Origin of the sequence: Sporosarcina sp. P18a (assembly GCF_002743135.1) — a bacterium.
Taxonomy (GTDB): Bacteria; Bacillota; Bacilli; order Bacillales_A; family Planococcaceae; genus Sporosarcina.
Genome location: NZ_PDYQ01000001.1, coordinates 1268042 through 1325712 on the forward strand (window position 1 = coordinate 1268042; position 57671 = coordinate 1325712).

The window sequence follows — 57671 nt, forward strand, 5'->3', positions numbered from 1 at the left end:
GCTTGTTTCATTGATTCAGGTAAAGCGGAATTATTACTCATCTGTTGTGTTAGGTGCTGCATATTCACTTTGATTGTTTCTTGGTCAGATACTGGCGATTGGCTTATTTGACTTATGGCCGCTTGGACCGCTTGCACAGTTGCAGGGATAACTGTAGCTTGTCGCGCAATGCTACTTGGTGCTAACGGTGCGGTTGTTGGTGTCGCAGTGGCTTGAGTCAATACTTTAGTGAATTGCTCAACGATAGCAGCTTTAGAACTAGCTGTCAGCGGCTGTTGGTTTAACTGATTAATTACAGTCCGCAACGTGTTTTTCACATGTTCTGGTAGTGCTACGTCGAATAGTTGTTGTGTGATATTTTGCACAAGCGCTTTTATTGTTTGTTGATTTGTAGCAGGCGTTTGACTCAGTTGACTCACTAAAGAATGTATAGCTTTATTAGAATCCCTTTGATTTATCATGTCGTCAGTAGCATAGTCAGTTTGTGTATTCGCTTTTGTGACCAGCTCAGCCATCACTTGTGGCAAATTGGCCAACGATGTTTGAGCAGGCAATATAGCGGCATTTTTCAATAACTGTAGCGCGGTAAATCGATCTGCTTGAGTAGCTTGTGGATTTAGCAGTTGGGCTACACTTTGATTCAGCAGTTCTTTCCCTATCACGGTGCTTAAAGGAGAGGAAAGAGATTGAATGGTCGCCAGAAGTTGCTCACGCATCGCTGAAGGGAGATTAGAGTCGCTTTGTATGCCGGCTAGCAAAGTCGTCAATTGCTGCGCAATCGTGCTTGTCTGAACTTGTAGGAGTGATTGAAATATAGCTGGCGTGAAAGGTAGTTTCGCTTCAGCTATTTTACCGAGCGTCGTTAGTGCCTCCGCTTTCATTCCATCCGGTAACGATTTCAGAAGGCTGACAGCCTCTAGTATATTTTCTTTTGTCATAGGAATTTTTTGCTTGATAATTGTCGCGAGTATATCTTTCATTTCCTGTGTTTTAGGTACATGTAATGACTCCATTAACTGGGTTAGTTGTGATGACTGGCTTTCTCCACGCATCGGACCAGAAATGACCTGTAACTGTAATTCAGGTTCAGTGCCATTGACCTTGAAGTAATAATGATCTCCTGCTTGCATCGGCACTTCCAATTTAGCATATAACTGCTGATTTCCAACTTGCACTTGCGCCATTTGACCAGGAAATAATTGTGTAACCTTTCCGTGTATCATTTGTCCTTCTTTTAGAGATAACGGTTGGGTTTCCGTAATAGCCCTTGCAGATGAAGCAGATAATGAATGTAAATTCATTGTCGATTCCTCCACATCGTTTTAATCGGTTCGAAAGATTTGCGATGATGTTCACAAAGTCCATGCGTTTCAAGTCCTTGTAGATGTTTCGCCGTTCCATATCCGGCATTTTCATTAAATCCATACCAAGGGAACTCCTCGTGTAATTCATTCATTAGAGCGTCACGTGTTGTTTTCGCTAATATAGAAGCTGCTGCGATAGTTAAGCTTTTTTCATCTCCTTTTATGACGGAGTAACACAGACATGCTGTCTGTAGATTCATTGCGTCTGCTATCACTACATGGGGCGCTACCCGAAGTTCACTTATAGCTATCTCCATCGATTCCTTTGTTGCTTGGTATATATTCAATTCATCAATTACTTTAACAGGCTGCACGTGTATAGCGTACGCCACTGCCTGTTCCTTAATCAGGCGGGCGAATTCTTCTCTTTTCTCCTTAGAAACTTTTTTCGAGTCGTCTAATCCAATTAGGGCAGTGCAATCCTCAGGTAGTATAACGGCAGCTGTAACTACCGGCCCCGCTAACGGTCCTCTTCCCGCCTCGTCAATTCCTGCAACCAATACAACGCGTGAAGATCTATATGAATCGTCAAAGGCTATTTTCTTTTGAAATTCTTGAATAATCGCTTGTTTTTTTTCGTATCGAGTGCGCCATTGACTAATTGCTTGCTGGACGCCTTTTCTACTGTCCGCTTCAAGTTCTGTAAGCCAATCATTCGGTTCTTGTAACTCCGCTAATTGATTTTTTATTTGCTGTATCGTTGTCATTTTCTTCACCTGTCCATCTAAAATATGATTGTCTAAGTAGTATATCGGTTTCTACATGATTTTTTCGACAAAAAAGCAACGGTTCGGAAACAGAGTTCCAAGCCGTTGCTTCTAGTCATTCGAATTCTTCAGGGAAATCGAATGTTAATTTACCTACTTGCTGGTCACGGATGTCTTGTACGATCATTTCTGCTACTTTGTCATAGTCAATTTCTCCACCAACCGTATATACTTTTCGACGTTCACCGATTTTATTAAACAATGATTGAATATTATCGCCCACCGTTGTCATTTCATAACGCTGTGCTAGTCTTTCAGGATAATGCGACTCTAAAAATCGAAGTCCATATACTGCAAGCTCTTCCATATTCAATACTGAGTCCTTAATGGCACCTGTTAACGCTAACTTATACCCTACATTCTGGTCTTCAAACTTCGGCCATAGGACTCCCGGTGTATCAAGAAGTTCTAATTCTTTCTCAAATTTAATCCATTGTTGCGCTTTGGTTACACCTGGCTTATTTCCTGTTTTAGCGATATTTTTCTTCGCTAATCGGTTAATCAAAGTAGATTTTCCGACATTGGGAATGCCGACAATCATTGCACGGATGGCTCCAGGACGTATGCCTCGCTGCTTCATGCGGTCATATTTCGGCTGCAGGATTTCTTTAGCGGCTTTGGTGACTGTTTGGAGACCTTTCCCTTCAAATGAATTGATCGCCACTGTGCGTAAGCCTTGATTTTCAAAGTAGGCAATCCAACGTTTAGTTTGAACTTCATCCGCCAAGTCCATTTTATTCAAAATAAGCAATCTTGGTTTTTGCTGGGTTACTTCGTCTATCATAGGATTACGTGAGGAAAGTGGCAATCTAGCATCAATTAATTCAAATACAATATCAACTAACTTAAGTTTTTCTGAGACTTCTCGTCTCGCTTTCGCCATATGGCCCGGAAACCATTGAATAGTCATTCGAATCGTCTCCTTTCATTATTTCACAAGACCAAAATCTTTAATCGGCCAGAATACTACACTGGTACTACCGATGACTTCATCGATTGAGACTGCACCTATATGTCTAGAATCTTTACTTTTCCGACGATTATCACCCATTACAAATATGTGATCTTCAGGCACTGTTTCTGCATCGATTTGCGGTACATCCTGTAGTGTAAAATCTTCCGTCAGCGTACCATCTTGTACTTCCGATTTATATTGATCAAGGTACGGCTCTTCATATGCTTTACCATTTACATAGAGTACATCATCTTTATATTCCACTGTATCGCCTGGCAGTCCAATTACACGTTTAATATAATCTTTCTGCTCGGGTGCATGGAATACTACGATATCAAAACGATGCGGTTCACCAATCGTATAACCGATTTTATTAACGATCATGCGGTCACCATGTTCCAATGTTGGCATCATAGAAATACCGTCAACGACGATTGGTGTGAATAAAAAGATACGAATAATGGCGGCTAATCCAAATGCGATCAATAATGCTTTAATCCATTCCAGTCCTTCACTTCTCGTTTTTTTCTCTTCCATCAATCCAGCCTCCTGCCCTGTCTGTTTTTATTGTACAGCCAATTGTCTTTCTGAGCAAAAAGAAAGGAGGCCAAATGCAAGGCCCCCTTCGTTTCTGTTTATCTTATTAGCGGAGTTCTTTGATACGCGCTGCTTTACCACGTAGTTTACGTAGGTAGTACAACTTCGCACGACGAACTTTACCGCGACGAGTTACTTCAATTTGAGCTAGCTTAGGCGTGTGTAATGGGAATGTACGTTCCACTCCAACACCATTTGAAATTTTACGTACAGTGAAAGTTTCGCTGATTCCGCCACCGCGACGTTTGATAACAATACCTTCGAATAACTGGATACGCTCACGAGTTCCCTCGATGATCTTCACGTGCAAGCGAAGTGTATCGCCAGGACGGAATGAAGGGTGTTCAGTGCGCAACTGCTCTTTTGTAATATCTGCAATTAGTTTTTGCATGTTTTTTCTCTCCTTCTTTTCTGATGCTCTTGCACGTTTTGCTTTGCAGCGGAACAACAGTAAAATAGACGCTCTTAAAAAGCGCTTAATAAATCATAGCACACGCCTGTTAACGAATCAAGCAAATTTAGTCTCTTTTTTGTATCCATTGCTGATAGAGTTTTTTCTGGTAATCCGTTAAGGGTGCTTCTTGCAATAATTCTGGACGACGCTGTGCCGTGCGTAGGAATGCCTGCTCTTCCCTCCACTTATCAATCTCTGCATGATTGCCCGACAACAGCACAGGAGGCACTTCAAAGCCGTTGAATGTAGCGGGTCGAGTGTATTGTGGATGTTCTAGCATACCCGTTGAAAATGAATCGTGGACAGCCGATTGATCGTTTCCTAGAACGTCAGGGAGTAACCTCACTACACTATCAATGATGGCCATAGAAGCTACCTCGCCGCCCGTTAATACAAAATCGCCAAGTGAAATTTCATCCGTAGCCAGATGTTCACGAATTCTTTCATCGTATCCTTCATAGTGACCACAAATGAAAACAAGATGTTGCTCTTTCGCTAGTTCTTCCGCTTTCTTCTGCGTGAACCGTTCGCCTTGCGGACACATTAAGATAACGCGCGGCTTACTATTGCTCGAACTTGTGACAGCATCTACAGCCGCAAAGAGAGGTTCGGGTTTTAGTACCATTCCCGCGCCACCTCCGTACGGATAATCATCCACTTTTCTATGTTTATTTGTTGCATAGTCACGAAAATCCGTAACCTTAAACGATGCGGCCTGTTGTTCTTGCGCTTTTTTCATGATTGAAGAATGAAGGACACCTTCAAACATCTCGGGGAACAATGAAAGCACATCGATTTTCATCATGAAAGCAACCCATCCATCAATTCGATCTGGATAATTCGCTTATCTATATCCACATCTTTAACCACATCTTCGATATACGGGATATAATGCGGCTTGCCTTCAGCAGGCGTTACCTCCCATACATCATTTGCGCCTGTTTCAATAATTTCAGAAACCGTGCCGATCTCATCTCCAGTTTCTGTAATCACGCGGCACCCAATGATTTCATGATGGTAAAATTCATTTTCTCCGAGTTCTGTCAATTCCTTCTCTGAGACCTTGATTACGCCGTCTCGGAACTTCTCTACGTCATTGATATTCGGATAGCCTTCAAACATAAGTAAATCAAAGTTTTTATGCTTCCGATGACTGATCACCTTCACAAACGTAGGTGTTTTGCTTTTCGGCATGAAGATCGCGAGCTCACTTCCCACTTCATATCGCTCATCTGGGAAATCTGTTTTGGACATTACACGAACTTCACCTTTAATACCATGCGTATTCACAATCGTGCCTACATTAAACCATTCCATTATTTCGCCTCCATTATATGAGTAAAAGTATTTATACGTGCAAAAAAGGAAGGAACCGAGGCTCCTTCCTTTTGGATCAATCCAAGATATCCAAATACACTTTTTTGCCGTGGTGGCTGCCTGCTGCTGAGTAAACAATCGTACGGATCGCTTTTGCCACACGACCTTGTTTCCCGATCACTTTACCCATATCCTCCGCATTCACTGATAACTGATAAACGACTCGTTGAGACTGTTCTTCAGATACCACTTTCACGTCGTCCGGGTAATCGACTAACGGTTTTACAACTGTTTCAATCAGCTGCTTCATGTCCACCCCTCCAAATTACTTGCTGTATTTAGCGTTATGGAATTTTTCCATGATACCTTGTTCTGAGAACAAGTTACGAACTGTATCAGATGGTTTAGCTCCATCTTGAAGCCATTTCAAAGCCAATTCTTCGTTGATTTCAACTGTTGCTGGCTTTGTAAGCGGGTTGTATGTACCAACCTGATCGATTTGACGGCCGTCACGTGGTGCACGTGCATCAGCTACTACAATACGATAAAAAGGAGATCTCTTAGCTCCCATACGTTTTAGACGAATTTTAACTGCCATTATTATCTACACCTCCGAATAGTTTCACACAAGATAGTATATTACCAAGTTTTTATTTGTTTGTAAAGGTTTTTTTCTTAACACCCTCTATTTTATTTAAAAAACGCATCAAAACCAGGCATTTTACCTTTTTTCTTACCTTTTTGTTGCATGTTGGTCATTTGCTTAACCATTTTTTTCATTTCTTCAAACTGCTTTAGCAAACGGTTGACTTCCTGGGTAGAAGTTCCAGACCCTGTAGCAATTCGTTTTTTTCGACTCGCATTAATAATTTCCGGGTTTTCCCGTTCTGCAAGCGTCATGGAATAAATGACAGCTTCCACACGACCCATTTGACTCTCATCCACTTTGGCATTGTCGAGTCCTTTGATCTTGTTTGCACCCGGCATCATTTTTAAAATTTCGTCGAGTGGTCCCATTTTTTTCACCTGTTGCATTTGATCAAGAAAATCGTCAAGTGTAAAGCTTTGAGTGCGTAATTTCTGCTCTAACTCTTTCGCTTTATCCTCATCAACATTTTCTTGTGCTTTTTCAATCAAAGACATGACATCGCCCATGCCAAGTATTCGTGACGCCATACGTTCTGGATGGAATGGTTCAAGTGCATCCATCTTCTCACCCATACCGACAAATTTGATAGGCTTTTCAGTAACGGTACGAATTGATAACGCTGCACCACCACGTGTATCCCCATCAAGTTTTGTCAAAATGACGCCAGTGATTCCGATTGTCTCATCGAAACTTTTTGCCACGTTGACAGCGTCTTGACCTGTCATGGCATCCACTACGAGGAATACTTCATCAGGATTCGTTAACTCTCGAATATCTTTCAATTCTTGCATAAGTTCTTCATCTACATGGAGTCTACCTGCAGTATCAATGATTACGACGTCATTATGCTCACGTTCTGCCTCTTCCATTGCTTTGCGAGCAATTTCAACAGGAGACTGATCGGTACCCATAGAAAATACGGGCACAGTGATCTGTTTACCTAAGGTTTCGAGTTGTTGGATCGCTGCTGGGCGATATATATCTGCCGCTACAAGCAAAGGTTTCTTATTATGTTTTTTACGTAAAACTGTAGCCAATTTACCGGTAGTTGTTGTTTTACCTGCACCTTGCAAACCTACCATCATGATGACCGTAGGCGATTTACGCGCGAATTGAATGGGATTTTGTTCTCCACCCATTAGATTCGTTAATTCGTCTTTTACGATTTTTACCACTTGCTGACCAGGTGTCAAACTCTTCATTACATCCTGACCTACTGAGCGCTCGCTGACCGTCTTGACAAATTGTTTAACGACTTTCAAGTTAACGTCTGCTTCAATTAGTGCAAAACGTACTTCACGCATCATTTCTTTTACGTCAGCTTCGTTAATTTTACCTTTGCCCGTAATTTTGTTCATTGTTACTTGCAGGCGTTCGGCTAGACCTTCAAATGCCATAGACAATCCCCCCTATTCAAAGTCTTTTAAGGTATGTAGCAATTTCATGAAGCGATTTGAATTATCGGTAGGCACCATTTCTTCTAGCAACTCTACAATTTCAAGTCGACCTTCATGCTTTTCGAACAGATTGAGTTTCTTCTCGTAATCTTCGAGCATTGCCTCAGTCCGTTTCACATTGTCATACACAGCCTGTCTCGATACACCATATTGTTCAGCGATTTCACCGAGAGAAAGATCATCTAAATAATATAATTGCATATATAAACGTTGTTTGTCAGTTAATAATGATTGATAAAAATCAAAGAGGAAGTTCACTCTTGTCGTTTTTTCAAGCAAGATCACGACCCCCTTCAGTCACTATTATATAGTATCGCGCATGTGTATTGCCGTCAAGTACTTTTACTTGTCTTCTTCGATTTCAGCTTCATGATCATCTGTTTCTTCCATTTCTAATCCGTTCGCAAATAATCCATAGACATATTTCTCCGGGTCGAAAGGTTGTAAATCATCGATGCCTTCACCAAGGCCAACAAACTTCACCGGAATATCGAGCTTATTGCGAATCGCGAGCACGATACCACCTTTCGCTGTACCGTCTAGTTTCGTCAATACAATACCCGTAACATTCGTTACTTCGTTAAATGTCTGCGCTTGAATTAATGCGTTCTGTCCAGTCGTCGCATCCAATGCCAACAATACTTCATGAGGGGCCCCCTCAATTTCGCGGCCAATAACGCGATGTACTTTTTCCAGCTCATTCATCAAGTTCACTTTATTTTGTAAGCGACCTGCTGTATCACAGATTAAAACATCCACGTTACGCTTCTTAGCTGCTTTCACCGCATCAAAAATAACGGCAGCTGGATCCGAACCTTCCGCCTGGCGTACGACTTCTACGCCCGTACGCTCTCCCCACACAACAAGCTGTTCAATGGCACCTGCGCGGAATGTATCTCCAGCAGCTAACATAACGGTTTTTCCTTCTTTTTTAAGGCGGGCAGCCATTTTACCAATCGTTGTCGTTTTACCCACACCATTCACGCCAACCATCAAAATTACGTTTAGTCTACCTTCTTTGATATCCAATTCACTGGTAACTGCTTCACCTGAATTATAAATTTCTACAAGCTTCTCAGAAATCAATGACTGCATACCTGTCGTGTTTTTAATATTCTTACGTTGCACTTCTTCTTTTAGTAAATCAATTAATTCCATTACGGTTTCAAAACCAACATCCGCTTGAAGTAATAATTCTTCCAGTTCTTCGAAGAATTCTTCATCGACGACACGGAATCTAAACACTAAATCGTTTACTTTCGATGTAAATGAATCGCGTGTCTTGGTCAGTCCATCTTTAAACTTCTCAGCTACCGCTTCGTTTGTTCCTGATATTTTATCTTTAATCTTCTTGAAGAAAGACATTCATTTCACTCCTTAGCTACTGATTTCTTCTGCCACTTCAGATAGTTTAACAGAAAGCAATTTTGAAACACCTGATTCTTGCATCGTAATGCCGTATAGGACGTCTGCACCCTCCATCGTGCCTTTTCGATGTGTGATCACGATGAATTGCGTCTGATCCGAAACTTTCTTTAAATAATTACTATATCGTACCACATTCGCTTCATCCAGTGCTGCTTCCACTTCATCTAATATGCAAAAGGGTACAGGCCGAACTTCTAGAATAGAGAACAGCAAGGAAATAACAGTTAACGCACGTTCCCCGCCAGATAATAAACGCAAATTCTGCAACTTCTTTCCTGGAGGTCGTGCCATGATATCAATTCCGGTAGTCAGTAAATTGGTTGGATCCGTTAAAACAAGATCCGCTTCTCCCCCACCGAACATATCCTTAAACACGCGGCGAAAATGGCTGCGGATTGCTTCAAACGTCGTCTCGAAGCGACTCTTCATTTCCTGATCCATTTCCGCCATAGCTTCTTGTAACGTATTTTTAGCTTCGACCAAGTCATTCCGTTGTGATTGTAAAAACTCATGACGCTCAGATACTTCTTCGAATTCCTGAATTGCATTCGGGTTGACAGGTCCTATTATAGCTAGTTGTTGCTTACAATCTTCTACCGTCTTGCGTAGTAGCGGAATATCCAATGATTCAAAATACAATTCATTCGGTCGTAAGCCATACTCTTCATCCAGTCGATCTTTGACCGTTTCAAACTGTGTTTCAAGCCTGGATAACTGAATCCTCAGTGTGTTCAAGCGTTCGGAAATAATACCTGCCTGTTGTCTGATCATTTTTATACGCTCTTCATGATCACGAACACGTGTAGCTTGCTGAACACGCTTAGCTTTTTCTATCTCAATCGTTTGTTTCAAGTGTTTTTTTGTATCATTTGCTTGCTGACTTTGCTTCTCTATTTCTTCAGGTGTTAATTCCTTACCGATCACAAACTCCTGCACATAGTGCTGTTCTTCTTGCAAGCGGCTAATTGTCGACTCCAACTCATCTATTTGAGTGATGGTTTCCAATATACTGCTTGAATGATAGGCGTTCTGCTCTTTTAATACAGCACTTTTTTGCTGTAAGTCATACAATCTCTTCTGCAATGATTGTTGTTCTTCGCGTCTATTCTCTACTAGTCTTTCTAAACCTTCTAGCTTTTCTAACGTCTCTTGAAGTTCACTTTTCAATACTTCATGCCGAGTTTGTAAATTTTGTTTTTTAGTTGATAACTGCTTTTCTGCAGAGACTGTGTCAGTACGTCCGATTTCAATTGTGGATATTTCCATGTCGACAGAACGCAATTCCATTTCGGTTTCTTGTAATGACGCATGAATGATGGACTTTTTCTGTTGGGTTTCCTCTAACTTTACGCGCAATTGATCACGAAGATGTAAACTCGCACCCACTAAATTACGAGTTTCGGACGTTTGTGCAGTAGCTTGTTGAATAGATTCATCCATTTTTTGCAGTTGATTGGTAAGAGTCTCCAGCTCAGCCTTGCGGGAAAATAGCGTGGTCTGCCCTTTCGCACCGCCACCGGTCAATGAACCGCCTGCGTTTATAATATCCCCATCAAGTGTCACTATGCGATAGCGGTGTCCTATCGTTTTAGCTAAACCTGATGCAGCTTCAAGATCATTGGCAATAATCGTCTGACCCAATAAGTTTTTGGCAACCGACTCATATGCCGATGACGTTTGAATGAGTTCAAATGCCGTACCGATGAAGCCCTGCTGTTGAGAGAGTACGTGTCGGCTATTTATAGGAAGCTCACGCGGCTTCAAGATATCCATAGGAAGAAACGTAGCGCGACCGAAGTTTTTCGTTTTTAAATAACCGATGGCTCGTCTTGCATCATGCTCAGTCGTAGTAATGATGTGTTGCATAGCACCGCCAAGGGCTGTTTCAATTGCCTTAGTATAGGCAGGCTCCGTCTTAATGAGTTCCACTACAGCTCCTTCGATCCCTTGAATACGTTGTTGTTTCTTTGCATGGAGTACTTCTTTGACACCAGAATAGAATCCCGAAAAATCCTTTTCAAGACTTTCTAGGGCACGGAGTCTTCCTTGCATTTCGGATTGTTTACGCAATGCTTTCTGCAGAATTTGCTGTTGCGTAGATAGACGTTGCTCTTCTTCTGTTAATTGTTGCTGACAAGCTCTAGCTGACTTCTCTAGCTCATCTAGCTGTTTCTGAACAGTCTTTTTTTGCTCATTTTTTTCTTGCTGTTCTTTAGCTAATTGCTGTTTGCGTTCGGAAAGTAATGTAGTTTGAACGGTAATCTTTTCTGTAGAAGACTTTTCTCCCTGAAGCCGCTCCTCTACATGCCTGATTTCACTGCGCACAGTGGCTTCCTCATTGAGGCGCTCAATATAGACTGATTTCAACTGTTCAATTTGCTGTTCTGTTTCTTTTAATGAACTGTTTAACATGGCCGTGACTTGCTTACTTTCTTTCGTCACTTCTTCAAGTTCATGCTGAGCAGTTTTCTGCTTCATCTGCATAGCACGATGTTTATCTTTTGCCATTCGTTGAGTGTCTTCTGCAGATTGCAGCTCTTGTCTAATACGCTCCACTTGCTGCTTCGTATTGCGTGTCTTTTCAACGGACAGCAATCTTCTACCTTCCCACTTTTCAGCTTCCGCTGTCTGTTTAATCAATTCATTTTGGAATTCATCCAGTTGAAGCTCTACTTTCATAAGAACCTTCTTGTCAATATCCAGATCGTTTTCATATTGTGTAAGAGTATCCGAAATCTTTCGCTGTTCAGCTTCATCATTTTTCACAACCGCCGCTTTTTCAGAAATCTGCTGTTGCAAAGTAGAAGCGTCGTGATGGAGTAAACTAACATCTGCCTCTCGAAGTTCAGAACGCAAATTTGACGCTTTACGAGCCGAACCTGCTTCTTTTTTAAGAGGAACAAGTCGATCATCAATTTCTTTTAATATATCCAGTACACGATCTAAATTATCGGTCGTCTCAAATAATTTATGCTCCGCTTGCTGTTTATGGGTTTTATACTTCAAGACACCTGCCGCTTCGTCAAAGACATTGCGTCTTTCATCAGCACGGCTATTCAAGATCTCATCTACCCGACCTTGCGAAATAATGGAGAATGCTTCTTTACCCAAACCCGAATCCATAAATAGCGTGGTGATGTCTTTTAACCTACAAGTCTGGCCGTTCAAAAGATATGCGCTATCTCCAGATCGAAAAACCCTTCTAGTTACACTGATTTCCGTGTAATCAAGCGGAAATAGATTTTGAGTATTATCCAAAATGAGTGTGACTTCTGCAAAGTTAACTGCTTTCCGTGAGTCACTGCCTGCAAAAATGACGTCTTCCATTTTACTGCCACGCAATGATTTTGCAGATTGTTCACCGAGCACCCAACGAATCGCATCAATAATATTACTCTTTCCACTTCCGTTAGGTCCTACGATGGCCGTTACTCCTGGTACAAAGTCTATATGGATTTTTTCCGCGAAAGATTTAAAGCCTGCGATTTCCAGCCTCTTCAAAAACACGATTAGTTCTCCCCTTCGGTTGTCTGCATCAATAAATGTTCTATCGCACGACGGGCAGCTTCCTGTTCGGCTTCTTTCTTGGACTTGCCAATTCCTTTTCCAAGTGGTTGTTCATTCAGATTAACTACTGTAACAAACTTTTTCGCATGTGCAGGACCTTTTTCTTCAATGACTTCATACTGAAGGGGTCCGTTATTTTTTTGTTGCACCAATTCTTGCAGGCGACTCTTATAATCTGTCACATGCGAAAAAGCTCCGATACTAATTTTCGGAAAAACGATTCGCTTTAGAAACTCTTCAACGACTTCCATGCCTTGATCCAAGTAAAGCGCACCGATATACGCTTCAAATACATCTGCTAATAACGCAGGACGCATTCTCCCACCAGTTAGTTCTTCACCCTTACCAAGAAGAATATAGTCTCCAAAGTTCAATTCATTTGAAAACTTAACAAGTGATGGCTCACACACAATCGCTGCACGAAGTTTCGTCAGTTCCCCTTCGCTTTTTGCCGGTTCTGTACGGAATAAAAATTTAGATACCCCAAGTTCTAATACAGCATCTCCAAGGAATTCCAATCGTTCATTATCGGAAAATTTCTTGCGACGATGTTCATTGACATAGGATGAATGGGTAAATGCATTATACAATAGATTCTCATCCTGAAATTGAACACCTAGTTTCTGCTGGAGTGTACTAAATTTCTCGCGTACAGCTTGTGGCAATGTAGGGTGTGATACGGTTTCTTTCGAAGTTCTTTTATTTTTCATAAACTACTCTGCCTCTCATCTATTAATAGTCTGTACACACTTAGAAAGCGAAAAGAGACGCTTTCTTCTTTTCAGATGAAAGGAAGAAAGTGTCTCACAAAAAAGGTCATTCGCCTACTTTTGCTGTAATGTACGTTACTGCATCTCCGACAGTTGCAATTTTCTCTGCATCATCATCAGAAATTTCCGTTTCAAACTCATCTTCAAATTCCATAACAAGTTCTACTACATCTAGTGAATCAGCTCCAAGATCCTCACGGAAAGAAGCTTCAGGTTTTACTTCGCTTTCATCGACACCTAGACGGTCGACAACTACTTTTGTTACGCGCTCAAGTACTGTTGACAACATAGTCACCTCCTCTCAAGGCCAAAGTCGGCTCATTAGCTACTATTGAATTATAGAGGTTAGTCCCCTCGTTACGCAACCATAAATAGCGCTTTCATAGAAGTAGTTCTTTTACATCACCATGCCGCCATCTACATTGATAGTCTGACCCGTAATATATTTTGCTTCGTCGGATAGTAAGAATGCCACAACGCTCGCTACATCTTCCGCACTTCCAAGCTTACCTAAAGGGATCGTTGACAATAATTGCTCTTTCATATCATCGCCCAACTCATCTGTCATATCCGTTGTGATGAATCCTGGAGCAACAGCATTTACTAAAATATTACGTGCCGCCAATTCTTTTGCAGTTGTTTTCGTCAATCCAATAACTCCTGCTTTTGCTGCCACGTAATTTGCTTGCCCTGCATTTCCTACAACTCCTACAACAGAAGCCAGATTGACGATTCTCCCTGCACGCTGACGCATCATTTGGCGCGTAACAGCCTTAGTGCATAGGAAAACACCCTTTAAATTAATGGACAATACATCATCCCACTCGTCTTCTTTCATGCGCATCAATAAATTATCTCGCGTGATGCCAGCGTTATTGACGAGGAGATCAATGCTACCGAATTGTTTAATCGTCTCATCCATCATAGCTTTCACTTGATCAGCATTGGAGACATTTGCTTGAAATACGAGCGCTTCTCCGCCCGCAGAGCGAATTTCTGCTGCTACAGTCTCTGCTCGATCTTGGCTACCGCTATAGTTGACGACTACTTTAGCACCTTCAGACGCTAAGCGTAAAGCGACAGTGCGCCCAATCCCTCTAGATGCTCCTGTGACTACTGCTGTTTTCCCATCGAATCTTCCCATCATGACCATCCTTTCGCCTCTTCAAGCAACTTTTCAAGCGTTTCTTCATCATATACTGGGTATACTTTTGCTGTACGGTCTATTTTACGGATTAATCCACTCAATACTTTTCCAGGTCCACACTCTATGAAACGAGTAACACCCAGTTCAAGTAATTTTTCAACAGACTCTTCCCAGCGTACCGGTGAGTACAATTGTTCAACCAGTAATTTTTTTATTTCGTCCTGCTTCGTTACTTCATCTGCCGTAACGTTTGCGATGATAGGAATTTCAGCATCCTTCATTTCAATACCCTCAAGCGTCTTTTGTAACTCTCCAGCTGCTGGTTGCATTAGAACTGAGTGGAAAGGTCCGCTTACATTCAATGGCAATGCACGTTTCGCACCCGCTTCTTTCAAGGCTGTACACGCCTTATCCACACCCTCTTTTGCACCGGAAATAACAATTTGGCCGGGGCAGTTTAAGTTGGCTGGTTGTACAGGATGTCCGGACTCTGTGATGTTCGCTGTAATTGACTCCAAAACATCACGATCCATTCCAAGTATGGCCGCCATGGCACCTTTACCTGCAGGTACGGCTTCATTCATATACAGACCTCTTTTATGAACAGCAACTACTGCATCCTCAAATGAAAGAACTTTGGATTCAACAAGGGCCGTATACTCACCCAGACTGTGTCCTGCTGTATAATCCGGCATAATGCCTTCTTCTTCCAAACGCGCAGCGATCATTGCACCTACCGTGAGTAGAGCCGGTTGAGCATTATAAGTCAACGTCAATTCATCTTGAGGGCCTTCTAGCATCAATGCGCTTAGTTCAAATCCAAGAGCTTCGTCAGCCTTTCGCATGAATTCCTTACACGCTTCGTTCTTCTCTGTGAATACTTTCCCCATCCCTACAGCTTGTGAGCCTTGTCCCGGGAAAACAAATGCGAGTTTACTCAAGATTCCTCTTCCTCTCCGATTGTTTTTTTCATTGTTTCGCATACTTGGTATTGTACCATGGTTCTCGCTTGGCGAACTGCATTAAAAAATGCATTGGCATTCGACGAACCATGCGCTTTAATGACAGGATGGTTCAAACCAAATAAACCTGCTCCACCATACTCCGAGTAATCCATCTTATTTTTTAAAACCTTTAGATCATCTTTCACTAATCCAGCCGCAAGCTTAGTTTTTAACGAAGACATGAACACTTCTTTGATCATGGAAAACACATTCATTGCAGTACCTTCAATAGTTTTCAACACCATATTACCCGTAAAGCCATCTGTGACCACAACATCCGCAACGCCATTCAATAAATCACGCGACTCCACATTGCCGATAAAGTTTATGGGTGCAGCTTGTAACTCTTCATAGGCATATTTTGTAAGCTCATTCCCTTTTCCAGCTTCTGTTCCGATATTTAATAATCCTACACGAGGCTTATCAATTCCGCGCACTTTCTCCGCGTAGATACTACCCATGACGGCAAACTGCGCCAACTGCGAAGGTTTACTATCTGAATTCGCTCCAGCATCCAATAACACGAAGCCGCTGCCGTCAATCGTCGGTAAAGTCGGTGCTAGTGCTGGTCTTTGAATCCCTTCCAAGCGACCTACGATAAAGAGTCCCGCCGACATGAGAGCACCTGTATTACCGGCTGACACACATGCCTGCGCTTCTCCATCTTTTACGGCTTGCGCCATACGGACCATGGAAGCATCTTTTTTCTTTCGAATTGCACGCACAGGCTCATCATCAGGTTCAATGACTTCGGAGCAGTGTACTACTTGAAGGCGTGGATGTGTTTCGAGAAATGGTGCCATTTTTTGCTCATCACCAAATATATGTATCCTAATGTCATCAAATGCATGAAGACTCTGTAATACACCCTTAACAATCTCCCCGGGTGCATTGTCTCCACCCATTGCGTCTACTGCAATAATCATATGTAATTACCCGCCTTTTTTTGTTGTACGATACATCTGAAACTCTCCCGAGAAAACAGGCTCACTTTCTACTGTCGACAGGACGTCGACGACCGTACTTTTATTTTTCAAGGTTTCCTTGCGCACAGTAGCACGACACACTACGCGATCACCGGCTCTAACTGGCTTTTGGAAGTGCAGTGAGGAACGAACCGTCAATGCCAAGTCATCATCCAAGACTGCTACAGCTAATGAATTCGCCTGTGCAAATAAATGATGACCTCTGGCAATACCATTTCGTTTAAACACATGCACTTCTTTTACATCAAAAATTGAAATTGCTTTATTATCCAATTCCACATCAATAATTTCTCCAAAAATTTCTTCAGCTTGCATAGACTTCACTGTACCTAACATTTGTTGCGACGCTACGGATTTCAATCGCTCTCGCAATTCCGGAATACGACATTCTAGCCGATCCAGCCGCACGGTTTGGATGCTCACAGAAAAATGCCTGGCAATGTCTTCATCTGTCAGGAATGGATCTTCTTCAAGCAGCGTTACGAGTAATTGTTGCCTCTCCTGTTTAGGAACTCTCAATTACTACACCCCTTTAGATTAGCACTTGGTATTAATACTAAGTATATAAAGAGGTAAATGAGATTGCAAGAGGTTATCGAATATACTACGTTCACATCTATCAGTCTATCCGCTTATCAGTGAGTGCACCCGATTGCTCAAGACGTCCGCGTAACGTTGCGTACTCGTCATTTGTCCAAAACGCATCCGAATTCAACAAGCGTTCCGCATCATCACGCGCTATTGAGAGTGCCTTGAAATCATGGACCAAGTCAGCCATTTTAAACTCTGGCATTCCACTCTGTTTCTTGCCAAAAATATCTCCTGCCCCGCGTAGCTCCAAATCTTTTTCAGCTAAAATAAATCCGTCGTTCGTTTCCGTCATCGATTGCATGCGCATCTTTCCTTCTTCTGTTGACGGATTAGCGAGCAATACACAATACGACTGATCTGATCCTCGCCCTACACGTCCCCTTAATTGGTGTAACTGAGCCAGACCGAATCTTGTTGCATCATAAATCAGCATGAAAGTTGCGTTCGGCACATTGACACCTACCTCTACTACTGTCGTGGAAACAAGGATGTTTAACTGTCCTTCACTGAATTCCCTCATGACCTGATCCTTTTCGGCTGGAGGTAATCGACCGTGCATCAAACCCACATTATAGCGTCCACCAAAATAATTACTCAATTCGGCATGTACTTCGACTGCGTTTTGGACATCCAATTTATCAGATTCCTCGATCAAAGGACAAATGACATACGCCTGCCTTCCTGCACGTAACTCTTTCTCCATTTTCTGTAACACAGGTAGTAAGGAGTCTTCTTTCAACCAATGTGTTTCGATTTCTTTTCGTCCTGCCGGTAGTTCATCTAAGATCGAAACGTCCATTTCACCAAATACCGTAATCGCTAATGTTCTCGGAATAGGAGTTGCTGTCATGAATAGTACATCGGGGTTTAAGCCCTTATCTCGCAAAACACGACGTTGTTGCACTCCGAAACGGTGTTGTTCATCCGTCACAACAAAGCCTAGTTTATGAAACTGCACTTCAGGTTGGATGAGTGCATGCGTTCCGATTAGCAAGTCAATATCCCCGGCTTCCAAGCGTTCCAACAACTCTTTTCTTGCTTTCGCTTTTGTAGATCCAGCAAGAAAAGCAACAGTCACACCGAATGGTTCGAACCAGTTGGCTAATAATTCAGCGTGTTGTTCAGCCAATATTTCCGTCGGTGCCATCAATGCGCCCTGGAATCCTGCAGTAACCGCTGCATATAGCGCTATGGCTGCGACAGCTGTCTTACCTGACCCCACATCCCCTTGCAGTAAACGATTCATGCGGAGTGGTGATTTCAGCTCTGCACATAATTCATTCACCACACGTTTTTGCGCATTTGTTAATTCGAACGGCAATGTACTGATAAATTTCTTCAATAAATTCAAATCATATTGAATGACGAGTCCTTTTTCCTGTTCTTTGCGCAACTTTTTCATTCCTTGAATTTTTAACTGAAACAGCAATAATTCTTCATAAACAAAACGTCTACGGGCATGCTTAACGTCTTCAGCTTTAGTTGGGAAGTGGACCATCTCCAATGCTTCAGCTATAGATGGTAGCTTGTATACATCCAGCATCTCACGCGGTAGTGTCTCTTCTATATCTTTGGCAGTTAAGTCTATGACTGTACGCATATAACGACGAAACGTTTTTTGATGCATAATTCCCTTCAAACTATAAACCGGCTCAAAATCAGTCTGCTCACCGGCATGTAAACGATTCACCGTAATCGTCTGACGACCACGGTCCCATGCACCGGTAACATTTATTTGCATTCCTGTGAGCAGACGATCTTTTAAGTAATGTTGATTGAAAAATACAGCTTTCACCAAATGATGGCCGACCAATAAACGGACTTGCATTCTGGAGCGATTTTTCCCGGAATAAAATACTGTCGGTTCGGACTCTACCCGACCTTCCACTGTGACACGCTCGCCATGCGGTGTTTCAGTCAAATCTGTCATACGAAAATCTTCATGGCGATATGGGAAAGTATATAACAAATCTTCAATCGTCAGAATTCCCAGCTTTCCGAATTGTTCAGTTGTCGTTTTGCCTATTCCTTTTACTGTACCTACACTGTTTTTAAAGATATTCTCCACGTGAAAATTACCTCCTTTCCATACCTTGTTGGAAAACGAATGTTCCTCTTTTTTAGTTTACCATGAAAAGACAGGATAATAAAAACGTTGCCCCCACTTACAGGACAACGTAATGTATTTATTCAACAGAGATAATATATGGATAGAGCGGCTGTTTTCCAGCGTACACTTCTATATCTACATGCTCGAATTGTTCTTCGATATAGCTACTGATCATTTCTGCTTCTTCATGTTTCACATCTTCACCATAAATAATCGTGACAATCTCATCTTCTTCATCGATCATGGAAGAAATGAGATTCTTCGTTACATCCTCTAATGAAGAATTAGAGCTAGTGATTTTCCCTTGTGCGATTCCCATGAAGTCGTCTTTATAAATGGCTACACCATCAATCGATGTGTCACGAACAGCATAAGTGACCTGACCAGTTTTAATAGTAGAAGCCGCTTGTAGCATTGCTTTCGCATTCTTCTCGACTGTCGCTTCGGGGTTGAATGCCAAAATAGCAGCTAAGCCTTCCGGAACGGATTTCGTTGCCACAACTGCCGCTTCAATTTCCAACACTTCAGCCGCTTGCTCAGCCGCCATAATGATGTTTTTATTATTTGGCAAGATCAATACGCGTTCTGCACCGATTTCCTGAATCGCTTTGACGATATCTTCCGTAGATGGATTCATCGTCTGACCGCCCTCAATCACGGCAGATGCTCCAATACTTTTCAGTAGTTCTGCGATACCTTCTCCCATCGAAACCGTTACAATTGCGTATTTATGCTGAACCGGCTTTGCTATGGACGCTTCATCCCGATTCATAATATCACTATGTTGTTCACGCATATTATCGATCTTCATCTTCGTCAATGAACCATATTTCTGTCCATAAGATAAAGCATCTCCAGGTTCTTCAGTGTGAATATGTACTTTTACTACTTCATCATCTGAAATGACGAGCAGTGAGTCACCTAGTTCGCTTAAGTCTTGACGGAATGTTGCCTCGTCAAATGGTTTGTCGAGCAACTTACCCGAATCCAATTTGACCATGAATTCCGTACAGTAGCCGAACTCGATGTCTTCTGAGTTCATGAACCCTTGTATACTGCGATGATGCTCTTTCATCACTAGGTCATCCATTGAGTGCATAACCACCTTCTCAGGTAAGTCCTCACCTTTTAGGCATGCCAAAAATCCTTCATATACATATACGAGACCTTGTCCACCACTGTCTACTACTCCTACCTCTTTTAGAACCGGCAATAGATCAGGCGTACGTTTCAGCGATTCCTTGGCCTCTTCTACAATAATTTCTAGTAACGCTGTTAAATCCGCTGACACTTCTATATGCTCAACAGCAGCATTTGCTGCATCCTTAGCGACTGTCAAAATGGTTCCTTCTACAGGTTTCATAACAGCTTTATAAGCTGTATCTACACCATATTTAAGTGCTTCCGCAAATTGTTTTACATTTACTTCTGCTTCATTCTCAATTTGCTTGCTGAATCCTCTAAATAGCTGGGATAAAATCACTCCAGAATTCCCACGGGCACCCATTAGCAATCCTTTTGAAAATGCCTGTGCCGTCAAGCCAATATGTTGTTGCGCATTTCTTTCTGTTTCTTTCGCACCGGATGTCATGGATAAATTCATATTCGTTCCCGTATCACCATCTGGCACCGGGAATACATTTAAAGAATCTACATAATCGGCATTTTGGTGAAGATGATGCGCACCCATTTCTACCATCTTCGCAAATTGCAATCCATTGATTGAAGTCATTGACTTAAAGGCCTCCTTTTACACGTTCGTTACACGAACTCCCTGAACAAAAATATTTATTGAACTTACTGATAAACCTAACGTGGTTTTCACTATATATTGCACTTTGGATTGTACTTGATAGGCCACTTCAGTAATTTTCGTGCCATAGCTCATGATGACGTAGATATCGATATGGAATGCATCTCCCTCGTTACGAACAATTACGCCACGAGAATAGTTTTCTTTGCGAAGAATTTCTGTAAGCCCATCGCGAATTTGGTGCTGAGAAGCCATCCCCACAATTCCATAACACTCGACCGCAGCCTCTCCGACCACTTGCGCAATTACATCATTTGTAATATCTATCGTACCATGCTCATTTCTCAGTTCGATTGACATTCCTCTTCTCCTCCCATCTCTAGACACATCATACGTACATTATACGGGAATTCATCAGGAATGAAAGTATTGAAACCGTTAAAATATAGTGTAAAGGAAAAAACCTTGAAAGTAGCAAAAAAAATTGTTGCATCGATACGAAGCTTATGATAAAGTACTATGGTATGCGAATTGTAACGTGAATCGCTAAATAAATTCACGAGGAGGAACTAAAATGGCTAAACAATGTGTTATTACTGGACGTAAAGCTCGTTCTGGAAACACTCGTTCTCACGCTTTGAACTCTAGCAAGCGCACTTGGGGCGCTAACCTTCAAAAAGTTAGAATCCTAATCGATGGCAAACCTAAACGCGTTTGGGTATCTGCAAGAGCTTTGAAATCAGGCAAAGTACAACGAGTATAATAATCTAAAGCTGAAGACGGCGTCTAGCCGCGTCAGACACTGGAGGGCTAGAAGAAAAAGGCGGTTTTTGCCTTTATCTTCTAGCCTGAAGTGTCCCGAGCGGTTGCCGTCTGAAGCTGGATGTAATCTAAAGCTGAAAGCGCCTGGGTAGCCTCGACAGATGTTGGAGGAATTGCCATAAAGGCGCTTTTTTGCTTCCCTAAAAAAGAAAAAACACAAAGCACCTTCTTAGGCGCTTTGTGATTTTTCTTTTTTGCGTTTTTTTGTCTTGGTGGCTTTTGGATTGGCAGCAACGGTTGTTTTTGTACGGCTGTCCTTTTGGAAAGCTACTGCGCACTTTCTTACAATGTTACTGACAAACTTCGGAAGCGTGAATGTGTATACTCGCAAATCCCCCAACTCCTTTCAGGAATCTGAACTCCTTACCATTAAGCATATGCCTTCACGGAAAGAGATAGTACAAACATCCGCCACTGTTTCATTACTTGTAAAACGTGTTACCCCCATTTCTAATCGTTCATTCACCGTTTCATATTTGAATCCTGTCAACGTCAACCCTGTCACGACGGGGCCAAACGAGAAAAAGGAAGTGTATGGATAGCGCGCGTCTTTCTTTACACGTCTCACGCCAGGAAGCATGACACGGATATCATTCGTAGTATTGTGTATCTTGAATTTCACTTTACGATTTTCCGCTTGCATGCGATACAATAAATGCAAAGCAGACTGTAAGTGATCCAAGCGACCACCCGTCACGCCGGTCAAAATAATATAATCAGGTTCATATGCAAGCGCTCGCTGTACAGCCAGTTCTGTGTCTGTCTCATCTTTGTCTTCATGCGCACGATGGACAATTTCTACGTTCGAGTTGATTTGTTTTAACTGTTCTTCCGTCACAGAATCGAAGTCGCCAACTGCTTCATTGGGCTGAATGCCTTTTTCCAATAAATACAAAGCACCGCGATCTACACCGATGTACACAGTATCTTCTTGAACGTATTCAGCTAAGTCAACCACTTCCTCTATAGGGCCTGCTGCACACACGATAGCATATTTCATTTCGCCATCACACTCTCACCTGCTGATTTAATAGCTTGGAGTGCTTTTGCCCGGTCTTCTTTCCCATAGATTGCTGAACCTGCAACAAAAATAGTCGCACCCGCTTCCACACAAGGTTTGATTGTTTCTTCGTTGATACCCCCATCAATCTCGATTTCAATAGAAAGATTTCGTTCTTTAATAATATCAGAGAGTTGCTTGACTTTTGGTAAGACGGAATGAATAAACGACTGGCCACCAAAACCTGGATTGACTGTCATGAACAATACCATATCAATATCTTCAAGGACATGCATGATTTGCTCAACCGGTGTATGAGGATTCAATACTACACCTGGTTTCGCACCTGTCGATTTTATCAATTGGAGTGTTCTATGCAAGTGAGGACATGCTTCTACGTGTACAGTAATATAATCTGCACCCGCCGCCGCAAAGCCCTCGATATAAGCATCCGGATTTTCAATCATCAAATGGACATCTAGCGGTAACTCCGTCAATGGTCGCAACGCTTCGACGACAATAGGACCCATCGTGATATTCGGTACGAAATGTCCGTCCATTACATCAATGTGAATTAGTTCGGCTCCTGCTTTTTCTACTTCGTTCACTTCTTCACCAAGTCTAGCAAAGTCTGCGGCTAAAATAGATGGTGCAATTTTTATCATAATCAATACCTCGGCTTTCTATCCGTAATTTCTTGCAAGAACAGTAAGTAATTTTCATAACGACCTTCCAAAATGGTTCCGTCTTCTACTTGTGCTTTAACTGCACAACCCGGTTCTTTGACATGAAGACATCCTCTAAATTTACAACCTTCACCCGCTTCTGAGATCTCCACAAAATAATCCCGCAGCTCTTCTTTTTCGATATGTTCGAAATCGAGAGAACTAAACCCAGGTGTATCGGCTACCAAGCCATCCGCCACTTCCAATAACTCTACATGGCGCGTAGTGTGTTTCCCCCGTCCAAGTGCGTCGGAGATTACACCGGTTTTTAGTTGCAATTCAGGTAATAACGTATTTAATAACGTGGATTTGCCCACCCCGGACTGACCTGCTAGTACAGTAGTTTTACCACTAAAATACGGGCGAAGTGTTTCGAGTAATGAATGCTTGTTCTCCACATTACGCAGAACGGTATAACCGATATGTTGATAATACGCGAGATTTTTTTCATTTTCTTCTAGTGTATTAGGGTTGGCGATATCTTCTTTAGAAATATACAAGATTGGTTCTAATTGATGTGATTCAATGACTGTCAAGAAACGATCGAGTAAACGAAGACTCATATTGGGTTCCACGACCGAAAAGACCAGTAACACTTGATCTACATTGGCAATGGGCGGTCTGACTAACTCGCTTTTCCTCTCATGGACATCTGTAATCGTCGCATCATTGGCTCCGTCAGGTACATACGTAACGAAGTCTCCTACCAAGGGATTAATTTTCTTTAATCGAAAAACGCCCCGGCTTTTACATTGAATTAAATTCCCATTATGTTCTACGTAATAAAAGCCACTGATTGCTTTACGAATTTGGCCTTCAGCCATCGAACTCCTCCTCTATTCTAAATCTGTATAGTTGAATTTATCTTCTTCAATCACCGTTTGATCACGCATGATTTTATATCCTCCGCGCTCGCCTTCAAGAAGTTCGATCGTAATCTTACGTGTCGTATCTTCTGTAATCTCAAATTCCTCGACAGGATCATTCATCGTGTGTGTGCGATCCTGTATATAAATCTGGACTTTCTGAGGAATCGGCTCCAATTGAGGTTTCGGTTCTGTTTCTGAATCTATTTCATCTCCATCATCTTCATCCGTTGATTCTTCAGGATAGTCATACGGGATCATCACGGTCTTCACCAACAATTTAATCGGCTTGGATGCAGGCCCTTTCGAAACTACGACATCCACCCGTTCCCCTTTCTCCATTTTTTCCCCTTTGGAAGGTTTCTGAGAAACGACATATCCTTTATCCACTTTATCTGAATGTTCCTCACCCACGATGTGAATTTTCAGGCCGGATTTCTTCGCATACTCTTCTAGTTGTTTTGCGGACATACCCGATAAATCATCAAGAGATTGCAACTCTTTGCCTTTACTTACAGTGAAGATTAACTCTGTTTCCTCAGGGATAACAGACTGATCCGCTTCAGGTTGCTGGCTAAGAATCGTTCCTTTTGGCTCATCCGAATAGACTTCAACTGATTCAATAGGTAAAAATCCGTAGCCATCTAAAAAGCGTTTAGTGGCTTCAAAGTTACGGCCCGTATAATCACTAAGTACCATAGGATCTTTCCCGGCGCTAATAAATAATTTCACACCGTCTCCTTCTTTACGTTTCTTTCCCGCTTGAGGTACTGTTTTAATGACTTGTCCTGCTGTGTACTCGTCGGACGTCTCTTCAATACGCTCATCTATAACAAAGCCCTCTTTTTCGAGTATCTCTGCCGCAACAAGCTCTTCTTCGCCTACTACCTCAGGTACGATAATCTCTTTTGGTTTCATCATCATAACCAAAAAGAATGCCAGTAACGCAAGTAGCAGAATACTACTAACTATTACATACGGCCATTTCTTCTTTTTCTTTTTCACAGGTGCTACTGATTCGGGTTTTACAGGATCTATTTTCATTGTGCCTTCCACAACAGCGGATTTCGCAACGTCTTTAATAACAGGAATAGCCATTGTCTTATCATCATCAAACGGCAAGGCAAATTTGCTTTCATTCAATCGTTCTGGAGATAAAACAGTTAGTAAATCATCATACATGTCATCTGCAGTCGTGTAGCGATAAAATGAATCTTTAGCTGTTGCCTTTAAAATGACGTTTTCTACACTTTGAGGTATTTCAGGATACTGTTCACGGACGGATGGTGTTTCTTCTTGCAAGTGCTTTAATGCAATCGCTACCGCTGTCTCCGCTGAAAACGGCAATTCCCCTGTCAGTAATTCATAAAATACAATACCGAGTGAATAGATATCTGATCGTTTCGTAGCCATACCGCCTCTGGCTTGTTCAGGAGACAGATAATGGACAGTTCCAATAACAGAGTTTGTCTTCGTATGGGCCGTTGAATTTAAAGCCATAGCAATTCCGAAGTCTGTTATTTTTACGTCATCTTCACCGTTCATCAAAATATTTTGAGGTTTAATATCTCGATGAATAATACCGTTATGATGAGCGTGTGATATGGCAGATACAAGCTGCTTCATAATAGATACAGCATGATCCGCCGATAATGCGCCATGGGTATGGATATAGTCTTTTAGTGTTTTGCCGGCTATGTATTCCATCACTAAGTAATGGAGTTCGTCTTCTTGACCGACATCGAAAATATTTACAATATTGGGATGTGTCAGGCTCGTAGCAGAAAGTGCTTCGCGCTGAAACCGTTTTTTCAATTCATCTTCATTGGAAAAATCATAATGCAATACCTTGATTGCTACATCGCGGTCGAGAATGATATCATGCGCCATGTAAACTCTGGACATACCTCCGTCACCAATCACCCGAATAATTTCGTATCGCTTACCGATTCGTTTTCCAATCATACCGGGGTCACCTCAATTTCAGGTATAGCCAGCAATATTACTGTAATATTGTCTTCCCCACCACGCTGGTTCGCCAAGGCAATGAACTCATCTGCTTTGTCTGCTAAAGAACTTTGCTTCGACATAATATCGAGCATAGTTTCCTTTTCGACTTTATTGCTTAAACCATCTGTACAAAGTAATACATACGACTGTGACAATAATGAAAATGAGTAGCGATCAGGTACAATAGATTTCTCTGAACCGACCGCTTTCATAATCCAATTCCGCTGCGGATGGACTTCGGCTTCTTGTTCCGTAATTTCTCCGCTATCAATCAACACATTAACAAAAGAATGGTCCTTTGTTATTTGGCGAATCGCTTTGCCTGTCACTTGATAAATTCGGCTGTCGCCCACATGAAAAACTACACAGTGATCATCCAATAGTAGTGCAAGGTCTAGCGTAGTACCCATGCCTTTATACGTGGCATCTGCTTGGGCAGTTGTATACAATAACTGGTTAATATCGACCACCGCATCATACAACAAGTCAATCCAATCCTGCTCCGTTACGACTTCTTCGTCGGCGGACATGAATCGCTCGCCTATCATACGCACCGCTGTGGAACTGGCATAATCTCCGCCTTTATGACCGCCCATTCCGTCAGCAATGACTGCAAGTACCGTCTGCATTTCAGGATGAACGAATACGGCGGCTTCATCTTCATTGACAGTTCGCTTTCGTCCTGTGTCTGACCGTATTTCATATTCCATAGGCTACCCTCCATTCCAATTGGTCAGGTTAGTGAATTCTTTGTAACGTCGCTACAAAGAAACCGTCAGTTTGATGGTCGTGTGGTAATATTTGTAAATATTGAGGTTCATTGTCATCTTCCTGAATATGGTGCGGGACGAGTGCAAAGTCTGGTTGCTCTCTCAAGAACCATTCCACTATCTCTTCATTTTCTGACTTATCAATCGTGCATGTACTGTATACTAAAAGTCCGTCTTTTTTGACCAACTGACAGGCAACTTCAAGTAGTTCTTTTTGAATGACTGTCAGATTTTCAATATCTTGTAAAGTTTTTTTATATTTAATTTCAGGCTTTCTGCGAATAACCCCTAGCCCGCTACACGGCGCATCTACTAACACCCTGTCGAAAGATTGAGGTTCATATGTTTTCAATAACTCTCGGCTATCCCCACTATTTGTATGAATGGAAGTCAACCCGAGACGCTCTGCATTTTGTTCAATTAATCGTAATTTATGGGGGTGCAGATCATGTGCTTGAATTTCCCCATCGTTTTTCATACGTTCTGCAATATGTGTGGTCTTGCCGCCGGGAGCCGCACACATATCCAATACACGCATACCTGGCTCCACTTGTAATGCGATAGCCGGAAGCATAGAACTCTCGTCTTGAATGGTCAGCAAACCTTGTTTAAACACTTCTGTGGAAGCGAGATTACCTGACTCTACTTGGATACTGCTGTCAGAAAGAGTGCCAGCTATTGCAGTAATCCCTTCTTTTTTCAGCAAGCCGATGACTTCACCTATATTGGTTTTCGTTCTATTGATTCGAGCAGTCGTGATGGGTGGCTGATTATTGACAACTGCCGCAGCGGTTGCTTCCTCCATGCCGTATTGCTCAATCCATCTTCGGATCAACCATTCAGGGTGACTTGTCTCTATAGATAAACGAGTAACAGGGTCTTCTATTTCATCTAAAGAAGGTACGCCTTCACGCAAAATCGAGCGCAATATACCATTGACCATGGATGAAACACCTTTGTGTCCACGCTTATTCGCAATTTTCACTGCTTCATTGACAACGGCGTGCTCAGGAATTTTAGATAAGTAAATGATTTGATAAACGGATAGACGAAGTAGCTGTCGTACCCATGGTTGTAGTTTCCCTCTAACAAATGGTGCTAAATAATAATCCAGTGTCATTTGTTGTTGTAATGTACCGTAGGTTAGTTCCGTCAATAACGCACGGTCTTTTGGTTGAAGATCATAAATTTCAATCGTTTTATGAAGCAATAAATTACTATACGCTTGCTCTTCTTCAATTTGCATCAACATGGATAATGCCGCGTCACGTACATTACCGCGCCAAATTTTCTTTTTATAATTTGTCATTCAAACGTGTCTCCCACTTGCCATTTGGATCCGATTCCATTTAAGAATACGGTAGCTGTCATTCGTTTTTTTCCTGCTGGTTGTAAATCGGTAATTGCTAAGGCTCCTTCACCTGTCTGCACAATAATACGGTCCTTTTCCAAACCGATAATTTCTCCAGGTTGTGCATCTGAAACTTGTTCTTCCAACTGGGTCCACCAAATTTTCACTTGATCACCAGCAAACTTTGTATAGGCGACAGGCCAAGGGTGCAACCCCCGTACTTGGTTATAGATGCATCTAGCTGAGTTTGTCCAATCAATTCGTTCCTGTTCTCTCGAGATGTTTCTAGCAAACGTTACTTGCGTCTCATCCTGTACTATACGCTCATTCGTGCCTTCAATGATCGATGGTAATGTTTCTTTTAATAATGTTGTTCCTGCTACAGATAGTTTTGCAAACATCGTTCCCGTATCATCTGTTTCATCAATTGGAGTGGTAACTTGTGAAATGATATCACCTGCATCCAGTTTCTCCGCCATGTACATGATCGTGACACCCGTTTCCTTTTGTCCATCGATAACAGCCTGATGAATCGGTGCGCCTCCACGATAGTTAGGTAATAAAGAAGCATGGACATTTATACAACCGAGTTTAGGCGCCTCGAGAAGATCATTCGGAAGCAATTGACCGAATGCAGCGGTTACTATTAAATCAGGTTGTAGTTCGAGGATTTCCTGCAACTCTGCGGAGCCTTTTAGCTTCTCAGGCTGAATGATAGGAAGTCCTAAACGCACTGCTTCTTCCTTTACAGGAGGTGGAGTCAACACGCGCTTACGACCAACCGGACGATCCGGTTGTGTCACGACGGCAAGAATCTCATATCCTTCATTATATAACATCTTCAAAACACCTACAGAAAATTCAGGCGTCCCCATAAAAATGATTTTTGTCATTCGTCATCCTCCTCTTCGTCTTCGAATTCAGATGGATCAACGACACGTTGAATCTTCTTATCAAATAGAACGCCGTTCAAATGATCGATCTCATGTAAGATTGCACGCGCTTCATAGCCTTCTGCTTCTAATTCATATAACTTACCACTACGTTCTTGTGCTTCAATCCTTACGTGGAAAGGACGCTCTACTTCTCCGAACAATCCAGGGAAACTTAAGCAACCTTCTACTTCTACTTCAGATCCTCCAGTTGCCGTGACGACAGGATTGATCATTTCAATAATATCTTGTCCTTCATCGAAGTCTACTATCGCTACACGAATCGATTTACCAACTTGTGGAGCAGCTATACCCACGCCGTCATGTTCAATCATCGTTTCATGCATATTATCTAGTAAGATACCCAATTCATCATCAAATACAGTCACTTCCTCACATGGGGTCGTGAGAATAGATGATGGGTGCTTAATGATAGTTAATATAGTCAAAATAAATTCCTCATTTCTTCGTAGAAAGGTCAAAAGATCGATGTTGGTTCACGGTTAATCGACATGATCAAGCCATCTTTTGCCCAACTTGTTTTGTAGTGTTTCAAAAGTTGTTGCAGAACCGGTATAAGTGCGGGTTCACGTTTGTATTTTATCAAACTTTGGTATCGATATCTATTGTTGAGACGACTGATAGCAGCTGCTGTCGGTCCAATGATGACTGTACCTTGTGATAGTCGCTCCGCCATAAATTCAGTGCCTTTGTGTGCATAGTCAGCTGCCTTTAATACATCTTCATGACTAAACTGTACAACCGTCACGTAATAGTACGGTGGATAACCAAGTTGCCTTCTTCTATCCATTTCCATTTCGTAAAAAGGAACATAATCTTGTGTTTTGGATAATTCAATCGCGTAGTGCTCAGGATCATATGTCTGAATGACTACTTCACCAGGTAATTGATCACGACCAGCTCTCCCACTCACTTGCGTCAATAATTGGAATGTTTTCTCGGCAGCGCGGAAATCGGCCAAATGGAGAGATGTGTCAGCTGCCAATACGCCCACTAAAGTTATACGCGGAAAATCCAGTCCTTTGGCTATCATTTGTGTTCCAAGTAAAATATCTGCTTTTCCTTCACCAAAATCATATAGCAAACGTTCATGGGCACCTTTTGTATTCGTCGTATCGATATCCATCCGTATTACGCGGGCTTCAGGTACCAATTTATATAATTCTTCTTGCGCTTTTTGTGTTCCAGTTCCAAAGAACCGAATATGCTCGCTTGTACATTCCGGACATTCGGAAGGCACTCGTTCTTCATGGCCACAATAATGGCATTTTAGACTTTCACTGGCACGGTGGTACGTCAATGAAATATCACAGTTTGGACATTCGACAACTGTTCCGCAATCACGGCAGAGAACGAAGCTCGAAAACCCACGTTTATTAAGCAGCAAGACAATTTGTTCTTTCCTTGCTAATCGTTCGCGAATCCCTTCAGCAAGCGCTACAGAAAACATCGAACGGTTTCCTACTTTTAGTTCTTCTCGCATATCTACCACTTCAACACTTGGCAAAGACTGGTTTTTGGCTCGTTTGGATAATGTTAATAATGAATACACCCCTTTGGAAGCCCTAGCATAAGACTCCAATGACGGTGTCGCACTTCCTAATATAACAGGACATTGATAGTATTCAGCACGCCAAATCGCTACATCACGTGCATGATACCTGGGTGACTCTTCCTGTTTATAGGTAGTCTCGTGTTCTTCATCGAGAATCAATAATCCTAAATTCGTGAAGGGAGCAAATACAGCTGAACGTGCACCAATTGCAACTTTCACTTCACCACGATGGATTCGGCGCCATTCATCATACTTTTCCCCCGCAGATAAACCGCTATGCAAAACCGCAACTAATTCCCCAAACCGCCCTTTAAATCTAGCCGTCATTTGAGGTGTCAATGCGATCTCAGGCACTAGCACAATCGCTTCTTTCCCTTGCTTCAACACGTGATCGATGGCCTGTAAATAAACTTCTGTCTTACCACTTCCTGTAATACCGTGAAGTAAAAAGGTTTCTTGAATGCTGTTGTCACTCGACTGTTCAATAGCGGAAAGGGCTACTTGCTGTTCGTCTGTTAGTTGTTCCGGCTTGCCACTATCTTGCATTTTGGGTGTTTCTAATTCTCGGTACACTTCCACTTGCGATTGTTCTACTATCTCTTTATCTACAAGTGATTTCAACACGGTAGCGGTAACGCCGGATTCATCGAGGATTTTACTTGCTTCTATTGATTCTGTCGGATGCTGCAACAGCCAACGAAGTAGTTCTTGTTGTTTTTTTGCGTTTGGATGTACTTCTTCTAACGCCATTTCAAGTTGTTTCGCATCCGGCACATGAATCATTCGCACTTTTTTCATTTTGGTTTTCTGTTTGATTGCCGTATCAATTTCGACAATTCCTAGTTCATTATATTTCTTTACTTCATTTAATAAATTCGCATCTTGAAGTGCTTTTAAGGTGACTTGTTTGCGATTTCCTAAAAACGCGCGAAATGACTCATTAAGCTCATCTGGTTTGATCACCGTCATAATCTTTTCATATTTAGCACGCATAGCTGCAGGTAACATGACTTGCAGTGCATCGATTTCATAGGCGATCGTTTCCGTTGCCAGCCACTTCGACAAAGCTAATAATTCCGCAGACAGCACTGGCTCTAAATCTATAATCTCCGCGAGCGGTTTAATTTTATTTTGGTCTAGTTCGCTTTCTTCCTTGATACCCGTCACATAGCCTGCTACTTTTCGTGGACCAAAAGGTACTTTTACACGTAAACCTGGCTCCATCACATGTTCCCAATCGATAGGTACTACATAATCAAATGGCCGATCAATCGGATAGGCCGCTACATCTACAATGACTTCAGCAATCATGTAGTTTACTACTTTCATGCTGAAGGATGGTTTCAAATAACCGTTCGGCCAGTTGAGTTTTTGGCATGGCGGCAAAAGGAATGGTTTCTCCTTCTCTAGAAATCAATGTCACAACATTTGTTTCACTACCAAAACCGCCACCAGGATCCGTGACATCGTTGACGATAATATAATCTAGATTTTTAGATTCTAATTTTTTCTGTCCGTAGGCAATCGCATCCGTCGTTTCAGCTGCAAAGCCAATTAGCAATTGATTTTCTTTGCGTTTTCCAAGTGTTTTTAGGATGTCAGTTGTCCGCTCTAATTCCAGTACATCATCGCCATCTTTTTTCTTCATTTTTTGATCATGTATGTTTTTCGGTCGATAATCTGCAACAGCTGCCGATTTTACTACAATGGACGCATCATCATACTGACTGATTACAGCATCGAACATTTCAGCAGCGCTTTCTACATGGATCACATGGACACCTGATGGAACCGATAGCTCGACCGGTCCTGAAATGAGTACAGTATGTGCACCCAGCTTCTGTGCTGCCTCCGCCATTGCGTAGCCCATTTTGCCACTTGAAAAATTAGATACATAGCGGACAGGATCTATACGTTCACGAGTCGGACCAGCTGTAATGACCACTTTTTTACCACGTAAAGGTTGGTAAGATCCTTTATTAAAATGCTTGCTAATTAACTCCGTAATTTTTTCGGGCTCTTCTAAACGACCCTTACCCACATAACCGCAAGCTAAAAAGCCTTCTGACGGTTCGATAAACTGATAGCCATCCCTATGTAATTGATCAATATTACGCATGACAGCGGGATGGGCATACATATGTACATTCATTGCGGGCGCAATCCAAACGTCTGCTTGTGTTGCAAGTAAAATAGTCGTCACCATATCATCTGCAATTCCGTGTGCAAGTTTGCCAATTACGTTAGCTGTAGCAGGCGCAACGACTACTAAATCTGCCCAGTCTGCTAAATCAATATGCGCAATGACACGGGAATCTTTTTCATCAAATGTATCAAAATACACATCATTTCGTGACATGACTTGAAAGGATAATGGCTGAACAAATTCTTTCGCAGAATCAGTCATCACGACTTTTACATTCGCGCCTGCCTGACTTAATTTGCTGACGAGTGCAACAGCTTTATAAACCGCAATACCACCTGTTACGCAGAGTAAAATGTTTTTATTATCTATCTTCATGGAACTCTCGTCCTTTCTAAAAATAATAAACTCCCTGAGAACGGTTGAATTCCAAGGGAGTTGTTTTTTATTTCAAATCAAACTTCGTCTTCATAAATAATTGATTCATCTGCTGCTACGTTGATTAAGACGCCCGCTGCCACTTCTTCAAGAGCCCTGCCAACACTTTTTACTGATCGGTATGAATGAAGTGATTCGTTTTGTTTTTCTTGTAGTTCACGTGCGCGCTTAGCTGCCAGTGTAACCAGAGTGTATTTAGAATCAACTTTTCCTTTTAGTGAATCAACTGATGGATATAACATAGTTTATTCTCCCTCCAACATTTGTAAGTATCTCATTTCCACACGTTCTCTTCTGCAATGCTCTGCCGTAACAATTGCATTGATTCGATCACATGCTTTGGAGACCTCGTCGTTCTCTACTACATAATCATACAGATGCATCATTTCGAGTTCTTCTCTTGCTTTTAATACACGGTCTGCAATGATGTCAGATGCTTCCGTACCTCTCCCAATCAAACGAGTTTCTAGATCACTTAAACTTGGAGGTGCTAAGAAAATAAATAGGCCGTTTGGTACTTTTTCACGCACTTGGGCTGCACCGACTACTTCAATTTCAAGGAATACGTCACGACCAGCGTCGAGCGTTGCGTTAACGTAATCGAGTGGAGTTCCGTAGTAGTTCCCTACATATTCCGCATATTCGAGAAGCTTTCCTTCTCCGATCATTTCTTCAAATACTTCTTTTGATCGGAAGAAATAGTCAACGCCGTCAACTTCACCTTCGCGCGGGTTTCTAGTAGTCATGGATATGGAGTATTCGTAGTTGGTGTCCGGACTTGTAAATAATTCTTTTCGTACGGTTCCTTTTCCGACGCCGGATGGACCAGAAAGGACGATTAGGAGTCCTCGATGTTTGTACATGTAATCCCTCTTTGTTATGTATTCATTAGCACGTCATACTTGTTACGCACCGTTGATTTACGCATCAGGCGGACGCTTTCCAGGGGGCATGGTCTTGAGCCAAGCGAACAGCGAAGAGTTCGCTTTGCCGTATTTCTGCTTATTTTGCAGAAATTAAGGCACCTGTCCAGGGTCTCAAAACGCATGCTGTTCCCTTAGGAGTCGCCACCTTACGCTTCAATCAACTAGTCACGCTTCCTAACATTTAACTTTAACAAGAAAGTCCAGAAGATCCTAGAATTTTTATAGTTAAACTGAAAAGGTCCATGTGTGCAATCTGTTCATATTATACCATAATCATACGATGAGTGCTAAAATGGAACAAAACGATATGAAAGAGGAATCCGTATGGCATTTGATGGTTTATTTACAAAAGCAATAGTAAGCGAGTTGCAGCAACTGAAGACGGGGCGGATTTCGAAGATTCATCAGCCGAATTCACAGGAAATCATTTTTCAAGTCCGAGCTAATAATAAAAATCATAAATTATTAGTATCGCTACACCCTTCATTTTCACGATTACAGTTGACTGATGAAGTGTTAACGAATCCTTCTGAGCCACCGTTGTTTTGTATGGTATTACGCAAGCAACTTGAAGGTGGAATGATTACATCAATTGAACAGCATGAGAATGACCGGATTGTGAATATTCACGTCCAGGCTCGAAACGAATTGGGGGACCAAATCGAACGGAAGATAGTCATTGAAATCATGGGGCGACACAGTAACTTAATTTTACTCGACGCTTCACGAGATATGATTATTGACAGTATGAAACATTTACCGCCTTCCGTTAATAGTTACCGGACTGTTTTACCTGGACAGCCTTATATTCCAGCACCACCACAAGACAAAGTAGATCCGTTTGAAGTAACCGAAACGGAATTCAATACAATAGTAGATTCTTTACAAGAACCAAAGGATATAGTACAGCATTTCGCAGGCTTTTCCCCACTAACAGCTGCGGAATTGCTATATCGTTTACAGGATGATAACCAATCATTTACTGTGTGGCGATCATTTCTTGAGAGTTTCAGCTTACGTACAATGAAACCCACTACCGTGGAAAACGATAGAAAAACTTTGTTTTCCGCAACTGCATTAACCCATGCACAAGGAATCACTCAATCGTTCTCCACTTTAGGCGAGTTGCTGGACAAAGTCTATTTTGCTAGGGCAGAACGGGAACGCGTAAAATCCCAAGCCATCGATCTAGAGCGTTGGTTATCAAATGAGATTGCTAAATTGGAAAACAAAACAAAGAAACTTCAAAAAGAACAAGAGACAGCGCAAGACTTGGATACATTGAAATTATACGGTGAATTATTGACTGCGAACAGCTACATGCTGCATAAAGGCGATAAAGAAGTGACTGTAGAGAATTATTATGAACAAGGCACAACCGTCACAATTCCACTCGATCCAAGAAAATCACCAATTGATAACGCACAACGCTACTTCTCGCGTTACTCAAAAGCAAAAACAGCACTGATTCGAATTGCAGAACAGCTTGAAAAAACTAAAGACGACATCGAATACTTCGAAATGGTCAGACAGCAAGTATATCAAGCTTCACCAATCGATATTGAAGAAATTCGTCAAGAATTAGTAGAACTTGGGTTCATGCGTGCTCGTGGAAGTAAAAAGAAAGTAAAACTACAGAAACCGAAACCGGAAGCATTCGTTTCTTCCACTGGCATTCCGATCTCAGTAGGGAAAAATAACAAACAAAACGACTACCTGACATTCAAACTTGCCGCTCGGGATCACATATGGCTTCACACAAAAGACATACCAGGCTCACACGTCGTCATTCACGACACCGATCCAGACGCCCAAACAATTGAAGAAGCAGCCGTACTCTCTGCATACTTCAGCAAAGCACGGGAATCATCTTCCGTCCCAGTCGATTACACGCAAATTCGTCATGTGAAAAAGCCTTCAGGAGCAAAACCAGGCTTCGTCATTTACTTTGAACAGAAAACTGTGTTCGTTACACCTGACGAAGATTTAGTACGTAAACTACGGAAATAATGCACTGTATGGCTATATGTTTTGAACATTTTAAGACAGAAGTGAATTCCTTTTATTATAGGTCTCTGTTCTGTCTTTTTTCTTTAAAAATGCATCATCGTTCCACATTAAAAAATGACACCAGTTGATCGTAAGTGGAAGGCGGCGAGTGCAAAGATGTGCTCCTAACACTACGCTTTTACTCGCAAAAGCCGTTCTACGTGACGGCTCTTCCCGCGGGAATAGCAATTATTTCTGCGATTAAAAGCGAAGCGTTATGAGCATGAGTTTGAGACCCTGGACAGGTGCCTTAATTTCTGCAAAGTACACAGAAATACGGCAAAGCGAACCCTTCGCTGTTCGCTTGGCCCAAGCCATGCCCGCAGGAAAGCGTCCGCCTGGAACGTCCATCAACGTTGCCCAACCACTCACCACTCTTTCTTCTAGAAAGCAAAACGGCTCCCATTACGGGAACCGTTTTTATTTATTTACTTACAGCGTGCCAAGCTTCAACTTCGTATGCCATTCCAGCAATTCATTCATAGACTCTTCCTTAACCGCGCCTTCTTCCTTCGCTACTTCAGCAAGCGCCGCAAAGTTTGTCAAACTGTGATAAGAAAGTTTCGCTTCCGCAAACTTTTCGTCAGCCTTTTGCAACTCATATGTAAAGATTGAGACAATCCCACATACTTCCACGTCCTCTGCAATCAATGCATTCGCTGCATTTAAGCTACTTCCACCAGTCGAGATTAAATCTTCAATAATAACAGCCTTCGCATTCGCCTCGATTTTCCCCTCGATTTGACGGCTCTTGCCATGTGCTTTAGCTGTAGATCGGATATAAACCATAGGCAATTTCAGAATATCTGCAACCCACGCTGCGTGCGGGATGCCTGCCGTCGCCGTTCCTGCAATTACAGTAGTGTTAGGATAATGAACGCGGATCAATGCCGCAAGCCCTTCAGCAATTTCTTTACGCCCTACCGGATCTGCCATTGTCAAGCGGTTATCACAGTAGATAGGTGACTCGATCCCAGAGGCCCAAATGAACGGCTCTTCTGGATTAATTGCTACTGCTCCTACATTTAAAAGGATTTGTGCAACTTCTTTTTCTCTCGTCATGATGTCATTCCCTCCCACAATGTCTTTACATGTTGATATGCTTCAAGCGGATTATCGGCTCCTGTAATGGCACGGCCCACTACGATATGTGTAGAGCCTTCCTGTCTTGCTTTTGCTGGGGTGGCCACGCGCTTCTGGTCGTGGACATCACCTTGTGCCAAGCGAATGCCAGGTGTCACTTTGAAGAAATCCTTGCCGCATACTTCTTCAATAATTTTCGCTTCCTGTACTGAACAAACCACGCCGTCCAACTGTGCGGATGAAGCCAATTTTGCGTAATGCTCCACAGATTCACGAAGCGGTACACGAATTAATTGTTCTTTGTTCACTTGTCGTTCATCTGTTGATGTCAGTTGAGTCACAGCAATTAATGCAGGACGCTGAACTCCCACAGCAGTTCCAGCGTCAAGTCCTTCAAGTGCTGCTTCCATCATCGTCTTCCCACCAGCCGCATGTACGTTGACCATATCCACTTCAAGTGAAGCCAATACTTTCATTGCTGATTTTACCGTATTCGGGATATCATGCAATTTCAAATCTAAAAAGATGGAATATCCCTCTTCTTTCAATCGTGCAATCATAGCGGGGCCTTCTTTATAGTACAATTCCATTCCTACTTTGACATTGACTGAGTGATCAAAGGCTTGTAAGAAATCGAATGTCTTTTCAGCTGAATCAAAATCTAATGCGATAATTGGGGAGTGGTTCATACACGATGGCTCCTTCCAACTAATTCAGAAATATGATCGATTCCTAGTTCATCCAATTTAGCAGGTAGTTGCTCGATTATTGTTGGACAAATAAATGGGTCAACGAAGTTTGCTGTGCCAACAGCTACTGCACTTGCGCCGGCAGACATAAAGTCCACAACATCTTGTACACATGTTACGCCACCCATTCCAATGATTGGAATATTAACCACTTGGCTTACTTCATAGACCATGCGAATCGCAACTGGCTTAATTGCAGGTCCAGATAAGCCGCCTGTTTTATTCGCAATCACCGGCTTACCTGTTTTTTCATCCAGACGCATGCCAACCAATGTATTAATCATCGTAATTCCATCTGCTCCGCCTGCTTCTACCGCCAATGCCATCGCTTTAATATCCGTGACATTCGGTGATAGTTTCACATACACAGGAACAGATGAAACAGCTTTTACAGCCGCTGTCAGTTCTTTTGCTATTTCAGGATCCGTTCCAAACAGGATCCCGCCACATTTGACGTTTGGACAAGAGATATTCAATTCGAGCGCATGCACATTTGATGCTTTTGAAATTTGTTTCGCCACTTCAACGTAATCTGCAGTTTCAGATCCCGCAACGTTCGCAATAATTGGAACATCGAATTTTTCTAACCATGGTAATTCATTAGTCAACACGCCTTGAAGCCCAGGGTTTTGAAGACCGATAGCATTTAACATCCCTGAAGAAGTTTCAGCTACACGTGGTGTAGGGTTACCATAACGCATTTCTTCCGTTGTCGCTTTAATCATGATAGCTCCGAGCTGGGACAAATCGTACAGATTACCGTACTCCTTACCAAAACCGAAACAGCCAGATGCAGGCATAAGGGGATTTTTCAATTCGAGTCCTGGCAATGTAACCGCTAATCTATTCATATCTGCACCACCCCTGCTGGAAATACTGGTCCATCCGAACATACTTTTACATATGCCTGATCTGTCGCATTTTCATTCGTATGACAGACGCAAGCAAAACAAGCACCAATACCGCACCCCATACGTTGTTCAAAAGATAAGAATCCTTTTTTATGCACATACGCTTTTTGTACGGCATCAAGCATCGGCATAGGTCCACAACTATAAAACGTTTCGAAGTCATGAGATAATTCACTCATGACGTTCGTAACAAATCCTTGTGTACCGTTACTGCCATCCACTGTTGCTATATATGTTTCGCCTAAAGCAGCAAATTCTTCTTCATAGAAAACTACTTGATCCGATTCGAAACCAAGTATATGAATGCAGTTCACGCCTTTTGCTGTTAGCTGTTTTGACAATTCAAAGAGTGGAGGCACACCGATCCCGCCACCAATCAATACAGCTGTTTGACCAGCCGATGTTTCTTCAATTGGGAAGCCATTTCCTAGGGGTCCTAGTACATTTACTGTATCTCCCTCACGTTTTTCAGATAAGAGCGATGTACCTCGACCCTCTGCGCGATAAATGATGGTCATTTCATTTTTCTCGGGATTAATTTCAGCAACTGAAATTGGACGTCGTAATAACGGTTCAAATGAATCCGACACTCGGATGTGGACAAACTGGCCAGGAGAAGTAATTTCTCCGACCAACTTGCCTGTTAACTTCATCTCGAAAATGTTTTTCGCGATTTCCTGTTGCGATTCGACGGTCATCAAGTCCTGGATGATCATTGAACCACCTGCGGTTGTGGCATTGCATCCGTCTGGAATGTCATGGACTCGATGACGGATAACATCGCTGCTGCTGTATCAATCGAAGTTAAACAAGGAACACCATTTTCTACTGTTTCGCGACGAATTCTAAAGCCATCACGTGCCGGTTGTTTTCCTTTAGTCAATGTATTGATGACCAATTGTGCTTGTCCTTTTTGGATTACATCGATCAATGTCGGACCTTCTGTACCAATTTTACCTACTGTTTTCACTTCGATATTTTCTGCCTCGAGTACTTTAGCAGTACCTTCTGTTGCCACAATACGATATCCAGTTTCAATGAAACGTTTCGCAATATCTACAATTTCTTCTTTATCTTTATCAGAAACTGTCATTAACACAGTACCGTATTCTTTTACTTCCATTCCAGCTGCTACTAAGCCTTTATACAATGCTTTTTCCAATGTTACATCTTTACCCATTACTTCACCTGTTGATTTCATTTCAGGCCCGAGTGTAATGTCTACACGACGAAGCTTTGCGAAAGAGAAGACCGGTACTTTGACATAGACACCTGATGGTACTTCTGCAAGTCCGTCTGTATAGCCTTGTTCTAAGATGGATTTACCCAAGATAGCTTGAGTTGCGACATTTGCCATCGGAATATTCGTAATTTTACTTAAGAATGGTACTGTACGGCTAGAACGCGGGTTCACTTCGATTACATAAACCTGTCCTTCTGAAATAACGAACTGGATATTCATTAAACCACGAATTTTAAGCCCAAGAGCCAAACGTTTCGTATAGTCAGCAATCGTTTCGATCATGGACTGTGAAAGGTTTTGCGGAGGATAGACTGCAATCGAGTCACCTGAGTGAACGCCTGCACGTTCGATATGCTCCATGATGCCAGGAATCAAAACTGTTTCACCGTCGCAAATTGCATCGACTTCAATTTCCGTTCCTGTTAAGTAACGGTCGATCAATACCGGATGTTCAGGACTAGCTTTTACCGCGTTCTCCATGTATTGAAGTAATTCCTCTTCATAGTAGACGATTTCCATTGCACGGCCACCTAGTACATATGACGGGCGGACTAAGACTGGATAGCCAATTTCTTTTGCAATAACGACTGCTTCTGGAACTGATAAAGCGGTCTTTCCAAGTGGTTGTGGCACACCAATTTCATGCAAAGCACTCTCAAATTTATCACGATTTTCCGCACGGTCAATATCTTCAAGTGATGTACCAAGAATTTTTACTCCGCGTGCTTCCAATTCATCAGCCAAGTTGATCGCTGTCTGGCCACCGAACTGTACGATGACGCCTTCAGGTTGCTCAAGATCCACGATATGCATGACGTCTTCAATTGTTAACGGTTCGAAGTATAACTTATCGGAGATAGAGAAGTCGGTCGAAACAGTTTCAGGATTGTTATTGACGATGATCGCTTCATAACCTGATTGTTGTATAGCCCATACACAATGCACTGTCGCATAGTCGAACTCTACACCTTGCCCAATTCGGATTGGACCTGAACCTAAAACAATCACGCTCTTCTTATCCGTTCTTACAGATTCATTTTCGTCTTCGTACGTACCATAAAAGTACGGTGTATCCGATTCATATTCCCCAGCGCAAGTATCCACTTTCTTATAGACAGGAACTAGCCCTTGTTCTTGTCTCCAGTCGTATACTTCACGTTCTGTTGTCTTCCATAACTTCGCAATCGTATTGTCCGGGAATCCAAGACGTTTTGCTTTATAACCAATGGCTTTATCGTATGGATTATCTTTCAATATCTCTTCATAACGTACAATGTTTTCGAATTTACGCAAGAAGAATAAATCGATTGCACTCCATTCGTGTAATGTTTCAATTGTTACACCGCGACGTAATGCTTCTCCGATGAAGAATAGACGCTCGTCGCCTGCTTTGCGAATTCGTTGTTCGATCCATTCATCAGACATCTCACCACCGCCTGGAAGTGACAAATCGAATTGACCTGTTTCCAATGAACGAACAGCCTTCATGATGGACTCTTCAAATGTACGGCCCATCGCCATTACTTCCCCTGTCGCTTTCATCTGTGTACCCAAGTTACGCTTCGCTGATTCAAACTTATCGAAAGGCCAACGTGGAATTTTCGTGACTACATAGTCCAGTGTCGGCTCAAAGCAAGCATACGTATTACCTGTTACCGGATTCATCATTTCATCCAACGTCAATCCGACAGCAATTTTCGCCGCTAGTTTTGCAATTGGATAACCCGTTGCTTTCGAAGCTAATGCAGATGAACGACTAACACGCGGGTTCACTTCAATAATGTAATAATCAAAGCTATGTGGATCAAGTGCCAGCTGTACGTTACAGCCACCTTCGATTTTTAACTCGCGAATGATGTTCAACGATACGTTACGGAGCATCTGGTTTTCACGGTCTGTCAATGTTTGGCATGGCGCCGTTACAATAGAATCTCCTGTATGAATACCGACAGCATCGACGTTCTCCATATTACAAACGACAATTGCATTATCTGCTGAGTCACGCATTACCTCATATTCGATTTCCTTGAAGCCTGCAATGGATTTTTCTAGAAGACACTGTGTAACTGGGCTATATTTCAAACCACTTGCTACGATTTCTTCTAAATCTTCATCATTATGACAAATTCCCCCGCCTGTTCCACCTAACGTGAATGCAGGACGAACGATCACTGGATAACCAATCTCCTTGACGAATGCATAAGCTTCATCAATATTATGGATAATCTCACTGTCCGGAACAGGTTCACCCATTTCATTCATTAATGTACGGAACAAATCACGGTCTTCCGCTTTATGAATCGCATCCAGCTTAGTACCCAAAATCTCAATTCCTAATTCGTCTAGGATGCCTGATTCATGTAATTCAATAGCCATGTTTAAACCAGTTTGTCCGCCTAACGTCGCAAGTAGTGCATCCGGGCGTTCTTTACGGATGATACGGCTAACGAATTCAAGTGTGATGGGCTCGATATATACTTTATCTGCCATTTCTGTGTCAGTCATAATGGTTGCAGGGTTAGAGTTGATAAGAATAACTCGGTATCCTTCTTCTTTAAGAGATAAACAGGCTTGTGTACCTGCATAGTCAAATTCTGCTGCTTGTCCAATTACAATCGGACCTGAACCAATCACGAGGATGGATTTTATGTCAGTACGTTTAGGCATTAGTATTCTCCTTTCGGTTGCTTGCAGTCATCAATTGAATAAAACGTTCGAATATATAGCTAGAATCTTGTGGCCCTGGTGAAGCTTCCGGGTGGAACTGAACAGTAAATGCTTCTAGCTTCTCACTTCGAAGCCCTTCAATACACTTATCATTCAATGCAATATGTGTCACTTCGAGACCCGTTCCTGCTAAAGAGTCTTCAAGTACTTCATATCCATGACTTTGTGATGTGAGATCGGTACGATTCGTAATCAAGTCTTTTACTGGATAGTTGCCGCCAATATGACTGTTCTTCATCTTCGCCGTTTTAGCACCGCATGCTAGTGCGAATAATTGATGACCAAGTCCGATACCGAAGATAGGCTTCTTGCCTAGTAATTCTTTGATAGTTTCGACTGCCCCTTCTACATCCTCAGGGTTTCCTGGTCCATTTGATAATAAAATACCATCTGGGAACAATGCTAATATTTCTTTTGCCGATATATCATAAGGTACAACGATGACATCGCAATCTTTTTTATTTAATTCGCGTAAAATGCCATGTTTAATGCCATAGTCAATAACGACGACACGCTTACCTAAGCCTGGGGATGGATATGGACGTTTTGTAGATACTTTCGCAACCAAATCTTTTGGCAGTTCGTATTGTTGAAGTTCTGCAACAGTTGAATCGGTATCGATCTCTTCTCCTGCAGCTGTTAATTTACCGCGTAGCGCACCTTTTTCACGTAATAGACGCGTTAGTTTACGAGTATCAATCTCCTGGATACCTGGGATTCCTTTTAATATTAACAAGTCTCCTAGTGACATGCCGCTCCGGAAATTTGAAGGCTCTTCTGTTAGCTCTCTAACGACTAAGCCGTTGATTGCTAAGTCGATAGATTCATAATCGTCTCGGTTAATTCCGTAGTTACCGATCAATGGATACGTCATTACGATAATTTGTCCACAACCTGAAGGACTTGAAATTGTCTCCTGATAGCCTGTCATACCTGTTGCAAATACCGTTTCCCCTATCGAAGCATTTTCTGCTCCGAATGCTTTTCCTTCAAAAATGGAACCGTCTTCCAATACTAAGTATCTTTTTGTCATTATTGACCATCCTTCCATACGATGTTCCCACCGAAAATTGTCATTACAGGCCATCCAGCGCATTCTACTCCGTCAAATGGTGTGTTCTTACCTTTTGAAACAAATGTCGTACGGTCGATTTTTTGTTGCTTTTCTAGATCAAGTAATACGAGATCTGCTTCGGCTCCTACTTCAAGCTTACCGTATGGCAAGTTGAACACTTCCGCGGGTTTCACTGTCATCCAGTCAAGAAGTTGTTTGAGTGTCCAATATCCTGGCTTTACGAAGTTTGTATATAGTAAGGGAAATGCTGTTTCTAATCCTGTGATGCCGAATGGTGCTTTTGCAATGCCTACTGCTTTTTCATCTGCAGTATGCGGTGCGTGATCAGTAGCGATACAATCCAATGTTCCATCCATCAGGCCATCACGTAACGCATCGCGGTCTTCAATGGCACGTAGTGGCGGATTCATCTTCCAGTCCGCATCGTCACAAGGTACGTCATCTTCTGTTAATAACAAATGGTGAGGGCTGACTTCTGCTGTCACATGAATATCAGCTTTTTTTGCATCACGGATTACGCGAACTGATTCTTTCGTGCTAACATGACAAACGTGGTAATGTGCGCCTGCCGCTTCTGCTAGTAAAATATCTCGTGCAATATGTACGGATTCTGCAATAGAAGGAATTCCTGGTAGGCCAAGTTCTTTATTACGTTTTCCTTCGTGCATTGCTCCACCATAGATAAGTGTGTTGTCTTCGCAGTGTGCCACAATAGCCATATCGATCTTAGCTGCTTCTTGCATTGCTTCGTACATCATGCCAGCTTCTTGTACACCTACGCCATCGTCCGTGAACGCAAATGCGCCGTGTTCTTTTAATTCAGATAGATTGGTACGTTCTTTTCCCGCTTCTCTGATCGTGATGGACGCATAAGGGAGCACACGAATCTTAGCATGATCTTTAATTAATGTGTTAATTTTTTCAAGATTTTCTTTTGTATCTGGTACTGGACGTGTATTCGGCATTGGACAAATGGTAGTATATCCGCCTTTTGCAGCTGAATGGGTACCTGTTTCAATTGTTTCTTTATGTTCTCCACCCGGCTCGCGCAAATGAACGTGTACATCGATGAACCCTGGTGATACAAGTAACCCTTTTCCTTCAATTACTTCACATCCGGCTGTACCTAGTTGATTACCAATTTCCAAAATCTTTCCGTCTGCAATTTTAATGTCCGTTTCGACGATCTGGCCTTCCTCGTTTACCATTTGCACTTGTTGAATTAACGTGTTCATATTACTTCCGCCCCTTCAAAATAAGTTCTAGAACAGCTGCCCGAATATAGACGCCGTTTTCTACCTGTTTAAAAATTCGTGATTGCGGACTCTCTATTAAACTATCCGCTATTTCTACATCACGATTCACTGGAGCAGGATGCATGATGATTGCACCTTTTTTCATTCTTGCAGCCCGTTCTATAGTGAGACCATATTGCTCATGATAAGCAGCTTTCGTATAAGCCATCTCTGTATTGTGACGTTCGTGTTGTACTCGAAGCAGCATGACGACATCACTCGTTTCAATCACTTCATCCCAGTTGTCAACACTGTCGAATTCTCCCGCCCATTCCGGTGGGCAGAGGAACGTGACTTCGGCTCCTAGCTTCCGCAAAGCTTCCGCATTTGAGCGAGCTACCCGACTGTGGGCGATATCCCCTGCAATCAATACCTTTAGTCCTGCAAAGTGTCCGAATTCCTCTTGAATCGTGAAGATGTCGAGCAAAGATTGCGTCGGATGCTGACCTGACCCATCTCCTGCATTAATGATGGCAACATTCGTACGTTTTATCAATTCTTCATAGAAACCATCGGCTGGATGACGAATGACTAGAGCATCCAACCCAATTGCTTCCAACGTCCTAATCGTATCATACAAAGATTCTCCTTTTAAAGTACTCGAGAAACTCGTCTCAAAAGGAATGATTTGCGCGCCTACTTTACGTTCTGCCATTTCAAAACTCGTTTTCGTTCTCGTACTAGGTTCAAAAAACAAGTTGCAGACGGTATATGTTCCAGGCAATTCCCTGAAGCCCAGCCGCTTAAAAATCGCTGCCCTATCGAGTATGAGCATGATCTCTTCAACTGTCAGGTCTTTCATTGAAACTAAATGTTCCATCAGATGTTCCTCCTTCACGAAATGCAAGTAATTCATGCACGAACTGCTTAATTTCTATTCTTCCCGATCCATCAACGTATCATCTGTTTTACCTGGCAACACGAGATTTAACAGAACGCCGACAATTGCTGACAGTGCCATACCGCCGATTTGGAATGTTTCACTTATATTGATAGTCGCTCCACCGATTCCGATGACTAGGATGATGGACGCGATAACTAGATTTCGTTGATTATCAAAATCGATCTTGTGGTCGATAAGCATCCGTATTCCTGATGAAGCGATGATACCGAACAACAGAATGGATATCCCCCCAAGTACTGCTGTAGGAATCGTAGCGATCAACGCCATAATTTTGCCTATGAAGGAGAAGAGTATCGCAAATACCGCAGCCCCCATGATCACATACACACTATAAACCCGCGTGATAGCAAGTACACCGATATTTTCTCCATATGTAGTTTTAGGTGGTCCTCCGACTAGTCCACTCATAAGCGTGCCCAGTCCATCACCAAGCAATGATCTGTGTAATCCAGGACTTTCAATATAATTGCGATCTACTACTTTACCTAGTACCAACTGGTGTCCTATATGCTCAGAGATCGTGACAATCGCTATTGGCACCATAATGATCAGAAGTGTCGGTGTTACGACAAATTCATAATCCACACCAGGAATCAGCATCTCCGGTACCGCAAACCACTTGGCTTCTACAACTTTGCTGAAATCTAGAATACCGATGAACGCAGAGTAGATGTACCCCACTACGATTCCTATAAGAACTGGCATCAAGCTGATAATTCCTTTAAAGAACATTAAGCAAAATACTGCAGAAGCAAGTGTTACTAGAGCCGCGGAAAAGTGTAAGCCGCTATAAACATCCGCTCCGTCAACATTGATCGTGCTGGCCATATTTACGGCTGTCGGTGCGAGCGCCAATCCAATCACCATTATGACCGGTCCCACAACGATGGGTGGCAATAACTTCATGATCCAGTTATAGCCTGTTTTATAAATCAGTAACGATATAATCGCATAGACCAATGCTACGAACATACTACCTATCATTGCACTGCCGATACCGCCAGATTGCGTCGCCATCTGAATGGGTACAATAAAAGCGAATGAAGAGCCTAGATAGGCCGGAACTTGAAACTTCGTCACAATAATAAATACGATGGTTGCGATCCCACTCGTTAATAGCGCAATAGCAGGGCTTAAGCCTACTAATTGTGGTACCAAGATTGTCGCGCCAAACATAGCGAACATATGTTGCAAACTCAGTACCAGCCAACGAATAGGTTGTGGTTTTTCATGTACATCCAATACTTTTACACTCATCTATCATTTCTCCCAGCTTTTTATAATGTGCGTGTGTGAATCTTGACTCCATCCGTTCCATCTTTTTCGATCATACTGACTACTACCCGTTCTTCATTTGAAGTCGGGATATTCTTACCAACAAAATCTGGACGAATCGGTAGTTCTCGATGACCTCGATCTACTAAGACAGCCAGCTGTATGGAAGAAGGTCTTCCCAAGTCCATAATGGCATCTAGTGCAGCACGAACCGTTCTGCCTGTATAAAGAACATCGTCGACCAAGATGACTTTTTGATCCGCTACATTATGTTCGATATCGACTTGTTGTACAAATGCTTCTCCTTGCTGGTTCTTTAATTGAAGATCATCCCGGTACAATGTGATATCCAATTCACCGGTTTTGATAGGTTTACCTTCGATTAGTTCAATCTTATCCGCTAAGCGTTTCGCTAAGATTGCCCCTCTTGTTTTAATGCCAACTAGGATGCAGTGATCAATACCTCGGTTTTTTTCGATAATTTCATGGGCAATACGTGTGACCGCCCGCATGATGGCTTGTTCGTCTAGTATTTCTGCTTTTTCCGTCATATCAATAAGTCCCCTTTCTTTCTTACCTTTTTCCATAAAAAAACCCTCCAGTCAGAGTAGACTGGAGGGCGGACGTGCAGAAAAAAGCATACATCGATACTTACCGCAGTAAGCTATCATGTAATTCCGTGCAACCTTCCCAGCCTCACAGGACTGACGTTAAAGGTATCGCTATTCAATTGCTTATTAGAGTATACATCCCTTACTAAACGTTTGTCAACGCCTATTAAGAACGTAATTCATTTAGTAACTGTTGGAAATTTTCAGGCAATGGTGCAGTGAACTCCATATATTCATCTGTCGCAGGGTGATTAAAACCAACAGTTCCCGCATGTAGTACTTGTCCGCCAAAATCGATTGTTTTTCTTTGACCGTATTTCGGATCTCCTACAAGAGGATACCCAATATATCTCATATGCACACGAATTTGGTGAGTTCTACCTGTTTCAAGACGACATTCAACCAATGTGTACGCGCCAAAACGTTCTAGAACCTTAAAGTGTGTAACAGCATTTTTCCCGTCATCCACGACCGCCATTCGTTGACGATCACGCTTGTCACGTCCGATTGGTGCATCTATTGTGCCGTGATCATGCGGAATATGTCCGTGAACTAAAGCAGTATATACACGATTAACCGATTTAGCGACGAGCTGATTAACTAATGATACATGCGCTTTATCATTTTTTGCTACCATCAATAACCCCGAAGTATCTTTATCAATACGGTGTACGATACCCGGTCGCATGATACCATTGATGCCTGATAAATCTGTCACTTGGTACATTAATCCATTAACTAGAGTACCACTTACATGCCCCGCCGACGGATGAACCACCATACCTACAGGTTTGTTAACAACCAATACATCTTGATCCTCGTATACAATTTCAAGTTGTAAATTTTCAGCTTCAACATCATACTCCTCGATTTCTGGCTGCTCGACAGTAAGCTTATCGGCTGTCTTGACTTTATAGTTCGGCTTAACTGCACTGTCATTTACCTTAACATGTTCTTCTTTCACCCATTGCTGGATTTGCGTACGGGACCAGTCCGGTTGAAGAGTAGCCAATGCTTTGTCTATTCGATTGCCCGCAAGTTCCTCTGTGATTTCAAATTCAATTCTTTCCATTACAACACCTTTTTCTTTTTCTTTTTTTCGTCAAGCATAACGTGTAACAAAATAAGTATGACAGCAATTGTCAATGCGGCATCCGCCACATTAAATATCGGAAAATCATAATGTATAACAGGAATCAAGACGCTGATGAAATCCACTACTTCTCCCCTTACTAGTCGATCGATAAAGTTCCCAATCGCACCGCCTAGCAATAGCATCAGACTCATACCTAGTAGTCGGTCCTTTTTACCTTCTGTATGGAAGAAGTAAACAATAGCTACTACTACTACAATGGTCACTATAAAAAATAACCACATCTTCCCTTCAAGCATCCCCCATGCAGCACCACGGTTACGGTGAGAGAGCAACGCAATATAAGGATCTAGAACAGAGATATGTTCACCTAACTCCATATTTTTTACGACTAGCCATTTCGTCAATTGATCCAAGCCAATGACCAGTGCTGCGATTGCATAATAAACGATCACTTCATTACCCTCCGTCCAGCTAATTTCTTCTTTAGTTTACCACAAAAACACGTCTTTCATTATGTTTGTTAGTTCAACGATTCAAAAAAGCCATCATCATCCACGAATGAATGATGATGGCTGCGACATCAAAATTACTTACGCATAATTTTCTTTCACAACAGTCGCGCATCGTGTACATAGTGTTGAATGTTCTGCATCTTCTCCAACCGTTTCAGAGATTGTCCAGCAACGCTCACATTTTTCACCTTCAGCAGGTTCTACCAAGACCGTTGCATGATCTAGTTTCAATGCATTCGGTAACTCTGCATCTGTACTCTCTTCAAAGTCCGAGACGATGAAGAATTGTGCAAAGTCGATATCATCAGCTTGCAATATGCCACGTTGAGCTTCAGGCAACACAACGGTCACTTTTGCCTCCAAGGATTTCCCAATTACTTTCGAGTTTCGTGCTTCTTCAAGAGCTTTCAAAACATCATCACGAATATCCATCAAGTTATCGAAGCGCTCACGAAGCTTGCCCGCAATTTCACCTTTATGATCAGCTTCAGGCATATCCGTCAATTGGACACTTTCTTCAACAACGTACTGAATGTTTTTCCACATTTCATCTGCAGTGTGTGGCAAGATTGGCGTAATGAGCTTGACAAGTGTAAGCAATGTATCATACATCACTGACTGCATTGCACGACGGTCTGGATGATCCGCAGCTTCTATATACACTACATCTTTCGCAATATCCAAGTAAAGCGAACTTAGCACACCTGTACAGAAATTATTGATTGCGTGGTAGACCGTAGGGAACGCATACTGATCGTACGCTGTAAGAACTTCCTCGATCAAATCCTGCAACTTCACGTAGACATACTGATCAATTGCACGCATATCATCAAATGCTACACGATTTGTAGCTGGATTAAAGTCGGCTACGTTACCATGCAAGAAGCGGATTGTATTACGGATCTTACGATAGACTTCCGAAACTTGCTTAAAGTTCGAATCAGATACCCGAACATCTGCTGTATAGTCTACAGACGATACCCAAAGACGTACGATATCCGCACCAAGCTGATTGATCACTTTCGAAGGGACGATGACATTCCCTAGAGACTTGCTCATCTTCCGGCCATTTTTGTCCAATGTGAAACCATGGCTCAAGATGCCTTTATATGGTGCAATACCATTGATGGCTACGCTCGTTGTCAATGAAGAGTTGAACCAACCACGATATTGATCGGAACCTTCAAGATATAAATCTGCTGGGTAACGGAGATCGTCACGTTCTTCCAGTACACCTTGATGTGTAGTACCCGAGTCGAACCAGACATCCATAATATCGGTTTCTTTCGTGAATTCGCCATTCGGGCTTCCTTCATGTGTATATCCTTCTGGCAATAGTTCTTTAGCAGAACGTTCGAACCAGACATTTGATCCATTCTCGCGGAATAAATCTGCTACATGACTGACCGTTTCATCTGTTAGAATTACCTCACCATTTTCCGCATAGAATACCGGAATCGGAACACCCCATACGCGCTGACGAGAAATACACCAGTCGCCACGGTCACGGACCATATTGAATAAACGTGTTTCTCCCCAAGCTGGCGTGAACGAAGTAGTTCGGATGGCTTCGAGTAAATCACTTCTGAAAGATTCAATAGAAGCGAACCATTGTGCAGTCGCACGGTAGATAACCGGCTTCTTCGTACGCCAATCATGCGGATACGAGTGAGTGAAGAATGACAATTTTTGAAGCGCTCCGACTTCTTCCAGCTTTTCAGTCACCGCTTTATTCGCATCCTCATAGAACATGCCTGTGAAAAATGGTGCTTCATCTGTCATGACACCGCGGTCATCAACCGGAGATAATGCATCGATTCCATATTGCTTGCTCACGTAGAAGTCATCTTCACCATGACCTGGTGCTGTATGGACACAGCCTGTACCTGCATCTGCCGTAACATGCTCACCTAACATGATTAATGAATCACGATCATAAAACGGATGTCTTGCAACAATTCGGTCTAGTTCTACGCCTTGAATTTCTTTTTCGATCGTGTACTCTTCCCATTCAAGCTCTTTCGCCAAATACTCGACTAAGTCTTTTGCAATTACAAACTTCTCATTCTGTACGTTTACTACAACATACGTAAATTTAGGATGAACGGAAATTCCTAAGTTTGCAGGAATGGTCCAAGGTGTTGTTGTCCAGATCAGGAACTTCACATCATGCTCCAGTACACCTTTCCCATCCGAGATTGGGAAGCTGACATATATGGAGGGAGACTTTTTATCTTGATATTCAATTTCCGCTTCCGCCAAAGCAGTTTCACTTGAAGGAGACCAGTAGACAGGTTTTAGTCCTTTATAGATGTATCCTTTTTTAGCCATTTCACCAAACACTTGTATTTGACGTGATTCAAATTCAGGCTTCAGTGTGATGTATGGATTCTCCCAATCTCCACGAACCCCTAAACGCTTAAACTGCGTTCGCTGATTGTCAATTTGTTGTAGGGCATACTCTTCACACATTTTACGGAATTCAGCAGTACTCATTTTTTTGCGATCAATCTTTTTATTTACAAGTGCTTGCTCAATCGGCAAACCATGTGTATCCCAACCTGGAACATATGGTGCGTGGAATCCAGACATCGATTTATAACGAATGATAAAGTCTTTTAACACTTTGTTCAGTGCGTGACCCATGTGTAAGTCACCGTTCGCATAAGGCGGTCCATCATGCAATATGAAGAACGGACGGTCTGCGGTACGTTCTTGAACTTGCTGATAGATATTCTTCTCATTCCACTCTTCCTGTATTTTCGGCTCATTATTTGGCAAATTTCCACGCATAGGGAAATCAGTTTTCGGCATAAGCAATGTATCTTTATATTCCATTATAATTCCTCCTTAAAATATGGGTAATTCTTTTTATTGCTATAGAAATGAATTCGGCTAGCTCAAGCGCTCAACTGCTTAAGAAATCAGAAAAACCCCATCCCAAAAAGGGACGAGGTTCATTCTCGCGGTACCACCCTACTTGCAATCGCATAAAGCAATTGCCGCTTAGACACTAGTAACGGCAGTGTGAGACCGAGAACCAAGATCTATATAAAGGTTCTAGCTCAGGAGTGATTTTCGTTTTTGGTTCACCACCGGGCTTACACCATCCCCGGCTCGCTATGGGCAAAATCAGAAAGTACTTTTTCCGTCAACGCTTCTTCGTTTCAATTTACTTTTCATTATAAAAATGTGTTCGAAAGTTGTCAAGCTTCTTTCGTCTGCTTGACTAGTTCTTCATCTAAACTGTCTACATTCGGAATATCCAACTCTTGCTCAGCTACACTTTCGACACTGGAGGTATCCAATTCATACTTTAACAGGTCATCCCAGTCTTCAGTATTGATCATATCTAGCTGTGCTTCTACCATCATCTTGAAACGGCTTTTGAATACTTTTGACTGTTTCTTCAACACTTCAACTTCAAGTGCAATCTTTCTTGCCTGCGCAAGTGCGTCGTTAACAAGGCGGTCCGCATTCTTTTCTGCTTCAGAAATGATTAACTTTGATTCTTGAATAGCATTTTTCCGAACATCTTCTGCAGCCTCTTGTGCAATCAGAATGGATTTTTGCATCGTTTCTTCTATTAAATTAAAGTGAGTAATCTTCACTTCATTATCAGAAACCGTTTTTTCAAGTTCTTCATTTTTCTTCAGGACGTTTTCATAATCCTTCATCAATTGTTCTAAAAATGCATTCACTTCATCTTCATCATAGCCACGAAATTTCGTATTAAACGTTTTGTTATGTATATCCGTAGGGGTTAAAGCCATAATACGCTTTCTCCTTTCAGTATGCTTACATAGTTTACAGTGTGATTGTGTTTACTACTTGATTAAACACTACTTTTCTTAATTTATCAAGGATTCAATTCAGACTAGTGCACCGATCATCACTCGAATTTTATCTTTCTTTGTACGTCCTTCGATACTCGTGATTCTAAAGCGGCCATACCCTCTAATTGACAGGACATCATATTCTTCCACTTCAAACGCTTGTTGATCAATCATAGCCCAATTCACTTTAACTTTCTCCGCCTTAATAAGAGACGAAGCTTTAGCTCTTGAACTGTTTGTTAATGTTGCTACAATGGTATCCAAACGCAATGAACTAACGATATGCAGATCTTCCGTCCACTCTTCTCTTACGTTAATAAAATCTTCCGTATTTGGAACTGGCTCTACTGAAATTTTCACTTTACCTACTTGCGTGAAATGGACGTGAATGTATTCAGATACTTCCTGAGCAACCGCAAATTGCACTGTCTCTTCAGTTAGTCGAATATCACCAAATCGTGAACGCTCAATTCCAACAGACAGTAAGGAACCAAGGAGCTCGGAATGTTTCATTGTGACGAATTTTTGTGGATAATTCACTTTATATACACTGATTTGAAAATCCTCTTTAGTTGGGGTGTAATAATCTGGATAGATTAGCACACGCTGTCGTTCAGCCTCGTTAAAGCCACCTCCTGCTGTCAAAGTGAGATCTGAATTCCTCACCATGGATTCCGTTATGAACCGCTGACGTGGATCCATAAACTCTGTTAGCTTGGGTGCATACGTATCTTCCACTTCTTTCACCCAACTATTCACTTTTTCAATAAACGGTTGTTCTTCTTTACGAAAATGTTGAAATATTGAATCCATTCTATTTCTTCTCCTTATATAAAAAAATCCTCACCTTGTGAGGATTTCCGAATTCAGTTTAGGATATACTTAACTTACTAACGCTTGGAAGATCATCAAATATATCTGTCCAATCCCTCTGCTGATTAATTGTAAAGACAGCAATGCGACAATCGGTGAAAAATCAATCATACCAAATGGAGGTATGAACTTACGGAAAAAGCCTAAATAGGGTTCAGCTAATTTCCCTATAAGCTGCCCAAATTTTGTTTCTCTTGTGGAAGGAACCCATGACATTAAAATATAAATGACCAACAGAATAGAATATAATTGCAAGGCCCCAGAAATAAATAAATACGAGTTGTTTAATAATGCGATCATAATAACATGTACACCTCATTCAAATTGTTCAACTTTCATTGGTTGAAAGCTTTAAGTTGCGTAGCCTATCGTTCTTGTTGTTCAGATAGAAACTCTGTAATTTTACCCGCTACTTCTACGTTGTCAGGTGCACATAGGAATATATCTGCGCCAATTCGTTGAATGTCGCCACCGAGGGCATAAACTGTACCACTTAAGAAATCAATGATACGAAATCCTTGATCACGCTCTATCTGCTGTAAGTTCACGACGACAGAACGGCGATTCTTCAGATGTTCTGCAATGTCCTCTACTTCTGCATAAGAACGCGGCTCCAGTAGAATGACTTTTGATGATTTTTGAAGACTTTGTAGACTAATCACAGGGGCTTGTGTAGATGAAGGTTTTTGCGGAGAGGCTTGAAGACGACTATTAACAGCTCGTTTCTTACCTCCTAGCTTCTTCATCTCTTTGCGAGCCATTGCTTGTTCACCTTTTGTAAGTTTACTTTGAGGTTTCGGTTGTTGAACTAAATCTTCTTCCTGTACCCAAAACATTTTTTCCAATCGTTTTTTAAGGCTCATTCAGTTTCCTCGCTTTCTGATCCGGCCAATGCAGTGCCGATGCGTATATGAGTTGCACCTTCTTCTATTGCGATTGTAAAGTCATTGGACATACCCATGGACAGTTTTGTACACGGTGCATAGGGTAATCCTTTTGTTGCGATTCGATCTCGTAGTTCACGTAAAGAACGAAATGTGTTGCGAACTACTGATTCATCATCCGTGTTTGGTGCCATCGTCATCAGTCCAATTACATGAATGTTTTCGTAAGCCACCAATTGTTCAAAGAATAGATCTACTTCATCCGGGGTAATACCTGATTTAGACTTTTCACCTGAAACATTGACTTGTACAAAACAATCTAGCGGCTTACTTGCCCGCTTGTTCACTTCTTTCGCAAGGCTCATACGGTCAAGCGAATGAAGGCAGTCAATCGTGTCGATTAATTCTTTTACTTTGCGCGTCTGTAAGTTACCAATAAAGTGCCAATTGACTGGATCTTCAATCGTTTCTTGTTTATCAAGTAATCCTTCGAGGCGATTTTCCCCTAAGTTCTTAATCCCAATATCTAGTAGCGATTGCGCTCTAGCGGAAGATACTTGCTTCGTGACGGCTATTAACGTGATGTCATCCGAGCTGCGATTTGACGTTTCACATGCTTCGTTTATTTGATTTTGTATAGTTTCTAATCGTTGTTCTATTTGTCCCATATTATCACTACTTTTCATCAGCTTTATTTCATTGTATCAATTTGGGCACTATATATCAACGATAAGTCATTTATTGAGCCTTTTATTCTCAATCAAGATAATATCTTTACCAATCGTCATGACGTCATTGTAATTGATTTTTTGAACACCTTTTGACTTGCTGTCTGAGAAAAAGGAGCGTTCAAGTTCTCCTATATGAAGTTGCGCAATTTCTCCTTTTTCGATGTCAATTGTGGCATCTTGAACAAAACCGAGAAAAGATCCTTTTTTTAGTTCAATCACTTCTTTTTTCTGTAAGCTGGAAAAACGCATAGTTTCCCCTCCTTCTTTCATACTATGCATAGTGAGTTTTAATGAGAACGTGAAAAATGCTCGACGAATTAGAAAGTGCCTAGAGAGGGGAGACATTGGATAGTGGTTTGGGATTTCCGTTGCAGAGGTGGACGCTTTCCGGGGGCACAATCTTGAGCCGCTTCCACCGCTACGTGCAAAGATGTGCTCCTAACGCTTCGCTTTTACTCGCAAAAGCCGTACTTCGCAACGGCTCTCGCTCAGTCCAGGGTCTCAAGATTGTGCTGATCCCCAGGAGTCGCCACCTCTTCCACTGCAATCCTACCGTGAGACTGCGATTAGTTTTAAACGTCATTGAAATTGGCTAGTGACTTAGTGGCGCCTTATTACTTATTTAAATTCAAAATCTGTAAAGGCCTGAAGCTCAATGAGCGCTTACAACGCAGGTATGATCACTTAGACGAATCTATGAGCGCTTGCGTATTGGGTTTGGGTTTGGGTTTGGGTTTGGGTTTGACTATATCTCCTCCCATCTATATCCAGAAAAAAACAAAAGTGAATCGGAGTGGAAGGCGGCGACTCGGGGAGGATCAGCCCGACAGGTGAGACAACCAAAGGGAGCTACGCGACCTGGTTGGCTCACCGCGGGCCCTCCCGAACGCGTCCGCCTGGAACGCAGAGTAACGTTGCCTTCCCCTCACCCACTCACTTCGCCAACAAAAACAAAAACTGCCTCCCCACGTTTATGTGGAAAGGACAGTCTCTGTATATCAATCACTATTTCTTCTGCTCAATTCCAAGCCGAATCTGCTCCATCGCATGCTTCTCAATTCTCGAAATTTGCGCTTGCGATATCCCGAGCTCCTTGGCAATTTCAGTTTGCGTCTGACCGAGGTAAAATCGTTTGGATACGATTAGCTGTTGACGTTCGTCCAGCTCGCTCATTTTATCTTTAATGGATACGTAGTTCATCCAGCGATCCTCTGATACTCTTTGATCATGTAGCTGATCCATCATATAAATTGGATCACCGCCATCGCTGTTCATTGGCTCATGCAACGACATGGGGTCTTGTATGGCATCTAAGGCGAAGAGTATATCTTCTTCCGGTATG

At 42.1% G+C, this 57671-nt stretch carries 58 protein-coding genes and 1 other annotated feature (2 of these 59 running past the window's edge); of the genes, 2 read left to right on the top strand and 56 right to left on the bottom strand.

The window, feature by feature from the left end; genetic code table 11:
• The 22 genes from CSV75_RS06455 to CSV75_RS06560 all read right to left on the bottom strand — a co-directional run.
• On the bottom strand, positions 1 to 1301 hold the 5' portion of the coding sequence (locus CSV75_RS06455) for a hypothetical protein (protein WP_099675146.1). 916 nt of this gene lie to the left of the window's left edge; the window shows 1301 of its 2217 coding nt (coding positions 1-1301); it begins with the start codon at positions 1299 to 1301; the stop codon falls past the left edge of the window.
• On the bottom strand, positions 1298 to 2071 hold the full coding sequence (locus tag CSV75_RS06460) for a ribonuclease HII (RefSeq protein WP_099675147.1): 774 nt from the start codon (positions 2069 to 2071) through the stop codon (positions 1298 to 1300). Before CSV75_RS06460 ends, CSV75_RS06455 begins: the two co-directional genes overlap by 4 nt.
• A 115-nt stretch (positions 2072 to 2186) precedes the next feature.
• A complete protein-coding gene (gene ylqF, locus CSV75_RS06465) occupies positions 2187 to 3041 on the bottom strand; it encodes a ribosome biogenesis GTPase YlqF (protein ID WP_099635937.1) in 855 nt (284 codons plus the stop codon).
• Positions 3042 to 3059: 18 nt separating this feature from the next.
• Complete coding sequence (lepB, locus tag CSV75_RS06470; RefSeq protein ID WP_369802711.1) at positions 3060 to 3626, bottom strand: signal peptidase I; 567 nt, start codon at positions 3624 to 3626, stop codon at positions 3060 to 3062.
• A 103-nt stretch (positions 3627 to 3729) separates the two neighbouring features.
• Positions 3730 to 4074 carry a 50S ribosomal protein L19 gene (rplS, locus tag CSV75_RS06475; protein ID WP_099630898.1) on the bottom strand — a complete coding sequence of 115 codons (345 nt, stop codon included), beginning with the start codon at positions 4072 to 4074 and terminating at the stop codon, positions 3730 to 3732.
• Positions 4075 to 4201: 127 nt separating this feature from the next.
• A complete protein-coding gene (gene trmD / locus CSV75_RS06480) occupies positions 4202 to 4939 on the bottom strand; it encodes a tRNA (guanosine(37)-N1)-methyltransferase TrmD (protein ID WP_099675347.1) in 738 nt (245 codons plus the stop codon).
• Positions 4939 to 5454, bottom strand: a complete 516-nt coding sequence (gene rimM, locus CSV75_RS06485) for a ribosome maturation factor RimM (protein ID WP_099675148.1) — start codon at positions 5452 to 5454, stop codon at positions 4939 to 4941. Before rimM ends, trmD begins: the two co-directional genes overlap by 1 nt.
• A 76-nt stretch (positions 5455 to 5530) precedes the next feature.
• Positions 5531 to 5764 (bottom strand): KH domain-containing protein, encoded by a 234-nt coding sequence (locus tag CSV75_RS06490; RefSeq protein WP_099630895.1) that lies wholly within the window; start codon positions 5762 to 5764, stop codon positions 5531 to 5533.
• Positions 5765 to 5779: 15 nt separating this feature from the next.
• Entirely contained in the window at positions 5780 to 6052 is a 273-nt protein-coding gene (rpsP, locus tag CSV75_RS06495; protein WP_029052320.1) for a 30S ribosomal protein S16, read from the bottom strand.
• A gap of 92 nt (positions 6053 to 6144) precedes the next feature.
• Positions 6145 to 7500 (bottom strand): signal recognition particle protein, encoded by a 1356-nt coding sequence (gene ffh / locus CSV75_RS06500; RefSeq protein ID WP_099630894.1) that lies wholly within the window; start codon positions 7498 to 7500, stop codon positions 6145 to 6147.
• Between the two features lie 12 nt (positions 7501 to 7512).
• On the bottom strand, positions 7513 to 7839 hold the full coding sequence (locus tag CSV75_RS06505) for a putative DNA-binding protein (protein ID WP_099675149.1): 327 nt from the start codon (positions 7837 to 7839) through the stop codon (positions 7513 to 7515).
• Between the two features lie 63 nt (positions 7840 to 7902).
• Positions 7903 to 8925: a signal recognition particle-docking protein FtsY gene (gene ftsY, locus CSV75_RS06510; protein ID WP_099675150.1), complete on the bottom strand. Its 1023-nt coding sequence runs from the start codon at positions 8923 to 8925 to the stop codon at positions 7903 to 7905.
• Between the two features lie 12 nt (positions 8926 to 8937).
• On the bottom strand, positions 8938 to 12495 hold the full coding sequence (gene smc, locus CSV75_RS06515; RefSeq protein WP_158231613.1) for a chromosome segregation protein SMC: 3558 nt from the start codon (positions 12493 to 12495) through the stop codon (positions 8938 to 8940).
• Between the two features lie 2 nt (positions 12496 to 12497).
• Positions 12498 to 13265, bottom strand: a complete 768-nt coding sequence (gene rnc, locus CSV75_RS06520; RefSeq protein WP_099675152.1) for a ribonuclease III — start codon at positions 13263 to 13265, stop codon at positions 12498 to 12500.
• Between the two features lie 106 nt (positions 13266 to 13371).
• Entirely contained in the window at positions 13372 to 13611 is a 240-nt protein-coding gene (locus CSV75_RS06525; protein WP_085133672.1) for an acyl carrier protein, read from the bottom strand.
• A gap of 111 nt (positions 13612 to 13722) precedes the next feature.
• Positions 13723 to 14469 carry a 3-oxoacyl-[acyl-carrier-protein] reductase gene (gene fabG / locus CSV75_RS06530; protein ID WP_099631028.1) on the bottom strand — a complete coding sequence of 249 codons (747 nt, stop codon included), beginning with the start codon at positions 14467 to 14469 and terminating at the stop codon, positions 13723 to 13725.
• Complete coding sequence (gene fabD, locus CSV75_RS06535) at positions 14469 to 15413, bottom strand: ACP S-malonyltransferase (protein WP_099675153.1); 945 nt, start codon at positions 15411 to 15413, stop codon at positions 14469 to 14471. Before fabD ends, fabG begins: the two co-directional genes overlap by 1 nt.
• A complete protein-coding gene (gene plsX, locus CSV75_RS06540) occupies positions 15410 to 16402 on the bottom strand; it encodes a phosphate acyltransferase PlsX (RefSeq protein WP_099671948.1) in 993 nt (330 codons plus the stop codon). Before plsX ends, fabD begins: the two co-directional genes overlap by 4 nt.
• A 6-nt stretch (positions 16403 to 16408) precedes the next feature.
• Positions 16409 to 16981: a transcription factor FapR gene (gene fapR / locus CSV75_RS06545; RefSeq protein WP_099675154.1), complete on the bottom strand. Its 573-nt coding sequence runs from the start codon at positions 16979 to 16981 to the stop codon at positions 16409 to 16411.
• A gap of 100 nt (positions 16982 to 17081) precedes the next feature.
• Positions 17082 to 19121, bottom strand: coding sequence for an ATP-dependent DNA helicase RecG (gene recG / locus CSV75_RS06550; protein WP_099675155.1), 2040 nt, complete (start codon positions 19119 to 19121; stop codon positions 17082 to 17084).
• 118 nt (positions 19122 to 19239) lie between these two features.
• Positions 19240 to 20895: a DAK2 domain-containing protein gene (locus CSV75_RS06555; RefSeq protein ID WP_099675156.1), complete on the bottom strand. Its 1656-nt coding sequence runs from the start codon at positions 20893 to 20895 to the stop codon at positions 19240 to 19242.
• An 18-nt stretch (positions 20896 to 20913) separates the two neighbouring features.
• Positions 20914 to 21276 (bottom strand): Asp23/Gls24 family envelope stress response protein, encoded by a 363-nt coding sequence (locus tag CSV75_RS06560; protein ID WP_099630885.1) that lies wholly within the window; start codon positions 21274 to 21276, stop codon positions 20914 to 20916.
• 214 nt (positions 21277 to 21490) lie between these two features.
• Between CSV75_RS06560 and rpmB the strand changes: the two genes are divergently transcribed.
• Entirely contained in the window at positions 21491 to 21679 is a 189-nt protein-coding gene (gene rpmB / locus CSV75_RS06565) for a 50S ribosomal protein L28 (RefSeq protein ID WP_029052334.1), read from the top strand.
• 228 nt (positions 21680 to 21907) lie between these two features.
• Here rpmB and spoVM read toward each other — a convergent pair whose 3' ends face one another.
• The 13 genes from spoVM to gmk all read right to left on the bottom strand — a co-directional run bounded on the left by spoVM (position 21908) and on the right by gmk (position 34412).
• Positions 21908 to 22078: a stage V sporulation protein SpoVM gene (gene spoVM, locus CSV75_RS16745; RefSeq protein ID WP_369825343.1), complete on the bottom strand. Its 171-nt coding sequence runs from the start codon at positions 22076 to 22078 to the stop codon at positions 21908 to 21910.
• A 6-nt stretch (positions 22079 to 22084) separates the two neighbouring features.
• Positions 22085 to 22738 (bottom strand): thiamine diphosphokinase, encoded by a 654-nt coding sequence (locus CSV75_RS06575; protein WP_099675157.1) that lies wholly within the window; start codon positions 22736 to 22738, stop codon positions 22085 to 22087.
• Positions 22735 to 23403, bottom strand: a complete 669-nt coding sequence (rpe, locus tag CSV75_RS06580; RefSeq protein WP_099675158.1) for a ribulose-phosphate 3-epimerase — start codon at positions 23401 to 23403, stop codon at positions 22735 to 22737. Before rpe ends, CSV75_RS06575 begins: the two co-directional genes overlap by 4 nt.
• Before the next feature lie 2 nt (positions 23404 to 23405).
• Complete coding sequence (rsgA, locus tag CSV75_RS06585; protein ID WP_099675159.1) at positions 23406 to 24287, bottom strand: ribosome small subunit-dependent GTPase A; 882 nt, start codon at positions 24285 to 24287, stop codon at positions 23406 to 23408.
• A 12-nt stretch (positions 24288 to 24299) separates the two neighbouring features.
• Positions 24300 to 26294 carry a Stk1 family PASTA domain-containing Ser/Thr kinase gene (gene pknB / locus CSV75_RS06590; protein WP_099675160.1) on the bottom strand — a complete coding sequence of 665 codons (1995 nt, stop codon included), beginning with the start codon at positions 26292 to 26294 and terminating at the stop codon, positions 24300 to 24302.
• Entirely contained in the window at positions 26291 to 27049 is a 759-nt protein-coding gene (locus tag CSV75_RS06595; protein WP_099675161.1) for a Stp1/IreP family PP2C-type Ser/Thr phosphatase, read from the bottom strand. The genes pknB and CSV75_RS06595 overlap by 4 nt, the downstream gene beginning before the upstream one ends.
• A gap of 28 nt (positions 27050 to 27077) precedes the next feature.
• On the bottom strand, positions 27078 to 28418 hold the full coding sequence (gene rsmB, locus CSV75_RS06600) for a 16S rRNA (cytosine(967)-C(5))-methyltransferase RsmB (protein WP_099675162.1): 1341 nt from the start codon (positions 28416 to 28418) through the stop codon (positions 27078 to 27080).
• Positions 28415 to 29353: a methionyl-tRNA formyltransferase gene (fmt, locus tag CSV75_RS06605; RefSeq protein ID WP_099675163.1), complete on the bottom strand. Its 939-nt coding sequence runs from the start codon at positions 29351 to 29353 to the stop codon at positions 28415 to 28417. Before fmt ends, rsmB begins: the two co-directional genes overlap by 4 nt.
• Entirely contained in the window at positions 29350 to 29841 is a 492-nt protein-coding gene (def, locus tag CSV75_RS06610; protein ID WP_099630877.1) for a peptide deformylase, read from the bottom strand. The genes fmt and def overlap by 4 nt, the downstream gene beginning before the upstream one ends.
• A 29-nt stretch (positions 29842 to 29870) precedes the next feature.
• Positions 29871 to 32279, bottom strand: coding sequence for a primosomal protein N' (gene priA, locus CSV75_RS06615; RefSeq protein ID WP_099675164.1), 2409 nt, complete (start codon positions 32277 to 32279; stop codon positions 29871 to 29873).
• Positions 32269 to 33489 (bottom strand): bifunctional phosphopantothenoylcysteine decarboxylase/phosphopantothenate--cysteine ligase CoaBC, encoded by a 1221-nt coding sequence (gene coaBC, locus CSV75_RS06620; protein ID WP_099675165.1) that lies wholly within the window; start codon positions 33487 to 33489, stop codon positions 32269 to 32271. The genes priA and coaBC overlap by 11 nt, the downstream gene beginning before the upstream one ends.
• 77 nt (positions 33490 to 33566) lie before the next feature.
• Positions 33567 to 33791 carry a DNA-directed RNA polymerase subunit omega gene (gene rpoZ, locus CSV75_RS06625; protein WP_099671937.1) on the bottom strand — a complete coding sequence of 75 codons (225 nt, stop codon included), beginning with the start codon at positions 33789 to 33791 and terminating at the stop codon, positions 33567 to 33569.
• A gap of 3 nt (positions 33792 to 33794) precedes the next feature.
• Positions 33795 to 34412 (bottom strand): guanylate kinase, encoded by a 618-nt coding sequence (gmk, locus tag CSV75_RS06630; RefSeq protein ID WP_099630873.1) that lies wholly within the window; start codon positions 34410 to 34412, stop codon positions 33795 to 33797.
• 387 nt (positions 34413 to 34799) lie between these two features.
• Between gmk and CSV75_RS06635 the strand changes: the two genes are divergently transcribed.
• The gene (locus CSV75_RS06635; protein WP_099675166.1) at positions 34800 to 36485 is read left to right on the top strand and encodes an Rqc2 family fibronectin-binding protein; all 1686 of its coding nucleotides are present in this window, start codon (positions 34800 to 34802) and stop codon (positions 36483 to 36485) included.
• A gap of 240 nt (positions 36486 to 36725) precedes the next feature.
• Here the strand turns inward: CSV75_RS06635 and CSV75_RS16250 are convergent, their stop codons facing one another.
• From CSV75_RS16250 to sigG, 21 genes are all read right to left on the bottom strand, one after another.
• Positions 36726 to 36896, bottom strand: a complete 171-nt coding sequence (locus tag CSV75_RS16250; protein ID WP_158231614.1) for a hypothetical protein — start codon at positions 36894 to 36896, stop codon at positions 36726 to 36728.
• A 60-nt stretch (positions 36897 to 36956) separates the two neighbouring features.
• Positions 36957 to 37586 carry an orotate phosphoribosyltransferase gene (pyrE, locus tag CSV75_RS06640; protein WP_099675167.1) on the bottom strand — a complete coding sequence of 210 codons (630 nt, stop codon included), beginning with the start codon at positions 37584 to 37586 and terminating at the stop codon, positions 36957 to 36959.
• The gene (gene pyrF / locus CSV75_RS06645; RefSeq protein WP_099675168.1) at positions 37583 to 38296 is read right to left on the bottom strand and encodes an orotidine-5'-phosphate decarboxylase; all 714 of its coding nucleotides are present in this window, start codon (positions 38294 to 38296) and stop codon (positions 37583 to 37585) included. The genes pyrE and pyrF overlap by 4 nt, the downstream gene beginning before the upstream one ends.
• Positions 38293 to 39207 (bottom strand): dihydroorotate dehydrogenase, encoded by a 915-nt coding sequence (locus CSV75_RS06650; protein ID WP_099675169.1) that lies wholly within the window; start codon positions 39205 to 39207, stop codon positions 38293 to 38295. The genes pyrF and CSV75_RS06650 overlap by 4 nt, the downstream gene beginning before the upstream one ends.
• Entirely contained in the window at positions 39204 to 39983 is a 780-nt protein-coding gene (locus CSV75_RS06655; protein WP_099675170.1) for a dihydroorotate dehydrogenase electron transfer subunit, read from the bottom strand. Before CSV75_RS06655 ends, CSV75_RS06650 begins: the two co-directional genes overlap by 4 nt.
• Positions 39980 to 43177 carry a carbamoyl-phosphate synthase large subunit gene (gene carB, locus CSV75_RS06660; protein ID WP_099675171.1) on the bottom strand — a complete coding sequence of 1066 codons (3198 nt, stop codon included), beginning with the start codon at positions 43175 to 43177 and terminating at the stop codon, positions 39980 to 39982. The genes CSV75_RS06655 and carB overlap by 4 nt, the downstream gene beginning before the upstream one ends.
• The gene (locus CSV75_RS06665) at positions 43170 to 44270 is read right to left on the bottom strand and encodes a carbamoyl phosphate synthase small subunit (RefSeq protein ID WP_099671931.1); all 1101 of its coding nucleotides are present in this window, start codon (positions 44268 to 44270) and stop codon (positions 43170 to 43172) included. The genes carB and CSV75_RS06665 overlap by 8 nt, the downstream gene beginning before the upstream one ends.
• Positions 44270 to 45547, bottom strand: a complete 1278-nt coding sequence (locus CSV75_RS06670; RefSeq protein ID WP_099675172.1) for a dihydroorotase — start codon at positions 45545 to 45547, stop codon at positions 44270 to 44272. The genes CSV75_RS06665 and CSV75_RS06670 overlap by 1 nt, the downstream gene beginning before the upstream one ends.
• Position 45548: 1 nt before the next feature.
• Entirely contained in the window at positions 45549 to 46427 is an 879-nt protein-coding gene (locus tag CSV75_RS06675; protein ID WP_099630864.1) for an aspartate carbamoyltransferase catalytic subunit, read from the bottom strand.
• A gap of 54 nt (positions 46428 to 46481) precedes the next feature.
• Positions 46482 to 47768, bottom strand: coding sequence for a uracil-xanthine permease family protein (locus tag CSV75_RS06680; protein WP_099675173.1), 1287 nt, complete (start codon positions 47766 to 47768; stop codon positions 46482 to 46484).
• A 20-nt stretch (positions 47769 to 47788) separates the two neighbouring features.
• Positions 47789 to 48337 (bottom strand): bifunctional pyr operon transcriptional regulator/uracil phosphoribosyltransferase PyrR, encoded by a 549-nt coding sequence (gene pyrR, locus CSV75_RS06685; protein WP_099675348.1) that lies wholly within the window; start codon positions 48335 to 48337, stop codon positions 47789 to 47791.
• A gap of 226 nt (positions 48338 to 48563) precedes the next feature.
• Positions 48564 to 49469 carry an RluA family pseudouridine synthase gene (locus CSV75_RS06690; protein WP_099675174.1) on the bottom strand — a complete coding sequence of 302 codons (906 nt, stop codon included), beginning with the start codon at positions 49467 to 49469 and terminating at the stop codon, positions 48564 to 48566.
• Positions 49469 to 49945 (bottom strand): signal peptidase II, encoded by a 477-nt coding sequence (gene lspA, locus CSV75_RS06695; RefSeq protein ID WP_099675175.1) that lies wholly within the window; start codon positions 49943 to 49945, stop codon positions 49469 to 49471. The genes CSV75_RS06690 and lspA overlap by 1 nt, the downstream gene beginning before the upstream one ends.
• A 138-nt stretch (positions 49946 to 50083) precedes the next feature.
• Positions 50084 to 52843, bottom strand: a complete 2760-nt coding sequence (ileS, locus tag CSV75_RS06700) for an isoleucine--tRNA ligase (RefSeq protein WP_099675176.1) — start codon at positions 52841 to 52843, stop codon at positions 50084 to 50086.
• Positions 52844 to 52948: 105 nt separating this feature from the next.
• Positions 52949 to 53169 (bottom strand) — a binding site (T-box leader).
• A 42-nt stretch (positions 53170 to 53211) separates the two neighbouring features.
• Entirely contained in the window at positions 53212 to 53778 is a 567-nt protein-coding gene (locus CSV75_RS06705) for a DivIVA domain-containing protein (RefSeq protein WP_099635912.1), read from the bottom strand.
• Positions 53779 to 53877: 99 nt separating this feature from the next.
• A complete protein-coding gene (locus CSV75_RS06710) occupies positions 53878 to 54654 on the bottom strand; it encodes a YlmH family RNA-binding protein (RefSeq protein ID WP_099630858.1) in 777 nt (258 codons plus the stop codon).
• 69 nt (positions 54655 to 54723) lie between these two features.
• Entirely contained in the window at positions 54724 to 55014 is a 291-nt protein-coding gene (locus tag CSV75_RS06715) for a YggT family protein (RefSeq protein ID WP_099635910.1), read from the bottom strand.
• Positions 55015 to 55079: 65 nt separating this feature from the next.
• Positions 55080 to 55577: a cell division protein SepF gene (locus CSV75_RS06720; RefSeq protein WP_144034767.1), complete on the bottom strand. Its 498-nt coding sequence runs from the start codon at positions 55575 to 55577 to the stop codon at positions 55080 to 55082.
• On the bottom strand, positions 55574 to 56266 hold the full coding sequence (locus tag CSV75_RS06725) for a YggS family pyridoxal phosphate-dependent enzyme (RefSeq protein ID WP_233191596.1): 693 nt from the start codon (positions 56264 to 56266) through the stop codon (positions 55574 to 55576). Before CSV75_RS06725 ends, CSV75_RS06720 begins: the two co-directional genes overlap by 4 nt.
• A gap of 66 nt (positions 56267 to 56332) precedes the next feature.
• Entirely contained in the window at positions 56333 to 56578 is a 246-nt protein-coding gene (locus CSV75_RS16255) for a PRC-barrel domain-containing protein (protein WP_099675178.1), read from the bottom strand.
• Between the two features lie 756 nt (positions 56579 to 57334).
• Positions 57335 to 57671: the 3' end of an RNA polymerase sporulation sigma factor SigG gene (gene sigG / locus CSV75_RS06735; protein WP_085133171.1), read on the bottom strand. The gene runs 449 nt beyond the window's last position; only the last 337 of its 786 coding nucleotides appear in the window; its start codon lies off the right edge, out of view; it ends in the stop codon at positions 57335 to 57337.

Excerpts from the sequence above, each read along its gene's own strand:
- CSV75_RS06705 (WP_099635912.1), bottom strand. The coding sequence starts at position 53,778 with ATGGCTTTAACCCCTACGGATATACATAACAAAACGTTTAATACGAAA.
- CSV75_RS06595 (WP_099675161.1), bottom strand. The coding sequence starts at position 27,049 with ATGGAATATGAAATACGGTCAGACACAGGACGAAAGCGAACTGTCAAT.
- CSV75_RS06555 (WP_099675156.1), bottom strand. The coding sequence starts at position 20,895 with ATGACTTCAATCAATGGATTGCAATTTGCGAAGATGGTAGAAATGGGT.
- rpsP (WP_029052320.1), bottom strand. The coding sequence starts at position 6,052 with ATGGCAGTTAAAATTCGTCTAAAACGTATGGGAGCTAAGAGATCTCCT.
- CSV75_RS06670 (WP_099675172.1), bottom strand. The coding sequence starts at position 45,547 with ATGAACACGTTAATTCAACAAGTGCAAATGGTAAACGAGGAAGGCCAG.
- rnc (WP_099675152.1), bottom strand. The coding sequence starts at position 13,265 with ATGAAAAATAAAAGAACTTCGAAAGAAACCGTATCACACCCTACATTG.
- gmk (WP_099630873.1), bottom strand. The coding sequence starts at position 34,412 with ATGTACAAACATCGAGGACTCCTAATCGTCCTTTCTGGTCCATCCGGC.
- pyrR (WP_099675348.1), bottom strand. The coding sequence starts at position 48,337 with ATGACGGAAAAAGCAGAAATACTAGACGAACAAGCCATCATGCGGGCG.
- ffh (WP_099630894.1), bottom strand. The coding sequence starts at position 7,500 with ATGGCATTTGAAGGTCTAGCCGAACGCCTGCAAGTAACAATGAACAAA.
- CSV75_RS06725 (WP_233191596.1), bottom strand. The coding sequence starts at position 56,266 with ATGGGACAAATAGAACAACGATTAGAAACTATACAAAATCAAATAAAC.
- fmt (WP_099675163.1), bottom strand. The coding sequence starts at position 29,353 with ATGACAAAAATCATTTTTATGGGGACGCCTGAATTTTCTGTAGGTGTT.
- CSV75_RS06715 (WP_099635910.1), bottom strand. The coding sequence starts at position 55,014 with ATGATCGCATTATTAAACAACTCGTATTTATTTATTTCTGGGGCCTTG.
- priA (WP_099675164.1), bottom strand. The coding sequence starts at position 32,279 with ATGATTGCTGAAGTCATTGTAGATGTAGCGGCCTATCCGATTGATCGG.
- CSV75_RS06460 (WP_099675147.1), bottom strand. The coding sequence starts at position 2,071 with ATGACAACGATACAGCAAATAAAAAATCAATTAGCGGAGTTACAAGAA.
- trmD (WP_099675347.1), bottom strand. The coding sequence starts at position 4,939 with ATGAAAATCGATGTGCTTTCATTGTTCCCCGAGATGTTTGAAGGTGTC.
- CSV75_RS06690 (WP_099675174.1), bottom strand. The coding sequence starts at position 49,469 with ATGGAAAGAATTGAATTTGAAATCACAGAGGAACTTGCGGGCAATCGA.
- rsmB (WP_099675162.1), bottom strand. The coding sequence starts at position 28,418 with ATGACAAATTATAAAAAGAAAATTTGGCGCGGTAATGTACGTGACGCG.
- fabG (WP_099631028.1), bottom strand. The coding sequence starts at position 14,469 with ATGGGAAGATTCGATGGGAAAACAGCAGTAGTCACAGGAGCATCTAGA.
- carB (WP_099675171.1), bottom strand. The coding sequence starts at position 43,177 with ATGCCTAAACGTACTGACATAAAATCCATCCTCGTGATTGGTTCAGGT.
- rplS (WP_099630898.1), bottom strand. The coding sequence starts at position 4,074 with ATGCAAAAACTAATTGCAGATATTACAAAAGAGCAGTTGCGCACTGAA.
- CSV75_RS06665 (WP_099671931.1), bottom strand. The coding sequence starts at position 44,270 with ATGACAAAAAGATACTTAGTATTGGAAGACGGTTCCATTTTTGAAGGA.
- rpoZ (WP_099671937.1), bottom strand. The coding sequence starts at position 33,791 with ATGTTATATCCATCAGTTGATTCACTAAAAGGAAAAGTTGATTCTAAA.
- ileS (WP_099675176.1), bottom strand. The coding sequence starts at position 52,843 with ATGGAATATAAAGATACATTGCTTATGCCGAAAACTGATTTCCCTATG.
- pyrE (WP_099675167.1), bottom strand. The coding sequence starts at position 37,586 with ATGACGAGAGAAAAAGAAGTTGCACAAATCCTTTTAAATGTAGGAGCA.
- rsgA (WP_099675159.1), bottom strand. The coding sequence starts at position 24,287 with ATGGCTGAAGGCCAAATTCGTAAAGCAATCAGTGGCTTTTATTACGTA.
- CSV75_RS06575 (WP_099675157.1), bottom strand. The coding sequence starts at position 22,738 with ATGAAATATGCTATCGTGTGTGCAGCAGGCCCTATAGAGGAAGTGGTT.
- CSV75_RS06675 (WP_099630864.1), bottom strand. The coding sequence starts at position 46,427 with ATGGAACATTTAGTTTCAATGAAAGACCTGACAGTTGAAGAGATCATG.
- rpe (WP_099675158.1), bottom strand. The coding sequence starts at position 23,403 with ATGATAAAAATTGCACCATCTATTTTAGCCGCAGACTTTGCTAGACTT.
- CSV75_RS06720 (WP_144034767.1), bottom strand. The coding sequence starts at position 55,577 with ATGAGCCTTAAAAAACGATTGGAAAAAATGTTTTGGGTACAGGAAGAA.
- rpmB (WP_029052334.1), top strand. The coding sequence starts at position 21,491 with ATGGCTAAACAATGTGTTATTACTGGACGTAAAGCTCGTTCTGGAAAC.
- CSV75_RS16255 (WP_099675178.1), bottom strand. The coding sequence starts at position 56,578 with ATGCGTTTTTCCAGCTTACAGAAAAAAGAAGTGATTGAACTAAAAAAA.
- rimM (WP_099675148.1), bottom strand. The coding sequence starts at position 5,454 with ATGGAATGGTTTAATGTAGGCACGATTGTGAATACGCATGGTATTAAA.
- CSV75_RS06635 (WP_099675166.1), top strand. The coding sequence starts at position 34,800 with ATGGCATTTGATGGTTTATTTACAAAAGCAATAGTAAGCGAGTTGCAG.
- ftsY (WP_099675150.1), bottom strand. The coding sequence starts at position 8,925 with ATGTCTTTCTTCAAGAAGATTAAAGATAAAATATCAGGAACAAACGAA.
- CSV75_RS06650 (WP_099675169.1), bottom strand. The coding sequence starts at position 39,207 with ATGAATAGATTAGCGGTTACATTGCCAGGACTCGAATTGAAAAATCCC.
- pyrF (WP_099675168.1), bottom strand. The coding sequence starts at position 38,296 with ATGAACCACTCCCCAATTATCGCATTAGATTTTGATTCAGCTGAAAAG.
- plsX (WP_099671948.1), bottom strand. The coding sequence starts at position 16,402 with ATGATTATTGCAGTAGACGCAATGGGTGGAGACAATGCACCCGGGGAG.
- pknB (WP_099675160.1), bottom strand. The coding sequence starts at position 26,294 with ATGATTGGAAAACGAATCGGTAAGCGATACGAAATTATTCGGGTGATT.
- CSV75_RS06490 (WP_099630895.1), bottom strand. The coding sequence starts at position 5,764 with ATGAAGCAGCTGATTGAAACAGTTGTAAAACCGTTAGTCGATTACCCG.
- ylqF (WP_099635937.1), bottom strand. The coding sequence starts at position 3,041 with ATGACTATTCAATGGTTTCCGGGCCATATGGCGAAAGCGAGACGAGAA.
- CSV75_RS06710 (WP_099630858.1), bottom strand. The coding sequence starts at position 54,654 with ATGGATTCAATATTTCAACATTTTCGTAAAGAAGAACAACCGTTTATT.
- CSV75_RS06655 (WP_099675170.1), bottom strand. The coding sequence starts at position 39,983 with ATGATCATCCAGGACTTGATGACCGTCGAATCGCAACAGGAAATCGCG.
- CSV75_RS06560 (WP_099630885.1), bottom strand. The coding sequence starts at position 21,276 with ATGTCAATCGAACTGAGAAATGAGCATGGTACGATAGATATTACAAAT.
- coaBC (WP_099675165.1), bottom strand. The coding sequence starts at position 33,489 with ATGAAGATAGATAATAAAAACATTTTACTCTGCGTAACAGGTGGTATT.
- CSV75_RS06680 (WP_099675173.1), bottom strand. The coding sequence starts at position 47,768 with ATGAGTGTAAAAGTATTGGATGTACATGAAAAACCACAACCTATTCGT.